Source organism: Polynucleobacter sp. AP-Latsch-80-C2, from assembly GCF_018882185.1.
Taxonomy (GTDB): Bacteria; Pseudomonadota; Gammaproteobacteria; order Burkholderiales; family Burkholderiaceae; genus Polynucleobacter.
Genome location: NZ_JACVOY010000010.1, coordinates 57,672 through 108,201 on the forward strand (window position 1 = coordinate 57,672; position 50,530 = coordinate 108,201).

The window sequence follows — 50,530 nt, forward strand, 5'->3', positions numbered from 1 at the left end:
TTTTCTCATCAGCGCGAATCACGCCTTTATCCAAGAACATGACCGTATCAGAAATATTTTGCGCTAGTGCAAGGTCATGGGTTACACATAACATCGTGATACCAGCCTCATGAAGCCGATTGATCAGATCAGCAACATCTCGTGACATGATGGGATCTAAGGCAGATGTAGGTTCATCCAAGACCAATACCGCCGGATCCATCGCTAGAGCACGGGCAATAGCAACGCGCTGTTGCTGACCACCAGAGAGTTGCGCTGGATATTTATGCTGCTGAATAGCCATATCAAATTTTTCTAAAGTGGCTAATGCTTTCTCATCAGCTTCTGGCTTCTTCATTCCCTCAAGAACTTTCAAGGCCAAAGTGACGTTTTCTAGAACTGTTAAGTGGCTATACAAAGCAAATTGCTGAAATACAAAACCAATTTGTTTGCGCAAAGCACGGACATCAACTCCCGGACCCGCGACTTCTTTTCCACGGAAAATAATTGAACCTGATGTTGGGTTCTCTAGGCGATTAAGGCAATGCAATATGGTGGACTTACCAGAGCCGGAGGCACCCATCAGCACTCTCACTTGGCCATCTTCAACATCAAAATTAATATCTGAGAGCACTACCTGCTCACCATAGACCTTTTTTAGATCACGCACCTGAATTAACGACATCGTGCAATTCCTTCTAATTCATTATGTTGAGAGCTCATGCTTTGCCTAGCCCTGGTATTTGGTAATGTCGATTGATGAGCTGAATGCCGACCAATAGGATTCGATAAATAGCGAAATATAAAATACCAACGGCAAAATACACCTCAACACCACGTAAGGTGGTTGAAGTGAGAGCGATTGCTTGCTTGGTAATCTCCGGAATACCGACGGTATAAGCAAAAGGCGAATACTTTAGAACAGAGGTAAATTCATTAATCATGCCGGGGACAGAAAAACGCAGCATTTGGGGCAAATCAATGTACCAGAGTACTTGTAACTTGCTCAATCCCATAGCCTCACCCGCCAAGATTTCAACGGAATTGACTGAATTAAAAGCACCTCGAAATACCTCTGCAAGATAAGCCGAGGTAACAAGCCCTAAACTCATTGCCATAGCCATCAAGGGCGGCACTTTAAGGCCGACACTAGGTAAGCCAAAGTACACCATAAAAAGTAAGACCAAAACGGGTACCCCACGGAAAACATAGGTATAGGCATCAATGATGGGCGTGAGCCCAGGAATAGAGAGACGTCGTAAGCAGGCCAGAGTTAAGCCGATGACTAGACCGGTCGCACTACAAACCAAGGTAACTACTACCGTATAGGAAATTCCTTGCGCGAGTTGCGCAAGGATGTCGTAGAAATTCACTGTTGCGCCCTATTACCTAGAAATCAATTCATCCATTTATCTAGGATCGCTTTAATCTTGTCGGGACCAAGCTCTTTGAGGTATGCATCAAAATCATCGCGTAATTTAGACCCCTTAACAAAGGCAAAGCCCAATTTATCGTAACCGGTAAATACATAATCACTCTCGATCGGTAGCTTGAGTTTATTAATGTAGTTCGCTAGGACTGGCTCCTCAATAAAGGCAAGATCGATATTGCCATTTTGTAAATCAGTAATGACTTCTGTATAAGATGGATAAAGCTTCACCTTACTCAATGAATAGTAGCCTTTAGGCTCTAGCTCGTTACGAATTAAATCGTCATAAGCCATTCCGCGAGGATAGCCAATTTTATATTTCTTAAGTTCGCTTAAGTCTTTGATCTTAATATCACGATTTTTCATGCTGACTAAGTGCCAAGCGTTATCGTAATAAGGCTGAGAAAAATCCATTACTTCTTTACGCTTATCGGTAATAGAAATCCCTGAAAAGGCCACGTCAGCTTGCCCACTAGAAACTGCACCTAACATTCCTTGCCAATCATAAGGAGTTACTTTTAAGGTACAGCCACGTGCTTTGCAATAACCTTCAAAAATATCCATATCGGCACCGACAATCTTGCCGTTTTGTTCAAAGACCATTGGCGGTGAAGCAGGAGATACAGCCACCTTAATTTCTTTTGAATCATTCTTTGAACAAGCGGACAGACCCAAGGCAAAAAGCGTGGCAACTAAAAGCAGAAAAATGCGTTTCATTTACGTATCCCCGTCAAACAAGTTAGGTCCAAAAGGACGTCAGAGCAAGTATAGGGGATTTGTAAGGAGGCTTATTGGAGGGTATTTTTGAATGCTGGAATGAATGGCACAGCCATCACTTCAATACCCTCATCCCTAAGAGCTTCTGCCTCATCTAAGGTAGTTTGCCCGCGGATGCTCCGTTCTGGGGCCTCTTTGTAGTGAATTTTTCGAGCCTCCTCAGCAAAGCCGCTACCTACATCCTCAGAACGGCCCATTAAATCACGCATCCCCTTTAAAAAGGCAGCTTGAACCTGGGCTTCTAGCTGAGAATGGTCGTTGCTCGTAAGTGCCACAACATCACCACTGAGGTTGGTGTTTTCAGCCTTAGGTACAGTTAAATCTGTTGAAGAAGACTTGGCTATATGGGGGGCTGAAGGCATTCTGCTGATATCGGTGCTATCGCATACCGGGCACGCTAGTATTCCCTTATCCTGCTGAGCAAGGCAGTCCTCTTCTGAGGCAAACCACCCTTCAAAGCGATGATCTAAAGGGCAAGCAAGGTTATAAACTTTCATAAGACCTATATCGGGGCAAAAGTACTAAATTCAATACCCCTATTTTAATAGGTTTTAGCTAAGCCTATTCAATAGTCTGAGGCTTTACCAGACCACGTCTATAGCGATCTAACCAATATGCAGAGATCGTGGTCTTAACATCAGTGATCTCCCCCTCTTCCACCCAAGTAATGAGTTGCTCTAAGGGAGCTGCAAATACGTCCAAAAATTCCTCATCATCCAACTTGCTTTTGCCTGGCACTAAGTCCTCAGCAAGATAAATATCGATTAACTCGGTTGAATAAGAAATGACTGGATGAATGCGGCGAATATAGCTCCATTTTTTAGCGGTATAGCCTGTCTCTTCTTCAAGCTCACGTTTAGCGCACAAAAGGTGATCCTCACCAATCTCCAACTTGCCAGCAGGAATCTCAATGCAGGCCTTTGATATTGGATAACGATACTGACGCTCTAAAAGAACTCTGCCATCATCCAATATGGCGACTATTGCTACTGCGCCAGGATGCGTTAAATATTCACGGACAGCCTCCTGACCATCCGGCAGTAAAATTTTATCGCGCTTCATATGCAAAAAGATGCCGCCATAGATATCCTCGCCAGAGATACGGTCTTCACGCAAGTGCTGGTCACCAGTAGGCAAATCTTTAAATGATTTTTCAGTCATGGTGCGCTAGCTTTCGTTTAATGAAACATTCATCTTGCAAAAAATAAATGACGATTTAATGACAAACTTTAAATAATAAAGGCCCCAAATTGGAGCCCTTATTCATTGCTGGTGAGCTTCTTAAGATCCCAGTAAGGTTCTGCGCATTGCATCCAAACAGAGACTCATTAGGCCCGCAGGAACTATTCCGATGACCAGAACCAAGATACTATTTAAACCCAAAATGCCTTTAGCAAAACCTGATCCAGTAACGGTGATTTCATGATCGGGCTGATCAAAGTACATTACCTTCACTACGCGCAAGTAGTAAAAAGCACCTACCAAAGATGCAAGGACCGCTATCACCGCTAAGAAAGTGTGTTCTGCATCAACCAAAGCTTCCAAGACACCAAGCTTAGCCGCAAAACCTACCGTTGGTGGAATACCGGCTAAGGAGAACATCATTACCAATCCAATAAATGCAAACCAAGGATGGGTTTTATTTAAACCCTTCAGTCCATCTAAAGTTTCGCAATCGTAACCCTTGCGAGATAAGATCATCAATAAACCGAAAGTACCCAATGTTGTTAGAACATAGGTAATGGCATAAAACATTGAAGCACTAAAAGCATGATCGTCAAATACTGAAAGCATACCCAAGAGGACAAAGCCCATTTGCGCAATAGCTGAATAAGCTAACATGCGCTTGATATTGGTTTGGGCAATAGCAGTAACGTTACCAACCACCAGAGAAAGAACAGCGAGCAAGACCAACATCGGCTGCCAATCACCTAAGAGTGGCAATAAGGTATTGACTAGCAAGCGGAATAACAAAGCAAAGGCCGCTAATTTTGGTGCAGCTGCAATCATCAAGGTCACTGCAGTTGGAGCGCCTTGATAGACATCGGGCACCCACATATGGAAAGGTACAACCCCTAATTTGAATGCTAGGCCAGCAACAATAAATACCAGACCAAATGCCATTACGAGATGGTTGATGCGCGGATCGGCGACTATTTTGAAGATCTCAATGAGATCCAATGAGCCTGTCACGCCATAGAGCATCGACATGCCATATAGCAAGAAACCAGAAGCCAAAGCCCCCAAGATAAAGTATTTAATTGCCGCTTCTACACTCTTTTCACTACTATGGCGCATAGCAACCAATGCATACATTGGCAAAGCCATAAGCTCTAAGCCGAGATACAAGGTCAATAAGTTGGCCCCCGAGATCAAGACCATCTGACCTAGCAAAGCCAGCAAAGCTAGAACAATGAAGTCTGGGCGGAACATGCCGCGATCTTGGAGATATTTCTTAGAATAAATCAGGCTTACCAATACCGCACCACAAGAACAAGCCTTTAATAAATTTGAAAATGGGTCTGATTGAAACAAGCCATTCATAGCAACCAGAGAAACGTCACCCATGCGGCCTACAAATAAAAATATCAAGTAAGCCAATAAGATGATCGAGAAGAAATATACAAAGCCTACGCCACGTGGTGTATGAAATACGTCTTGCTCTACCCTAGGTGTTGAGCTTGGGTTCTCACGTACATAAACACTTAGCACTAACAGTAGGCAGGTGACTATGAGTAAAACGAGTTCTGGCAGGATGGCGTATAGGTCGAATGCTTGCATTTGCTTTTACTCAGAGTTTGCTAACAGCAACATGCTGTAACAGATTAATGACTGCAGGATGAATAATGTCAGTAAACGGTTTTGGATAAACGCCCATTCCAATGACACAAATCGTTAAGACGGCCATCATGAAATACTCACGGCCATTGAGATCTTTTAATACTTCAACGTGGGTATTTGTAATGGCGCCAAAGAACACGCGCTTCACCATCCACAAAGAATAGGCAGCACCCAGAATTAATGCTGTTGCAGCCAAGATGCCGATTACAAAGTCATAATCAACTGCTGCCAGAATGACCATGAATTCACCAACGAAACCAGAAGTCGCTGGCAATCCACAATTTGCCATCGCCATCAATACTGCAAAAGCAGTAAATGCTGGCATCCGATGCACTACGCCGCCGTAATCTGCAATTTGACGGGTATGCATGCGGTCATACAAGACACCAATCGACAAGAACATGGCACCCGCTACAAAGCCGTGGGAAATCATCTGAACGATACCGCCTTCGATACCCAAAGGACTAAAGAGGAAGAAACCAAGCGTGACAAAACCCATGTGTGCTACAGAGGAATATGCGACCAGCTTTTTCATATCCTTCTGTACCAATGCAACGGCACCGACATAAATCACCGCCACCAATGACAGGAAAATAATGAACGGGCCAAGATATTGACTTGCATCTGGAGCAATAGGCAACGAGAAGCGCAAGAAACCATAGGCACCGAGCTTCAACATGATGGCTGCCAACACTACAGAACCGCCAGTTGGGGCCTCTACGTGGACGTCCGGCAACCAGGTATGCAAGGGCCACATTGGAACCTTCACCGCAAATGCCATAAAGAATGCTGCGAATAACAATATTTGCTCAACTATATCTAAGCGGGCATTTTGCCAGGCCAAGATATCAAAGGTATTGGTCACGTTATAGAGATAAAGCATGGCAACCAAAGTTAACAATGAGCCAAGCAATGTGTATAAGAAGAATTTAAACGCCGCATAAATACGATTGTGTCCGCCCCAAACGCCGATGATGATGTACATCGGGATCAAAGTTGCCTCAAAGAAGACGTAGAACAATAAGGCATCAAGGGCGCAGAAAACACCAATCATCAATCCTGAGAGGATCATGAATGAAGCAAAATATTGCGACACCTTGGTATCAATCACTTCCCAGGCGGCGATCACAACAAAAATATTAATAAATGCTGTAAGGACAATAAACCAGACCGAGATTCCATCTATGCCAAGATAGTAGTTAATGTCGTAACGAGGAATCCAGCTTACCTTCTCTACAAACTGCATTCCAGAATTGGCAATATCAAAGTTTAGGATGAGAGGAAGCGTGGCAATAAAGCTGATGACAGCACCGATGAGTGCTAACCAGCGAACACCAGCGGATGGCTTCTCAGACCCATAAAACAAAATAATGAGTCCAAAAATAATCGGGGTCCAAATGGCATAAGAAAGAATCATAGTGGCTACTTAAGTAACAAAGGCCTATCGAACAAAAGGCAGGTAAGCGTACAAAACCCAAGCTAACAATACCGCCAGGCCTGCAATCATTGCAAACGCGTAGTGATATAGATAGCCGGATTGCAAATGGCGAATCACACCAGCAAAGCGCCCTACTGCATGCGCACTGCCATTAACAAAAAAACCATCAATTACCTTCTGGTCACCGCGATGCCATAAGATACCGCCGATCCACAGCAAGCCCTTTGCAAATACAGCCTGGTTTAAATCATCAAGATAGTATTTGTTATCAAATAATTTTTTGATTGGCGCAAATGTTTCTGCAACCTTAGTGGGCAACTTAGGAACCCAAAGATAACCAATAGCAGCAGTTAAAACACCTAGCACTACAAGCAAAAATACAGGCGAGGTAAATGCATGAATAGCCATTGCAATCGGACCATGGAATTCATCTTCTAGTTCTTTCATCACCGGATGACGTGCTATGTCTATAAAGATAGAGTCGCCAAAGTAAGTTCCAAATAACAGTGGCGTAATCGTGTAGAACCCAATAATCACCGATGGGATTGCCAACAAAATTAATGGCACCGTGACTACTGCTGGCGATTCATGCGGCTTTTCACCTGGTGCTAAACCGTGATGAGCATGATCGTCGCCCTGCTCTGCATGAGCATGATGATCATGGCTATCCGCATGACCCCAACGGGCTTTCCCATGGAACACCCAGAAATACAAACGGAATGAATATAAAGCAGTAACAAACACGCTTGCCATAACAGCAAAGTAGGCAAAACCGGAGCCGGCGATATGGCTAGCAGCTACAGCCTCAATGATGGAGTCTTTAGAGTAAAAGCCGGAGAAGAAAGGCGTCCCAATCAATGCAAGATTACCCAATAACATCATTAAGCAAGTTATCGGCATGTATTTCCAAAGGCCGCCCATTTTGCGCATATCTTGCTCATGGTGCATTCCCAAAATAACGCTACCCGCCGCAAGGAACAACAAAGCCTTGAAGAATGCATGGGTCATTAAATGGAAGATGGCAACGGGATAGGCAGAAACGCCCAGCGCTACAGTCATATAACCCAACTGAGATAGTGTCGAGTAGGCAACTACGCGCTTGATATCGGTCTGCACAATGCCGAGGAAGCCCATAAAGAGCGCCGTAATAGAACCAATAATCAAGATGAAGCTCAGAGCAACATCAGACAATTCAAATAACGGTGACATGCGTGAAACCATAAAGATGCCGGCAGTCACCATGGTTGCAGCGTGAATCAAAGCAGAAATCGGGGTTGGGCCTTCCATGGAGTCAGGCAACCAAACATGTAATGGGAATTGCGCTGATTTACCCATAGCACCAATAAAGAGGCAAATACAAATTACCGTCATCAAATTCCAACTAGTACCAGGCAATGTTTGCGCTGCTAAGGCAGTATTTTGAGAAAAGATAACGTCGTATTGCATTGAACCGGTACTTGCTAATATCAGTCCAATTCCTAAAATGAATCCAAAGTCACCGACACGATTAACCAGGAAGGCTTTCATGTTGGCAAACACTGCTGATTGACGCTCAAAATAAAAGCCAATCAGAAGATAGGACACAACACCCACTGCTTCCCAGCCAAAGAAAAGCTGCAAGAGGTTATTGCTCATGACCAACATCAACATGGCAAAGGTAAATAAAGATATATAGGAGAAAAAGCGGTTGTAACCCTCTTCTCCTTGCATATAGCCAATGGTGTAAATGTGAACCATTAAAGAGACAAAGGTCACAACACACATCATCGTTGCGGTTAAGGGATCTATGAGAAAGCCAATATCTAAATTGAGCTCACCTAGCTGCATCCAACGATACACAGTGCCGTTAAAGTAAAAACCATCCATCACTTGCACTAAGACGTTGCAAGAGAGTACAAACGCAATCGTTACGCCCAAGATGGTCACAAATTGACTTGCGCCATGACCAATACGGTTACCACCTAATTTGGTACCAAAGAAGCCCGCAATGATGGAGCCCACTAATGGGGCCAGCGGAATTGCACAGAGAATAGGAATGTTGAGGGTCAATTGCATGACTAGCCTTTTAGGTGGTCAAGATCATCGGCATTGATGGTGTCAACCTTACGGAAGAGCACAACCAAGATTGCCAAACCGATAGCTGCTTCAGCAGCTGCCACAGTCAGAATAAAGAATACAAATACTTGGCCTGCCATGTCACCCAAATAATGCGAGAAGGCAACAAAATTCATATTGACCGAGAGCAACATGAGCTCAATTGCCATCAATAAAACGATGACATTTTTACGATTCAAGAAAATCCCGATAACACTAGTAGCGAATAAGATCGCACTCAGAACTAAATAGTGAGCAAGAGTGATATTCATTTCTTCTCCCCTCTAACATCTTGCTTTGCAGCCATATCTGAATCCATCTTCACAATGCGCATGCGATCAGCGGCAACTACATTGACTTGCTCATGAATATTTTGGGCTTTTGAATCTTTACGATTGCGCAGCGTTAATGCAACGGCAGCAATAATAGCGACCAGCAAAATAACACCGGCCACTTCAAAGGCATACACATAATCAACAAAAATCAGCATGCCCAGAGCCTGAGTATTGTTTGCCATCATTTCTTCAGGCATGGGTTGCACTGGAGCAGTGGTACCAATAAAGCTGCGAATAATCACTATGGAGAGCTCAAGCACAATCACAGCACCCATCAAAAAGGCTACTGGGAGGAACTTTCTAAAGTCTCGACGTAAATGCTCCAAATCGAGATCAAGCATCATGACCACAAAAAGGAATAAGACCATGACAGCGCCGACGTAAACCAGTATTAAAGCCAAGCTAAGGAATTCTGCTTTCAAGAGCATCCACAGTCCTGAGGCACAGAAAAAAGCAAGAACTAAAAACAAGGCAGCATGAACTGGGTTACGAGCAGTTATTACGCGCAAGGCAGAAATAACTAAGAGTCCTGCAAAGCCGTAAAAGAAAACGGCGAATAAGGTAGATGGATCGAATGTCATATGTATTTGTGCTTTATTCGATTAGCGGTAAGGTGCATCAATAGCACGGTTAGCAGCAATATCTTTTTCATACTTATCACCTACCGCTAAAAGCATCTCTTTAGTGAAATACAAATCACCGCGCTTGTCGCCAAAGTATTCAAAAATATTAGTTTCAACAATCGCATCAACTGGGCAGGCTTCTTCACAGAAACCACAGAAAATACATTTTGTTAAATCAATGTCATAACGGCTCGTGCGACGAGTACCATCATCACGCTCAGCTGTTTCGATGGTGATTGCATAGGCTGGGCATACTGCCTCACAAAGTTTGCATCCAATACAGCGTTCTTCGCCATTCTCGTAGCGACGCAAAGCATGTAGGCCGCGAAAACGAGGTGACAAAGGGGTCTTTTCTTCGGGATACTGAATGGTGATCTTTGGCTTAAAGAGATAACGACCGGTAATGGACATGCCAGTCAAGATGTCTTTAAGCATCAAGCTATCGAGGAATTGGGAAATTTTCTTAAACATGATTGGTCAACTTATTTCCAAATATTCCATGGGGAAACAACCCAGGCGCCGATAACAACCACCCAGAAGACTGAGATGGGAATAAAAATTTTCCAGCCTAAACGCATGATTTGGTCATAGCGATAACGCGGCAATGTGGCACGCAGCCAAATTACGCAGGATAAGAGGAAAAATGTTTTTCCAAATAACCAGAAGAAGCCTGGAATATCGCGCAAGATTGGCAGATCAACAATGGGTAGCCAGCCACCCAAGAACATGATTGAGGCAACAGCTGCAATCAAGATCATGTTGGCATATTCTGCCAAGAAGAACATTGCAAAGGACATGCCTGAATACTCAACCATGTGCCCAGCCACAATCTCAGACTCCCCTTCGACAACGTCAAATGGGTGACGATTGGTTTCTGCGACTCCAGAGATGAAGTAGATCAAGAACATTGGCAATAAAGGCAACCAGTTCCAGGATAAGAAATTGAGGCCCAAACTAGCAAAGTACCCTTGCTCTTGAGAGGCAACGATCGTACTGAGATTGAGCGAACCAGAAGTCAGTAACACCGTAACCAAAGCAAAGCCCATAGCAATCTCATAAGAGATCATCTGCGCAGAAGCTCGCATTGCGCCCAAGAAAGGATATTTAGAGTTAGATGACCAGCCAGCAAGAATCACGCCATAAACACCAATGGATGAAATAGCCATGATGTACAAAAGACCAGCATTGACATCGGCAAGCACCATCTTTGCCTGAAATGGAATTACCGCCCATGCTGCAAAAGCAGGCATGATCACCATAATCGGTGCAATAAAGTAAAGAACCTTACTAGCCTGTGCCGGAGCAATAATTTCTTTTAATAAAAGCTTTAAAGCGTCTGCAATTGGTTGCAGGAGACCTAATGGACCCACACGATTTGGTCCGAGTCGGATATGCATCCAGCCAATTAACTTACGCTCCCAGAGTGTTAGGTAGGCAACGCATCCAAACATCGGCAACACAATAATGACGATGCGCACCAAGGCCCATACAAGCGGCCAAAGAGAACCAAAAATAGCCTCACCATGGGTGGTAACGAGGTTCAAGAAATTATCCATCTCGTCCCTTACGCCTTACTAACGGTTACAGGACCAAACATGGATCCTAATTTCGTACTAGCCGTAGTTCCAGCAGAAATACGCACGGCACCAGGCGCTAAATTGATTTCAAGGGTCGCAGGTAACACGACAGATTGATTATCTTGAGTAACGCAAATAGCATCGCCCTCATTCAATCCCAGTTCAGAGAAAATCTTCTGGCCCATCCCAATTTGATTGCCACGTTTAGCATCGCGCGTTAGTTGCAATGCTGAGGAGCGACGAACAATTTGATCGCCGGCATATATATTGACATCAGTAATACGCTCTAGACCAGAGTGCGGGGCTAGATTTCCATTGACGAGCGTATTGGCACTAGATTGGTTATTCAATTTGGCGCAATAGTTATCACCCAGGGCTTCACCCAATACCTCTTCAGGCATATTGAATAAAAAGCCGTCTAAGTTCAATAGGCCACCCAATACTCGCAACACCTTCCATGCTGGTCGTGAATCACCCAAAGGTTTTACAGACGGCTGAATAGTTTGCACTCGACCTTCTGCATTTACAAAGGTAGAGACTGTTTCTGTAAAAGTGGAGATTGGCAAGATGACATCAGCGACTTCAAGCAGATCAGCACTCTTAAAGGCAGTTAAAGCAATCACAGTATTGGCCTTAGCTAAAGCAGCACGCGCAAGTGCAGGATTGGGTAAATCAGAATCAGGCTCAATGTTCATCAGCACTACTGCACGGCGATCACCTGAGAGAACTGATTGGACCCCTGCTCCATTGGCATTCACGAGTGATGCGCCAACGGCATTTCCACCTACTGGCAAGAAGCCAAAAGTAGCGCCTGTTTGTTCGGCAATAAATTGAGCCAAAACATGCAAATCTGATGCATGTGGATGAGAAATCGCAGCAGAGCCCAGCAATACTGCCGAAGAAGATCCAGAGAGCAGACTATCCGCAATTTGTTGAGCTTGAGTAGAGATAGGTAAATTGAATGTGCCGACTGGTACAGATACCGATTTCGCCTTCGCAATGGCTATGGTCACTTCGCTTAATGCATTCAACCATCCGCTTGGTGCAGCAGCGATACCTTTACTGGCAATTAACCAGTCATCACCGCCCGCATCAATACGCGTTACCTGCAAACCACGCTTGCTAGCAGTACGAATACGTGCAGCAATCACAGGCTGATCTTTGCGTAAGAAGCTGCCAATGATCAAGGCGCGGTCTAACTCGCTTAACTTGGTAATTGGCATACCTAGCCAAGGCGCGCTTGAGGCTCCGGCTATATCAGTTTGACGCAAACGGGTTTCGACTTGATTTGATCCCAGGCCACGAATCAGCTTTTGTAAAAGGTGCAATTCTTCAGTACTAGATATAGGATGTGCCAAAGCACCAATGGACTCAGCACCACTCTCTGCAGCAATCGTCTTCAAGGAATGGGCAATATAATCCAACGCAGACTGCCAGTCCGTCTCCAACCACTGACCACCCTGTTTAACCATTGGCGTCGTAATGCGGTCTGCACTATTTAAACCCTCATAAGAAAAGCGATCGCGATCGCTAATCCAGCATTCGTTGATTGCCTCATTTTCAAGGGCAACAACACGCATCACTTTATTGGCTTTTGTCTGAACAGTAGTGTTTGCACCCAAGCTATCGTGCGGACTCACTGAGCGCTTACGACCCAATTCCCAGGTCCGAGCGGCGTAACGAAATGGTTTGCTTGTTAATGCGCCAACAGGACATATATCAATCATGTTTCCAGAGAGCTCTGAATCCACTGTTTGACCCACAAAGGTGGTGATCTCAGAATGCTCGCCACGATTAATCATGCCAAGCTCCATTACACCGGCAACTTCTTGACCGAAACGAACGCAACGTGTGCAATGAATGCAACGTGACATTTCCTGCATGGAAATTAATGGGCCTACGTTCTTATGAAATACGACGCGCTTCTCTTCTTCATAGCGAGAATTTGACTTTCCATAACCAACAGCTAAATCCTGTAACTGACACTCACCACCCTGGTCACAAATTGGGCAATCTAATGGGTGGTTAATCAATAAAAATTCCATTACGGAACGCTGCGCTTCAACTGCTTTAGCTGAATGCGTAAATACTTTCATTCCCTGCGTCACTGGGGTTGCGCAAGCTGGCAAAGGTTTTGGTGCCTTTTCAACTTCTACTAAACACATACGACAATTAGCAGCAATGGATAATTTCTTGTGATAGCAAAAGTGAGGAATATAAGTACCGATTTTGTTCGCGGCGTACATCACCATCGAACCTTGCGGAACTTCTACTGCCTTACCATCTAATTCGATTTCAACCATGCTCACTTTAAGATGTCCCGTGCTCAATAACTTATAAAGGTTTTGCAGAATCTAAGCAGCGCTTATGTTCTACGTGATACGCAAATTCATCCATGTAATGCTTCAACATACCGCGCACTGGCATTGCAGCCGCATCACCTAATGCGCAAATGGTACGACCTTGAATATTGGCCGCTACATCATTAAGCAGATCCATGTCCTCAGGATGACCCTGGCCATGTTCAATGCGATGCACAATGCGCCATAACCAACCAGTGCCTTCGCGACAAGGAGTGCACTGACCACATGATTCTTCATGATAGAAATAAGACAAACGCTCTAATGCACGAACCATGCAGCGTGTTTCATTCATGACGATGACAGCGCCTGAACCCAACATCGATCCAGCTTTAGCGATACTGTCGTAATCCATCGTCAAATCCATCATTTGTGCGCCAGGAATTACTGGGGCTGATGATCCACCGGGAATGACCGCTTTTAAAGCTATGCCATCGCGCATACCCCCGGCGAGTTTCAAGAGCTCAGCAAAAGGGGTGCCCAATGGAATCTCATAATTGCCGGGATGCACTACATCACCCGAGACAGAGAAAATCTTTGTGCCGCCATTATTTGGCTTGCCTAGGTCTAAATAAGCTTGACCACCAATCGCCAAAATAAAGGGTACTGCAGCAAATGTTTCTGTGTTGTTGATTGTGGTTGGCTTGCCATACAAACCAAAACTGGCCGGGAATGGTGGTTTGAAGCGCGGCTGGCCTTTTTTACCTTCCAAAGATTCCAACAAGGCAGTTTCTTCCCCGCAAATGTAAGCGCCCCAACCTGGAGAAGCATGAAGTTGGAATGAAAAATCACTTCCTAAAATCTTATCGCCGAGTAAACCAGCGGCACGAGCTTCTTCCAATGCCTCTTCGAAGCGTGAATACACTTCCCAGATTTCACCATGGATATAGTTATATCCAGTAGTGATACCCATGGTGTATGCACCAATGATCATGCCTTCAATCAAAGCATGCGGGTTGTAACGCATGATGTCGCGGTCTTTAAAAGTACCCGGCTCACCTTCGTCGCTATTACAAACTAAATATTTTTGCCCGGGAAATTGACGTGGCATGAAGCTCCACTTCAAGCCCGTTGGGAATCCAGCGCCACCACGACCACGTAATGATGATGCTTTTAATTCAGCAATGATGGAATCTGGCGCAACCTTATCGTTAATTAAACGACGTAACTGCTGATAACCGCCACGGCTCTCATAATCTTTTAAACGCCAGTTATCGCCATTTAATCCAGCGAGAATTAATGGCTTGATATGACGATCGTGCAAGCTAGTCATGCTGCTTTCCCTTCTGCACGGAGCTCATTTAATAGAGCATCAATTTTTTCTTTACTCATAAAGCTACACATCCGCTTGTCATTCACGAGCATTACCGGTGAATCGCCGCATGCCCCCATGCACTCACCCTCTTTTAAGGTGAAGTTACCGCAGGGAGTTGTTTCGTTGTAGCCGATACCCAAAGTTTCCTTTAAGTAAGTCGCTGCAGTTTCACCATGGGTTAACTGACAAGGTAAATTTGTACAAATAACAAGCTTGTATTTCCCAATTGGTTTGGTGTTGTACATGTTGTAGAAAGTAGCGACTTCCTCAACTGCAATCGTTGGCATTTCCAAGATTTGCGCAACAGTAGCAATAACTTCAGGAGATACCCAACCTAGTTCAGTCTGGGCAGCAATCAATGAAGCCATCACAGCAGATTGCTTTTGCTCTGGTGGATATTTAGCGACGTTACGGGCAATATCCGCCAGCGTTTTATCGGAAAGTTGAAGGGTTGTTGTCATTAAATAATCCTTGGCACGCTCAATTAGCGGTCAATCTCCCCAAACACAATATCTTGGGTACCAATAATGGTGACCGCATCAGCCAACATGTGGCCACGTGACATCTCGTCCATTGCTGAAAGATGTACAAAACCAGGGGCACGAATCTTCATCCGATATGGCTTATTAGCACCATCAGAAATTAAGTAAATACCAAACTCTCCTTTTGGATGCTCAACAGCTGAATAAGCCTCGCCATTCGGAACGTGAATACCTTCAGTGAACAGTTTGAAATGGTGAATCAACTCTTCCATATTCGTTTTCATATCCACGCGCTTCGGTGGAGAAACTTTATGGTTATCACTCATGACAGGACCTGAGTTTGCTTTTAACCAAGCTACGCACTGCTTGATGATGCGATTCGATTGACGCATTTCTTCCATGCGGACCAAATATCGATCATATGAGTCACCATTTACACCTACTGGGATATCAAAGTCGAGACGGTCGTAGACTTCATATGGTTGCTTCTTACGCAGATCCCACTCGATGCCGGAGCCACGCAACATCGGACCAGTGAAGCCGAGTTGCAATGCGCGTTCAGGAGTAACAATGCCAATATTGACCAGACGCTGTTTCCAAATACGGTTGTCCGTTAAAAGATTGCAGTACTCATCTACGTTGGCATCAAAGCCATTCGTAAATTGTTCAATGAAATCCAGCAAACTGCCACTACGGTTTTCATTTAGACGTTTGATAGCAGATGCGCTACGAATCTTGGAATTACTGTACTGAGCCATCTGCTCAGGTAAATCTCGATAAACACCACCTGGACGGTAGTAGGCAGCATGCATGCGCGCACCAGATACTGCCTCGTACATATCAAAGATATCTTCACGATCACGGAATGCATACAAGAATACTGCCATCGCACCTACGTCTAGACCGTGACAGCCAATCCACAGGAGATGATTTAATAAACGTGTCAACTCGTCATACATCACGCGGATATATTGAGCACGCAAGGGAACGTCAACTTGCAATAACTTTTCAATGGCTAGGACATAAGCATGCTCATTGGACATCATTGACACATAATCCAAGCGATCCATGTAAGGAACGTTCTGAATCCAGGTGCGGGTCTCAGCTAACTTCTCTGTAGCGCGATGCAATAAACCAATATGCGGATCAGCGCGCTGGATCACCTCACCATCAAGCTCAAGCACTAAGCGTAATACGCCGTGCGCCGCAGGATGCTGAGGGCCAAAATTGAGGGTGTAGTTCTTAATTTGTGCCATGACTTAAACCGGACCTCCGTATTGCTCTTCTCGAACGATACGTGGAGTAATCTCACGCGCTTCAATAGTAACGGGCTGATAGACAACGCGCTTTAATTCTGGGTCATAACGCATTTCTACATTACCGCTAATAGGGAAATCTTTTCTAAATGGATGACCAATAAATCCATAGTCCGTCAGAATGCGACGTAAGTCTTCATGGCCGTCAAATAGGATGCCATAGAGATCAAACGCTTCACGCTCAAACCAGTTGGCTGAACTCCACACTGATGTAATGGAGGCCACCAATGGATAGCTATCATCCGGCGCAAATACGCGCACTCGCAGACGCCAGTTGTGCGCCAAAGATAATAAGTGGCTCACCACGCCAAAGCGTTGTCCACTCCAGGCACCATCCCGAAAGTCTTGGTAATCAACGCCACATAAATCAATCAACTGCTCAAATGCGAGCGAGGGATCATCGCGCAGCAGCATGGCGGATTCAAAGTAGGTATCGGCATTTACAACAACAGTAACTTCACCTAGCGCAATTTCAATCGATTGCGCGCGCTTACCTAGAACTTTTTCTAGATTGGCGGCTAACTGAACTAAACGATCTGACATAAATTAAGCCTTCCGCGCAATCGTGCTAGTGCGAGCGATCTTCGATTGCAACTGAATGATGCCGTAGATCAACGCTTCCGCAGTTGGAGGACAACCAGGCACATAGATGTCTACTGGAACGATACGATCACAACCGCGAACTACTGAATAAGAGTTATGGTAATAACCGCCACCGTTGGCACATGAGCCCATTGAGATTACCCAGCGGGGTTCAGGCATTTGGTCATATACCTTACGTAAGGCTGGTGCCATCTTATTACACAAGGTACCAGCAACAATCATGAGGTCAGACTGACGAGGAGATGGGCGGAAAACTACGCCAAAACGATCTAAGTCATAACGGGATGCGCCAGCATGCATCATCTCGACTGCGCAGCATGCCAATCCAAAAGTCATTGGCCATAAAGAACCATTACGTGTCCAGTTAATCAACTGGTCCGCTGTAGTGGTAACAAATCCTTCTTTGAGAACGCCTTCTAATGCCATATCGATCACTCCCAGTCGAGAGCGCCCTTTTTCCAGATATACACAAATCCCACAATAAATTCCAAAAGGAAAATCACCATGGAAGCGTAGCCAAGCCAACCAATGTCACGCAATGCCACACCCCAAGGGAATAGAAATGCAGTCTCTAGATCAAATAGAATAAAAAGAATGGCAATAAGGTAGTAACGCACGTCGAACTTCATACGTGCATCTTCAAAAGCTTCAAAACCACACTCATATGGTGACAGTTTTTCAGCATCAGGCTTTGAAGGAGCCAGAATTTTTCCGAGGAACATGGGGACTAAACCCACCCCAATACCTACGAGGATAAAAAGCAGAACAGGAAAGTAATTAGCGAGATTCAAAATGGTCCTGAGTCGTTCGTCCGATAAATCTTACAAGCAGCAAATTGTCAATTATTCCACTACATACAGCTTTGATTTAGAGCAAAAACCCCTACAAATTCTTCATTTGGTGCCGACGGCGAGACTCGAACTCGCACAGCCTAAGCCACTACCCCCTCAAGATAGCGTGTCTACCAATTTCACCACGTCGGCATCTTGTAAAACCTGTCAATTCTACTGCATTGCACCACTGAACTACCCTAAATTAGAGGTAGATAAATCCGTAAAAACCTACTTTTTTACTTAGGAACCGCAGGTTTTGTTGGATCTTGGACCGGAGCTACAGGAGCAGCCGGCGCAACTACTGGCGCTGTTGTTCCAGACAAAACTCCTGGGCTTGTTTCCTTCTTATTACCAAGCCAGGTAATTCCTAAGGTACTAATAAAGAAAACTGCGGCAAAAATTGCAGTGGTATGCGATAAAAAGTTTGCTGACCCACTTGCGCCAAATAGGCTGCCCGAAGCACCTGATCCGAAAGCAGCGCCCATATCAGCACCTTTACCCTGTTGTAACAAAACCAACAAAATCACGGCTAATGCCGAAATCACCTGTAATACGATCAATAAAGTCTTAAACCATTCCACAGCTCATCTCCAATAAAAAATCTATGCCTGACAAATGGCCAGGAAATCCTGAGGGTTCAGTGATGCGCCCCCAACTAATCCACCATCAATATCAGGCATTGCAAACAATTCAACAGCATTGTCAGGCTTGACACTGCCACCGTACAAAATTCCTACATGAGAGGCCACATCCTCATCAAACTCAGCCAATTGATGGCGTATAGCGCGATGCATATCTTGTGCAACTTGAGCGCTTGCTACTTTGCCGGTACCAATTGCCCAGACCGGCTCATAGGCAATCAGACAGTCTGCCAGGCGATCTTGCAAAACCGATACTTGCTTGGCTACTTGTGAGCAAACTATTTCTTGTGCCCTACCTGAGTTCCTCTCGTCTGCAGTTTCGCCTACGCAAATCACCGGGGTCATCCCGTTATCTAATGCTTGTAAAGCTTTTGTAGCCACCACCTCATCCACTTCATGATGCATTTGGCGGCGCTCCGAATGACCCACAATCACATAACTGCAACCCATCTCCTTGAGCATCGAGGCTGCCACTTCTCCGGTATAAGCTCCTGAGGTATAGGCAGAGGCATCTTGAGCACCTAAACTTAAAAATGCCAAAGAGTGTTCTTTAATTAAGCTCGCGCATTGAGATAAATAGGGAAATGGCGGACAGACAGCAAATTTACGACCAGCAGGCATACCACTATCCATACCGCGAGCAACGGTTTTGATCCAATCTTGGTTACTTGCAAGACTGCCATTCATTTTCCAGTTGCCGATGACGATCAGTGGACGCATACGCTAAAGAATAATTAAACCGTCAGGACAATCTTGCCAACATGCTCTGATGACTCCATCAGGCGATGGGCATCCGATGCTTGGTCAAGTGCAAATGTTTTATAAATTACAGGCTTTAATTGACCGGCATTGAGCAATGGCCAAATATGGGTAAACAATTGCTGTGTAATTTGCTTTTTGAAAGATACGGGCCGTGGACGCAATGTAGAACCGGTAATGGTTAATCGACGACGTAAGATTTGATTCGTACTCACTTCAGCCTTTGAGCCGCCCTGAATCGCAATAATTACGATGCGACCATCGTCGGCGAGGCAATCAATTTCACGCTGGACATAGTCACCAGTGACCATATCTAAAATCACGTTAACGCCTTTACTATCAGTGGCTTTTTTAACTTCCTCAACAAAATCTTGTGTCTTGTAGTTAATAGCTAAATCAGCACCCAATTTGATGCAGGCCGCACACTTTTCATCATTGCCGGCCGTAACAAAAACGGTAAAGCCTAAAGCCTTAGCAATCAAAATCGCAGTTACACCGATACCGCTAGAACCGCCCTGTACTAATAGCGTCTCACCAGCTGATAGCTGGCCGCGCATAAACACATTACTCCAAACGGTATAGAAAGTTTCTGGCAGTGCTGCTGCCTCTTGATCAGTAAAACCTTTGGGATAAGGTAAGCATTGCGCAATAGGAGCGCTACACAAATCTGCATAGCCACCACCTTGAACCAAGGCGCATACCTTATCGCCTATCTTTAATCCAAAAAGATTATCTTCATGGGATAGGTCACCGCCAATAATTTCACCAGCAACTTCGAGGCCGGGAATATCAGATGCACCAGCTGGAACTGGGTAATGGCCTTTACGTTGCAATACATCAGGGCGATTAATACCAGCCGCTAAAACTTTAATTAAAACCTCACCCGTACCAGCAGCAGGAACTGCTGGATCCGGGCGAGTGGCAACCACCAGCATTTCTGGAGCGCCAAACTCTTTAATTTCCATTACGCGCATATGAAACTCCCGCTCGTGCCTAGTCTGTACTAATTAAGCCGATTCGCCAGAAGCTGGAGCTGCATCAGCTACAGCTTCTGCAGTGCCAGCTAAAGGAGCAATCGTGCCACCCTCATCAGCCATCGCAGCCTTGAGGGATAGACGCAAACGACCACGCTCATCAGCAGCAAGCAACTTCACGCGAACTACTTGGCCTTCAGCCAAATAGTCTTTGACTTCTTTTACACGCTCATTTGAAATCTCTGAGATGTGTAATAGGCCATCTTTACCAGGCAGAATGTTTACTAAAGCGCCGAACTCGAGCAACTTCACAACTGGACCTTCGTAGATCTTGCCTACTTCAGCTTCAGCCGTAATGCCTTCGATGCGTGCTTTAGCTTCAGCCATGCCTTCAGCAGAAGTAGAAGCGATCGTTACAGTGCCGTCATCTTTAATGTCGATGCTGCAACCCGTTTCTTTAGTCAAGGCTTGAATAGTTGCGCCGCCCTTACCGATGACTTCACGAATCTTGTCTGGGTGAATCTTGAAAGAAACCATACGTGGAGCATGAGCTGACAATTCTGTACGAACTGAACCCATTGCTTCTTGCATTTTGCTCAAGATATGTAAGCGACCTTCTTTAGCTTGCGCCAAAGCAACTTGCATAATTTCTTTAGTAATGCCTTGAACCTTAATATCCATCTGGAGTGCAGTAATACCGTTCGCGGTACCCGCTACTTTGAAGTCCATATCACCTAAATGATCTTCGTCTCCCAAGATGTCGGTTAACACGGCAAAACGGTTGCCATCCAGAATCAATCCCATAGCGACACCAGCAACGTGAGCTTTCACTGGAACACCAGCATCCATCATTGCCAAACAGCCGCCACAAACAGAGGCCATGGATGAGGAGCCATTAGATTCAGTGATTTCTGAAACTACACGAATGCTGTAAGCAAAATCTTCTGGGCTTGGCAATACTGGAATCAATGCGCGCTTAGCCAAACGGCCGTGACCAATTTCACGACGCTTAGGGCTACCTACACGACCTGTTTCGCCAGTAGCGAACGGAGGCATGTTGTAGTGGAACATGAAGCGATCACGATACTCACCTTCGAGTGCATCAATAATTTGCTCGTCACGTGCAGTACCTAAAGTAGCTACTACGAGAGCCTGTGTTTCACCACGGGTAAACAATGCTGAACCGTGTGTACGTGGCAGTACGCCATTACGAATCTCAATTGGGCGAACAGTACGCGTATCACGACCATCAATTCGTGGCTCGCCATTCAAAATCTGACTACGAACAATCTTGGCTTCGATTTCAAACAAGATGTCGTTCACTGCTACTGCATCTACGTCACCCTCTTCTTGCAACTTAGCCACTACTGTTTTAGTAATTTCTTTGAGTTTGTCTGAACGAGCGCCTTTTTGGCGAATCTGATATGCCTCACGCAATGGCGCTTCAGCCAAAGCAGTTACCTTAGCGATGAATGGCTCATCTTTAGGAGCAGCAGTCCAATCCCAATCAGGCTTGCCAGCTTCAGCAACCAATTCGTTAATTGCGTTGATCGCAGTTTGCATTTGGTCATGGCCATAGACAACCGCGCCCAACATGATTTCTTCAGACAATTGATTGGCTTCGGACTCAACCATCAATACCGCAGCTTGTGTACCAGCAACAATTAAATCGAGTTCGCTAGTAGCTTGCTCAGTACGGGTTGGATTCAAGAGGTACTGACCGTTAGCGTAACCAACACGTGCAGCGCCAACTGGGCCAGCAAATGGAATACCAGAGATAGCTAAGGCTGCTGATGCGGCGATCAATGCAGGAATATCAGAAGGAACATCAGGGTTGATAGACAACACATGCACTACCACCTGAACTTCGTTCAAGAAACCTTCTGGGAATAAAGGACGTAATGGGCGATCGATCAAACGGGAGATCAAAGTCTCGCCTTCTGAAGGACGGCCTTCGCGGCGGAAGAAGCCACCAGGGATCTTACCTGCAGCGTAAGTTTTTTCTAAGTAATCAACTGTTAACGGAAAAAAGGATTGGCCTGGCTTTGCAGACTTAGAGGCAACCACTGTTCCCATTACTACAGTGTCATCAACGTTCACGATAACGGCACCACCAGATTGACGAGCAATCTCGCCTGTTTCCATCGTTACCTGATGATTACCCCATTGAAACGTTTTTACTGCTTTTTTAAACATAGTCATTCTGATCTTCTCCAAATTGTTCACGCAAGCCTCACATGAGGGTCGCGCTTGTCGTGGGATAAAGCAGTGTCACGACAACACTGGAGCGATTGAAGATTACAAGGGATGCCATTCCAGGGAGGCTCTGCATAAACCCCAGAAGCTCATTGGAATGACACGATCCCCTACACAAATAATCTTGAAGCGCCCAAAAAACATGCCACCTTCTTAAGACTGGTTCTCGTTAGAAACAACCTTAAGTGAGATGGCATTGCAATACCGATAAGAATTACTTACGGAGACCTAATTTCTCGATCAATGCGCGATAGCGATCCAAATCTTTGCCTTTGAGGTAATCCAAGAGGCGACGGCGACGTGAAACCATCTTCAACAAACCGCGACGGCTGTGATGGTCTTTAGCGTTAGCCTTGAAATGGGGGGTTAATTCATTGATGCGGGCTGTAAGCAATGAAACTTGAACTTCAGGGCTACCCGTATCGTTTGCGCTGCGCGCGTTTTCTTTGACGATTTCCGCCGTTTTGATATCAGCAACTGCCATTTTTAATACTCCTTACTTGCGAACACCTGAGCTTTCACCCAATTCGTGTCGTGCGTTATTAACAAAATAAAACAAAAAAGCTTTATAAATCAAAGCCCTCGAATTGTATCAGATTGGGGCTAATACCCGCTTTAAGCGGGCGTGAACTCTAAAAAGGCGCTCCCCAAGGTAATATTTTTAAAAACCCTTATAAATCAATGATTTATAGTCAAATTAAGGGGTCATCTGGGCATTCATCTTGGCCTGACTAGGGTCATGAAGCTTATTTAACGCTGCCAAATAGGCCTTTGCTGAGGCAGCAATGATGTCTGGGTCTGTACCAACGCCATTCACGATACGCCCACCCTTGGAGAGTCTCACGGTGACCTCGCCCTGAGACTGAGTCCCAGAAGTAATCGCATTTACTGAATACAGCAATTGCTCTGCCCCGCTTTTAGCCACCTCTTCAATGGCATTTAAGCTGGCATCCACTGGGCCATTTCCTTCAGCCTCTGAGCTCACTTCCTTATCCCCAATGCGCAAAGTAATGCGTGACTTAGGGCGCTCTCCGGTCTCAGAGTGCTGACTCATGGAGATAAATTTGTAATGCTCGCCCTGTTCAGCTGAAGCCGTATCAGACATGATGGCAATGATGTCCTCGTCAAAGATTTCTGCTTTTTGATCAGCCAAAGCCTTAAATCGTGTGAATGCTTCATTCACATCCGCTTCGGCCTCGACCACAATTCCCAAATCATGCAAGCGTTGTTTAAAAGCATTGCGTCCTGATAACTTACCCAAAACGATTTTGTTTGCAGTCCACCCTACATCTTCTGCGCGCATGATCTCGTAAGTTTCACGATTTTTCAAAATACCATCTTGATGGATGCCGGAAGTATGTGCAAATGCATTGGCGCCCACCACCGCTTTATTTGGCTGCACCACAAAACCAGTGATGTGGGAAACCATTTTGGATGCTGGAACGATTTGAGCAGCATCAATATTACATATCAAATCGAAATAATCCTTACGGGTACGCAAGGCCATCACAATTTCTTCCAAGGCTGTATTGCCTGCGCGTTCGCCCAAACCATTAATGGTGCACTCGATCTGACGAGCTCCACCAATCTTCACGCCAGCTAAGGAATTAGCAACAGCCATGCCTAAATCGTTGTGACAGTGAACAGACCATACCGCCTTATCAGAATTGGGTACACGGGTACGCAAAGTCTTAATAAATTCACCGTATAACTCTGGGGTTGCATACCCAACAGTGTCAGGAATATTGATGGTTGAAGCGCCTTCATTAATAGTAGCCTCAACCACGCGACATAAGAAATCCATCTCCGAGCGATAGCCATCTTCAGCTGAGAACTCAATATCATCGGCCAAGTTACGCGCAAAGCGAATGGAACGTTTTGCTTGTTCCAACACTTCTTCAGGAGACATCCTCAATTTCACAGCCATATGCAACGGACTGGTTGCCAAAAACGCATGGATACGTTTTGCATTTGCTGCCTTTAAAGCATCGGCAGCACGGGTAATGTCCTTATCGTTGGCTCTAGCTAAGGAACACACAATAGAATCTTTCACTGCGGCGGCTACCGCTGAAATAGCCTGGAAGTCACCTTCCGAGCTAGCAGCAAATCCAGCTTCAATGACATCAACCCTTAAACGCTCCAGCTGGCGAGCAATGCGAACTTTTTCATCTTTGGTCATAGAAGCGCCTGGAGACTGCTCTCCATCACGCAAGGTGGTGTCAAAAATAATTACTTTATCGCTCATCACTGCTCTCCAATTCTGGTTGCATCATTTACTAAATACTCAATTCAAACTTCAAAAACAAAAACCCCAGCAATATGCTGGGGCTGGTATGTGGTGGTTAATGATTTATTGAGATCTCATCAACTCAGGCCTTACCCGCCCCAAGCTTAAGGCTTAGTGCTAGTAGAAGCAGGCTAGATAAAGGTGAGAAATTCATCAACATGGATTAAATATAACCTAAAAATTGAAATTTAGCTAAAACGTTTCCCGCTCATTCGCTCCCAGGCCCAAACGATGTATCCGGATATGGAATAGACCACAAATAAGCCAAAGAGCGTCAATGGTGGATTGGAAGATATGAGCACAAAGGTCAAAATCAATAAAACCATGACACCAAATGGCACTCGGTAGCGCACATCCAATGCCTTACCACTATAAAAACGGGCATTAGACACCATGGTCAAGCCAGCATAAACGGCGATAAAAAAGGTAATCCAGGGAATGGCCGTATCGCGCACTGGAATCTTATTGTCATCAGCCAGCCAGATAAAACCAGCCATCAAGGAACCTGCAGCTGGGCTAGGTAAACCCTGAAAGAACTTCTTATCCACTACTCCGGTATTCACATTGAATCGAGCCAAGCGTAAGGCGGCACCTGCGCAATAGGTAAATGCAGCTAACCAACCCCACTTGCCCAAATCTTTCAGTGCCCATTCATAGGCAACCAATGCAGGAGCAACGCCAAAGGAAACCATATCGGCCAGGGAGTCGTATTGTTCGCCAAAGGCACTTTGGGTATTGGTCATACGAGCAACACGTCCATCCATACCATCCAATACTAGTGATGCAAAGATAGCAATAGCAGCAATCTCAAACTGGTGATTCATGGCATTCACTATGGCAAAGAAACCGCAGAATAAAGCGGCCGTTGTAAATGCGTTTGGAAGTAAATAAATGCCCTTGCTACGCAGACGAGGTTTTTGCGGATGCAACTCTTCTACTTCGTAATCTAGGCCATCACCGAGCTCTTCTACCCAATCCTCTGGAGGATTGTCTAAACGTGAGCGAGATAAGCGACTACGATCTATACGGCCACGGCGGCGAAATGTCGGCAAATATCGCTCCAGTAAAAGTGATGAAGTTAATCTAAGCCTGGCAAACGGGCCAAGGCAGTATTGGTTGCAAATACTTTATCACCAACACTGACTAACGGTTCTGCAGTCAAAGGCAGATACACATCCACCCTCGAACCAAAGCGAATAAATCCATAGCGCTCACCCGCTTTGAGGCGATCACCAACATGGATATAACAAAGAATGCGGCGTGCAATTAAACCAGCAACCTGTACCAAGGTCACAATTTGACCGTTAGCATCAATGACTACTGCATTGCGCTCATTCTCTGTAGATGCTTTATCCAAATCGGCATTCACAAATTTACCGGGGAAATATTGAATCTCTTTCACCAGTCCATTAACAGCGCTACGATTGGAATGCACATTGAATACATTCATGAAAACACTAATTTTTAATGCTTCACGTTGTGCATAAGGATCATTTGTTACTTCAACAACAACAATACGTCCATCAGCCGGAGATAACACGAGGTCACGACCTAGCGCAGGAATACGCTGAGGATCGCGAAAAAACTGCAGAACAAAGATAAAGAGAATCCACAACGGCCAAGACCAGGCTGAACCACCAAGGTATTGAACGAGCAAAGTAAAGAACCCCACTAGCGCTAAATACGGCCAACCTTCTTTCGCAATAATGGGGTGTGGATACATCATCTTTATTCTGAGCCTTTATTTAATAAAACAACGTTTACTGACTGCTTAGTTTTTAGTTTGGTCAACTAACTTGTTCTTAGCAATCCAAGGCATCATGGCACGCAACTTAGCGCCAACCACTTCAATATCGTGCTCTGCATTTAAGCGGCGACGTGAAATCAATGTTGGAGCACCTGCTTTGTTTTCTAAGATGAAGCTCTTTGCATACTCACCAGTCTGAATATCTTTCAAGCACTGACGCATTGCATTCTTGGTATCTTCGGTAACAACGCGTGGGCCAGTGACATACTCACCGTACTCTGCATTATTAGAGATGGAGTAATTCATATTGGCGATACCACCTTCGTAGATCAAGTCAACAATCAACTTGAGCTCATGCAAGCACTCGAAGTAAGCCATCTCAGGAGCGTAGCCCGCTTCAACCAAAGTCTCAAAACCAGCTTTAATCAACTCAACTGCGCCGCCACACAAAACAGCTTGCTCGCCGAACAAGTCTGTTTCAGTTTCTTCGCGGAAGTTGGTTTCGATAATGCCGGCACGACCACCACCGTTGGCAGTAGCGTATGACAAAGCCACATCACGTGCTGAACCTGATTTATCTTGGTATACAGCGATCAGGTGAGGAACGCCGCCGCCTTGTGAGTAAGTACCACGAACCGTATGTCCTGGTGCCTTAGGGGCAATCATGATGACATCCAAGTCAGCACGTGGTTGAACTTGACCGTAGTGAACGTTAAATCCGTGAGCAAAGGCTAAAGCCGCGCCTTGCTTAATATTGGCATGCACTTCTTTGTTGTATACATCAGCAATTTGCTCATCTGGCAACAGCATCATCACAACGTCAGCATCTTTAACAGCTTCTGCCACTTCTTTTACTTTCAAGCCTGCGTTTGCTGCCTTATTCCAGGAAGCGCCGTCCTTACGTAAACCAACGGTTACGTTAACGCCGGAGTCATTGAGGTTCAATGCGTGTGCGTGGCCTTGGGAACCATAACCAATGATGGTGACTTTCTTGCCCTTAATGAGGGACAAATCAGCGTCTTTATCGTAAAAAACTTTCATGCTCTTTCCTTGTGTTGAAAATGTATTTGTTGCTTGATAAATCAGTTAAAAAAATTAAACCTTCAAAATTCGCTCGCCACGACCAATACCAGATCCGCCAGAACGGACAGTTTCTAGAATGGATGCGCGATCGATTGAATCAATAAAGGCATCTAACTTGGCACCATCACCAGTTAACTCGATGGTGTAACTCTTATCAGTCACATCAATGATGCGACCGCGGAAGATATCGGTAGTGCGCTTGAGCTCTTCGCGTTCCTTGCCTACAGCACGAACTTTAATCATCATGAGCTCACGCTCAATATGAGGCCCTTCACTTAAATCAAACACCTTAACTACCTCAACCAATCGGTTTAAGTGCTTGGTAATTTGCTCAATGACATCATCAGAACCAAAAGTGACGATAGTCATGCGAGATAAGGATGAATCTTCAGTAGGTGCAACACTCAAAGTATCAATGTTGTATCCACGTGCAGAAAAAAGGCCTACCACTCGTGACAACGCGCCCGGTTCGTTTTCGATCAGTACAGAAATAATATGTCGCATTAGAGGTCCTCGCTACCCAAGAGCATTTCAGTAATGCCCTTACCTGCTTGAACCATAGGCCATACATTTTCTTCTGGGTCAGTTTGAAAATCCATGAACACGGTGCGATCTTTTAAACGAATCGCCTCTTTGAGAGCACCCTCAACATCAGACTTCTTCTCAATACGCATACCAACGTGACCATAGGCTTCAGCCAACTTCACGAAGTCTGGCAATGAATCCATATAGGAGCTGGAATAACGCTTGTTATAAGTGAGCTCCTGCCATTGACGAACCATTCCCAAGTAACGATTGTTCAAAGAAACAATCTTGACAGGGGTGTTGTATTGCTTACAAGTGGATAGTTCTTGAATACACATTTGGATTGATCCTTCGCCAGTAATAGCGAATACATCAGTCTCCGGAAATGCTTTCTTAATACCCATGGCATAAGGCAGGCCTACACCCATCGTGCCTAGACCGCCTGAGTTGATCCAACGACGTGGCTTATCAAATTTGTAAAACTGGGCAGCCCACATTTGATGCTGGCCTACATCAGAAGTAATGATGGCATCACCACCAGTAAGCTCCCACAATTTTTGAACAACATACTGAGGCTTAACAATTTGTGAAGCTTCGTCGTATTTCAAACAATCTTTCTTGCGCCATTCATTAATCTGATCCCACCATGCGGCCACCTTGTCGCCGTTTTTACGGGGGCCAGCTGCTTTAAGTTGCGCAGTCATCTCTTGCAACACTTCTTTGAGGTTGCCAACAATTGGAACATCAACCTTAACGCGCTTAGAAATAACAGACGGATCAATATCGATATGAATGATTTTACGAGGATGACTTGCAAAGTGCGAAGTATTACCAATCACGCGATCGTCAAAACGCGCACCAATCGCAATCAACACATCACTGTGCTGCATTGCCATATTCGCTTCGTAGGTTCCATGCATCCCAAGCATGCCCAAGAATTGCGGGCTGGTACCAGGAAAGCCGCCTAAACCCATCAAGGTATTCGTCACCGGATAACCCAGTAAGTCGGCAAATTCTTTCAACTCAGGTGCAGCATCAGACAAGATCACGCCACCACCGGTGTAGATGTATGGACGCTCTGCTTCTTGCAATAAAGAAACTGCTTTACGAATTTGTCCGCTATGACCCTTTACAACCGGGTTGTAGGAGCGCATCTCCAAGGTTTCTGGATAAACGAAAGGGCCTTTAGCGGCAGATACGTCCTTAGGAATATCAATGAGGACTGGTCCTGGACGTCCTGTTTGTGCAATATGGAAAGCCTTCTTTAAAACTAAAGGCAAATCTTTAACATCCTTTACTAGGAAGTTATGTTTAACAACAGGTCTGGTAATACCAACGGTATCAGCCTCTTGAAAAGCATCTTCACCAATGGCGTATGTTGGTACGTTACCGCTAATAATCACCATCGGAATCGAGTCGGTATATGCCGTAGCAATACCAGTAACCGCATTGGTAACGCCTGGACCTGATGTGACTAATGCAACACCAACCTTACCGGTTGCGCGGGCATAGCCATCGGCCGCATGAACAGCTGCCTGTTCATGGCGAACCAGAATATGTTCAAACTTATCTTGTTTAAAAATTTCATCGTAGATAAAAAGGACTGAGCCGCCTGGGTAACCCCAAACGAATTCAACACCTTCTTTGTGCAATGCATGCACAAGCATTTCCGCACCAATCATTTCTGGAGGCGCTGCTACGGTATTGGGATTGATTGTGTCTTTGTTAGCTTTAGTAGCTAAAAATTCGGCGCTGCTTGTATTCATTTTCTTTCGTCCTTTGCAATTTTCGGCAAAAAATTGTTTGGTCTGTTCTGTCTCTTGCTTATGGCCCGAGTTCGAACGGCGCTGCTACCGGAAAAACCACTTCGTAAATGAGAATCTAGGTAGTAAGCCCTATATTCTATAGCAATCCCCTAAAATGGCTCGATTCCTTCTGATTGAGGTCTAATCCATTGCATGGCATCAGCCCAAGAACTATCTGACTTTCTAAGCGGTATCGAGCAGCGCGCCTTCAAGCAGGCCGTTTACGCCGTGCGTGATGACGATGTGGCTTTGGATATTGTTCAGGATGCCATGATCAAATTGGCTGAAAAGTATGGGGATCGGCCAGCTAATGAGCTCCCATTGGTGTTTACAAGAATCCTACAGAATCGGATCCATGACTGGTTTAGACGCCAAAAGGTCAGAAATACCTGGGTAACCCTATTTTCCAATATGGGCAAGAAATCGGATGAAAACGATGATTTTGACCCCTTGGAATCACTTTCTGCACCTGATGACAGTGAAATTCACCAAGATGGTGAACATAAACTGGAACAAAGTCAGCTTTTACAGTCCCTAGAGTCAGAAATAGCTAAATTGCCTGTACGTCAACGAGAAGCCTTCCTGATGCGTTATTGGGATGAGCTCAGTATTACTGAGACTGCCAAAGCCATGAGTTGTAGCGAAGGTAGTGTCAAAACGCATTGTTCTAGGGCAACCCAAACCCTGGCTAAAGCATTGAAATTAAAAGGAATTACGCTGTGAAACACCTAGATGATCAACTAACCCAGATAGAAGCTGACCAATTTGGTCGGGCTAGTGCAGCCCTGCTCCGTCAAGGCTCCACCAATTTGCCCTCTGGCATTAAAGATCGCCTCTATGCAGCGCGCATGAAAGCCCTCACCCTGAAAAAGCCTGAAAAAGTGCGTATACAGAAGCGCGCCTTAGCAAGTTCTACTGGCGTTTGGGGTTCTAGCTCCTCCAATGGCATTTGGGACACCATTGGTTGGGCAGCTCCTTTAGCTGTATTGATCTTTGGCCTCATTGGTATCGCCCAATGGCAAGATGACTCACGCATTAACGACATTGCTGAGGTGGATGCAGCACTCTTAACCGACGATGTTCCACCAGATGCCTATGCTGATAGTGGATTTATGGCTTTCTTAAAGAACGGCCCGCTCTCTGATTCCGCTAGCGATAGCCCAGATTCAATCCAAAGCAAATAAACCAGACACTATCGAATAATGTCTTTCAAGCTAAAACCATTGATTGCTAGCGCTAGCTTAGCTTTAGCAATAGGTCCTTTAGCGCTTGATCTTGCCTACTCCCAAACACCAGCTCCTGGAAACGGGGGCCATACCAAAGCTACCGGCATTCCTGAGAAAAAACCGGATGGTACATGGGAAAGTCTGAAGGCAGCACAACAAAAAATGCTGAAGCCTCTTGAGGACGATTGGGACTATATGTCTCCCGATAGCCGTAAAAAATGGATTCAGGTTTCCAATATTTATCCCAAGATGAGTGAGCAAGATCAAGAACGCCTTCAATCTAGAATGGCGAGCTGGTCTAACCTTTCTCAAAAAGATCGTCGACTTGCACGCGACAACTACCTCAGCAGTCTGAAGTTTCCTGCCGAGAAAAAAGCAGAGGCGTGGAGTGCTTATCAAAAGTTAAGTGATGAACAAAAGAAGAAGCTAGCGGAGTCTGAGGCGAAGAAGAAACCCACCGCCGCCAGTGCACCCACACTGCAGCAACATCCTATTAAGCAAAAACCAACGCTTTCTCCTAGCGCACCAGACGAGACTAACAACACTCCGGCAAGCTCTGAACCAAGCTCTACCAATAATTAAACCTTACCCAACTGATTGCCAAGCCGCTCTATGACGCCCGCGGAATTAAACGTATTACCCTCACCCCAATTTTGGCGCCGCGTATCTTGCAGCTTGTATGAACAGCTCGTATTGCTTGGTGTAGTTGCCTTCACATTCCTATTGCCAAACTTGGGTTTAGGAATTCTATTTAATATTTCCCTCCCCAGCTGGCTTACTTTTTTGTATCTATACCTTGTACTGGGAATTTACTTTGTCTGGTATTGGACGAAGTCTGGTCAAACACTCGCGATGCAAACCTGGCGTGTGCGCATGATTGGGCGCAATGGTCACAATATCAACAAACGTGAAGCGTTCTGGCGCTATGCTTTTGGTTCGCTGTGGCTATTGCCTTGTGTTGGCCTACAATTTTTCTTCCATCTTGAGAAATGGCAGATTATTGAAATGCTGTTTACAGTAGCCCTGTTTTTTTGGCCACTGAGCATTTATCTTGACCGCAGTAGCCCCTTAGAGCGCCAAGGCCTGCCCGATCGCCTCGCTGGCACACGCCTAGTTGAGCTACCAAAAAACCTAGTGACGCTCTCTTAGATAGCCCTGAGGCACTCGATCGCTGTTGCACTTTGGATTTTTTTCTGAAACCGGTAGCCCGTTAGCAAGCAAGACACCACTCCGAATATAAGCCCCATCAATATCGATTGGGTAAAAGCATGAAATTCAATTTCTAAGACGAAGCGTCCCAGTGCCCAAGCTGCTAGCCCAGCAGCAGTACCTGCTAACACACCAGAAATAGCGCCAATTAACAATAACTCCACAGCAGCAATTTGAGCAAGCACCTTACGTGAGGCACCGAGTGCTTTTAATAGGGCAGCATTTCTATATCGTTCGTCTTGTGTGGCAGAGATTGCCGCTATCAATACCAATACAGCCGCAATGATGGTGAAGAAGAACAATAAACCTAATGCAGCAGTTAACTTATTGAGTACTTCCTGTATTTGCTGCAAAGAAGTAGTGACATCAACTACTGTAAGGTTCGGATAGGTTTGGGTTAAACGAAAATCTAAGTCACCCTTGTTCGAGTCCTGATAATACGAAGTAATCCAGGATTGCGGCATTTGCTTTAATAAGTTCGGCGGCATAATCACAAAAAAGTTTACCCGCATGGATCCCCAATCGAGTTTACGTAATGAAGTAATGGGAGCGCTAATTTTTTCCCCAGCGACTTCAAAGCTAAGCTGATCGCCAATCTTCAACTTTAATGTTTTGGCAATACCAGTCTCTAGCGAGATTTGTGGGGCTTCACCGGCAATCCATTTTCCAGAAATAATGCGATTACCGTTAGGCAAGACATCGGTATAAGAAAGATTAAACTCACGATCGACTAAGCGCTTGGCGTTTTCATCCTGGTAATCATTGGGGGCAATGGCTTGGCCGTTAATATCCACTAAGCGGCCGCGAACCATGGGGTAGAACTCTGGCTTGGGAACTCCAGCGTCAATTAATAACCGATCAATCCCCTGCTTTTGATCCTCCTGCACATTGATCATGAAGCGATTGGGTGCATCTATAGGAATATTTCCCTGCCATGCACTTAATAAGTCCTGGCGCAATAAGAGAATCATTAATAAGGCCATAATGGCAATACCTAATGCGGTAATTTGAATGATGGCGTAGGCCACACTTCTGCTTTGCACTAACAGTACAAAACGAATAGCAAATCGTTGGCTGCGAACTTTCCCGAGTAGCCATAAAGCCATCCAAGAGATCAAGCCAAAAAGAATCACGGCACCACCAAAGCTACCTGCCGTCCAAAGGGCCAATTTCCAATCACGCGCAGCAAAAGCGATAAGAGCTAGGCAGACACCAAGGCCAAAAAGAGCCACCCAAATTGCTGATCCTGGGAGACCTGCATAGTCCTTTCGAATCAAGCGAACAGGAGAGACTCTGACAAGCCCGAGTAGCGGCGGCAAAGCAAACCCAATCAACAGAAACCAGGATAAAGCCGTGCTCCACAATACCGGCCAAATAGAGGCGGACTGAAGATTGGTGATCACCAGATTACCCAAGAGCAATAACAGCACATATTGCACGAGGTAACCGATTGCCGAACCCACAATTGCAGCGATGATGCCTAGGCTTGCAAGAGTTTGCAGTTGCCTTCTTAAAATATCCTTAGAGCTGGAGCCAAAACACTTCAGCACCGCGCACGAATCGGCTTGCTTTAATACATAGCGACGTGCCGATAACGCAATAGCTACGGCAGAAACCATTGCCGTGAGTAGTGCAATGAGCGACAGAAAACGCTCGGCCCGCTCCAAAGTCTTGCGCATTATAGGTTGAGCATTTTCAAGCGTCTCGACACGCAAGCCGCGCAATTTTTCGGACTCTATAAATCCAGACGCCCACTTTTCATAAGCTTGAATATCCGCATCCTCACTAGCCAACAAAAGTCTGTAAGTCACCCTGCTTCCAAGCCCAAGTAAGCCAGTAGATGCCAAGTCATCAAGTGACATCATGACCCTAGGGGCGAAGTTCATGAAGCCCGCACCACGATCTAATTCTTGAGTAAGCACTCCGGCAATCCGCAATTGACGAGAACCCAATGCAATGGAATCTCCTATCTGCGCATGCAAACTCGCTAACATTGCAGCGTCGACCCAGGCCTCACCCGGAGGAAGCTTGACTGGAACGATTGCTGTCGAGGGGGATTGGACTTTTAAGCTACCCCGTAAGGGGTATTGCGAACTTACCGCCTTTAAAGAAGCTAATTTACTCTGAGCTCCAACCGTAGCCATACTCGGAAATACCACAGTATTGGCAATGCGTAGATTACGCCTTTGCGCCTCTTGGGTAAATTGCTCAAGCAATGGCTGATCTGAAGCAATAAGCAAATCCGCAGCAAGAAGCTGCCGAGCATCAAACGCAAAAGTTCTTTGCATGCGGTCAGCCAAGAAGCTAACGCTTGATAAAGCAGTTACTGAAAGTGTTAAGGCTACGATCAACCAAAGTAACTCGGTTGATCGTAAGTCCTGTCTCAGACCTCTGAAGAGACTAGATAGAGATCGAATCAAACCGCTTGGGTCTGACCGCCATCTACGCGCATGACTGTGCCAGTAATAAAGGATGCATTCTGACTAGCTAAAAAAGCAGCAGCATCGCCATACTCTTTTGGATCGCCATAACGACCCGCCGGAATTTGACGCAAACTGGCTTTGACCACTTCATCATAGCTTGTGGATTCACGCTTAGCGCGCGCTTCATCTAATTGACGTAAACGATCCGTAGCGACTCGTCCAGGCATGATGATATTCACGGTAATGCCTTCTGCTGCAACTTCAGCAGATAAGGTTTTAGACCAAGCCAATAAAGCAGCTCTCAAGGTATTAGAAATAGCTAGGTTCTTAATCGGAGCAATAGCCCCGGATGTCGTACTAGTGATAATGCGTCCCCACTTGCGTTGACGCATCCCCGGCAAAACTCGATCGGTGATGGCGATCAATGAAAGCACCATATCGTTAAAACTCTTTAACCACAAAGCAGGATCTTGCCCTGCTGCAGGGGTTGGAGGAGGACCGCCAGTATTGTTTATTAAGATATCAATCGGACCGAGTTCTTTTTCTACCCGAGAAACTAAGCTGTCAATCACAGTGTGATCAGACAAATCCCAGTTCAAGGCCAGCGCAACGCCGCCAGCAGCCTGAATTAATTGCACAGACTTTTGCAGACCTTCTGCACTACGGCCGGTCAGGGCTACTTTGACACCCTCTTTGGCCAGTGATACTGCCATCGCTTGACCTAAGCCACGGCTCGAAGCCATGACTAGGGCAACTTTACCTTTAATTCCTAAATCCATACGTCCCCCAAGATTCTTGTTTTTAATCTAATTGTAATTTTTGTTTTGCAACTACTTCTTTATAGACGGTGTACTCCGCTTTAATTTCTTTTGAGAAAGCGTCAGGTCCATTCACATTAATAATAGAGCCAGTTTCTTCGATGCGCTTTTTGACAGCCGGGTCAGTAGCAACTTTTTGGATGGCTGCATAGTACTTGTCAACGATATCTTTTGGCATACCTGCAGGCCCCAAGATGCCGTAGTAAGCCATCCGATTCACCGGCGCCAATCCCACTTCAGCAAATGTAGGCACGTTTGGTAGTTGCGCTAAACGTTTAGGCGCAGCCACAACAATCGGCACCAGCTTTCCATCTTTGATGAAAGGCAATGAAGATGGCAAGTTATCAAAAATCATGGAGACTTGTCCGCCCACGGTATCGGCCAGCGCCGGGCCAGCACCACGATAAGGAATATGCACAATAAAGACCCCTGCTAGGCTTTTGAATAACTCAGTTTGCAAGTGACCAATACCGCCAGTGCCTGAGCTGGAATAAGAATACTTACCAGGATTCTCTTTCAAAACGGTCATGAAGGTTTTGAAATCTTTTGCAGGAAAAGAGGGATTGACTGCGATCACATTTGGAGTCGCGGCAATATTGGTGATAGCCGTGAAATCAGTAATGGGGTCATAACCAATCTTGGGATTAATCGCCGGATTGGCTGCAGTAGTTGAAACGGTAGCCATACCAATGGTGTATCCATCTTTAGGCGCCCTCATGACCTCTAAGGCGCCAATCGAGCCACCACCACCAGCCTTGTTCTCCACAATCACAGGCTGACCCAATTGACGGCCTAATGCATCGCCAACGGCACGAGCAATGATGTCGGTGCTACCGCCTGGTGCAAATGGCACTACCAAGCGGATAGGCTTATTTGGAAAAGACTGAGCTACAGCAGCAGCGCTGGAGATTAGTCCAAGACCAAAAACTATGGATTGGACTGCAGTAATAACTAAGACTCGATGTGAAAACAATTTCATATGATTACTGTCCTATTGGTTTGGGTAAATTACCGGCATATTTATATAAGTGAGCTTCGTATTCTTGATAGATCTCGGCAAGGGCTTGTTGCTGCCCTAAAGCAAGTGCCTCAGGGGTATTGTCTTTAAGTGCAATTCGCTTGCTGTAGCGATTTGCACCAATGATGGGATTACCAATACCAGCATTAGTAGCAGTAAGAATAAATTCTAATGACACCACCGCCTCTGGGCGGATGCGATAGTCGCCATAAAATTCATTAACTGTGGTTTGGAGTGTGTAATAAGGAAAGAAGCTATTTCCTTGCCCTACAGTGAGAGAGAAAATATTTGCCTGATTAATCCATTGACGCTCAGAATTAGCAATCATCTCGGCAGGAATCGCTGAGTAAATATTGTAGAAATCTTTTTCGTAGCGCTGATCACCCAAGCGATAAACGAAAGACCTTCCATCAAAGGGAGGCGCCACTGAAACAGCGCCAATCTTGAGCCAAAATTCTGTCTTCGGCTTTAAGGGCGCACCGGTACGCTCTGGTGCAACCAACCATGCGGTTGGCGTAACAGGCGCACGTGATGGCAATGAGCAGGAAGCTAGGGTGAAAAGTGCCGCACAGGTAAGAATTAATTTAATCATTTTTGGACTCCTGATGGGCTTTGTGTGCCATTCATCGGCAGTACGATTTTCGGTGGCGGCTCTCCCCAAATCAGGCTAGCAGGCGATTGGCTCGCAATGCGACTTAATTCATTTAAGTTCTCGCTTGCCTGCTTAATGTTCTCTAGGGTGGCGGTGGTATCCCCTTGAGCACTGGTGACGGTTTGACGCAAGGACACAACAGCACCCATTAATTCGCGCATCAAAATATTTAACTCATTCTTATCGGTCACCTGAGCCATACGAGTTAACAAGGTATTGAGCTCTTTTACAGAGCGAATGATGCCCTCATTCCCTTTGCCATCTCCCGCCATCATCGTATTTAAACTGCCGAGCACCTCATCTAACCTTTTTTGGGTACGTTCGATATTCATTTCATTGGCTGAGGCGATAAACTTTTCAATGCCAGAAATGATTTCGTCGGTTTGATTAGGCATAGAAGGAAGAACCGGGTACTCAGGCACCCAGTCATATGGCAATGGAGGGTAATCTGCAGCACTTGAAACAAAATCAAATTCAATATAGTTAACGCCAGTAATACCCATCGACTTCACGCGCGCACGTAAATGTTCCCTCACAAAATGAGCAAGCTGCTCTTCTGTAAGCTCTTCACCAAAGATCTTCATGCGAACTACAACATACTGTCTTCTTTGATCAAAAGGTAAATTCTTCTCATAGGTATCACCAGAAAGTCCTATCGTCGTTACTTGTCCAATCTTGACTCCACGGAATCGCACCGCAGCCCCAGAATCTAAACCGGTAACCGACTGTTTTATATATGTCTCTAGATAGAATGATTTTTTGAAGAACTTGCCAGATCCAAAAATCAAAACAACGGCTATTAGTACTCCAATTGCAGCAAGCACGAATACGCCAAGACGGAAATAATTGGGATTAGAGTTATTGCTCATGCTACATCCTTGCTCATAATGCGATTGAAGAATTGATGGACTCGTGGATCGGTACTGGTATCTCTTAATACTTTAGGATCACCTTCGGCAATGATGCCCTTGGCGCCTTTATCTAACATGATGACTTTATCGGCGATAGCGTAAATACTGGCCAGTTCATGAGAAACGATGACAAAGGTAATGCCGAGATTTTTTGACAAGTCCATGATCGTACTGTCCAGATCTGCTGAAGTAATGGGATCAAGACCTGCAGAAGGCTCATCTAAAAACAAGATTTTGGGATCCAGTGCCATCGCCCGAGCAATCGCGGCACGTTTTTGCATACCGCCGCTAATTTCGCTAGGCATATAAGACTCATAAGGTAATAAGCCTACCAAATCTAACTTACAGCGAGCTAGGAGGTTCATTTCACTTTGGCTAAGCTGCGTATATTCCTGCATAAATAGTGTGACGTTATCGAGCAAGTTCATAGAGCCGAATAAGGCGCCCTGCTGATACATCACACCAAAGCTCGTCATAATTTTTTGACGCTGAGCACCATGGGCTGTTGTGATGTTTTGACCTTCAATCAAGACATCGCCAGAAAGCGGTTCATAAAGGCCAAAGAGATTTTTAAGTAGGCTGGATTTACCGCAGCCCGAACCGCCGAGGATCACAAAAATTTCACCATTGTTCACAGTAAAATTGAGATCCTTCATTAGCACGTTCGATCCATAACCTACCGTCAGGTTTTGAACGTCGATTGCGTAGGTGTTTGTAGTATCTGCGCTCATCAGAAGCCTGTTTTGTAGGAGATGACTGCAAAGATGCCGTCCACGAGCACAATCATTACGATACTGCTTACTACAGCACGAGTAGCAGAAATGCCCACAGCAGCGGCGCCCGTTCCGGTTTGCATACCGCGCAGGCAACCCACTGCAGAGACCACGACACCAAATAGGGTTGCCTTAATTAGGCCGGATCCGATGTCTTCTACATCAACAGCGGAAAGCATTCCGTTGTAAAAATTAATAAATGGAATGCCGTATGCCAGCATGGTGAACATTGAAGCCAAAATACTCACAATATCGGCATATAAGGTAAGGATAGGCATTACTAAAATACCGGCGAGTACACGAGGCACCACTAGAAAACGAATCGGGCTTAAGCCACCAGTCACCAATGCATCGACCTCACTGTTCACCGTCATGGTACCGATCTCGGCAGCAAACGCTGCTGAGGATCGACCTGCCAATAAAATGGCAGTGATTAAGGGGCCCATTTCACGAACTATACCAAGTGCGGCCAGAGGACCGACAAAAGAGGTTGCTCCAAACTGCTTCATTCCAATAGCGGCCTGGAATGACAAGATCACACCGATCAAAAAAGAAACTAGGCCAACAATCGGCAAAGCTGCAATGCCCGCCTGAACCGCGGCGTTAACAAAGTCTCCCCAGCGAACTTGGCGAGGATGCATCACCGACCACGCTAAGTCTGCAGAAAGATGGCCAGTAAAAGTAATCAACCCTTTAGCGTCATCCAGAAAATTCTGCGTCGCCATTCCCGTGCTCACAATAAAACTGGTTTGAGGTTTTACAACAGGAACCGGAAATAAGTTGGCAATCGGATCAAACTCTTTTAACAAGGGCTGATAGCGTGCATCCAAACCAACAAGAGAGAAAGTTCCACCTGCTTTTTGCTGAGCTTGTTCTATGTCGATTAAGAAGGCCATACCAGCACCATCTAGAGAGCCTACTTGGGAAGCATCAAACGTCAGGGTTTTGGATTTGCCATCCCCGTGCGCAAGCCATGTATTTTGTGCTTCGCGAATCTGACCCCAAACTCCACCTAAAGAATAGACATCCACCTTGCCACTGAGAAGCACTTTTGCATTAGCGTCGTCAATTAGCGACCAAACCGCAACTGGCTTATTACTATCTGAAGAGGCGGGTTGAGGAATGTCCATATTGAAACTATAAGGGATCAAGCAAAAAAAGCTTAATAAAATGTCCAAAATTGAAAAAGGGCCTAGTTAAAAAACTAGGCCCTATATAGGTTGGTGCGGCTGGCAGGAATTGAACCCACGACCCCTTGGTTCGTAGCCAAGTACTCTATCCAGCTGAGCTACAGCCGCAACAGCCATAATTATGCCATGGAAGAGAAGAACTACATCACCCCCGCTGGTCACGAACGCATCAAAAGCGAGCTCCTGCAGCTCCTAAACCTTGATCGGCCTGAGGTTGTCAAGGTTGTGCACTGGGCAGCCTCGAATGGCGATCGCTCGGAAAACGGGGACTATATCTACGGAAAAAAGCGACTTCGGGAGATAGATAGGCGAATTCGGTTTCTCAATAAACGCCTTGAATTTGCGGTAGTTGTCGATAATTTGGCCAGAAAATCTGGCGATGCCGATGCCGAACAGGTCTTTTTTGGTGCCACAGTTACTTATAGTCTGCTCGAAGGAGTATTGGCCGGAAAAGAGGCCACTATCACGATTGTGGGTGTTGATGAGGTTGATTTAGACAAGGGTCATGTCAGCTGGATTTCCCCAATTGCAAAGGCCCTTATTAAAGCCAGACTGGGTGATTGCGTCAAAATTCAAACGCCGAATGGCCCTGCTGAAATTGAAATTCTCGATGTTCAGTACTTATAAGAGAATTGGGGACTTATAGCGCCCGAGTTCGGGTCACTCTCATCACATCGTGATTGGTACGCAAACTACGCATCACTTTAGATAAATGCAGGCGGTCATAGACTTGAATCGTAAAACGAATAGTGACGGAATCTTCCTTGTAGCGATCTTCCATCGATACATTCATGATGTTGGAGTCAGCAGCAGTTACGCTGCTCGCTACACGGGCAAGTACACCTTTGCCTTGACGGGTATCAATCGCTAAGTCAACTTCAAACTCGCGATTAAGTTCTTTGCCCCACTCCACTTCAACCCATTTATCGCTATCTTTTGAGAGCATACGGAGGGCCACTGGGCACTCATTGGTATGCACTTGCAGGCCTTCACCCTTACCTAGGTAGCCAATAATATTGTCGCCTGGAATTGGATGACAACAGGTTTGAAAGCTAATTGAGTTACCCTCACGGCCATCAACCAAGATAGCCTGCCTTTGATGATGATGCAGTTCTTGGGCTGGAGTAACCCAATCAGCCGCACCCAGGCGCATCTGCTCTGAACCGCCTTCATCATCAATCAAGATCTTGATCCGAATCGCCAGCTCTTGTGGCGAGCGTCGCCCTAAAGCAATATTGACGCAGGCTTCTTCGCGATTCTTATCACCCGTCCAATGCATCAGCTTTTCCCAAATCTCTGGAGTAATTAAGGCGGCATCTACACCTTGCTGTCGTAATGCATTGGCGAGTAAGCGTTCACCGAGCTGCAGAGATTCTGAATAATGTTTTGTTTTTAAGGAATGGCGAATCGAGGCACGCGCTTTACCGGTACGAACAAATGCTAACCACCCAGGATTGGGTTGTGAATTCGCAGAAGTAACAACTTCAATAATGTCGCCATTCTTGAGCTCACTGCGCAAGGGCAATTGCAGGCCGTTAATCTTGACGGCAACACAGTTATTTCCAAGATCACTATGAATCGAGTAAGCAAAATCCAAAGCCGTTGCTCCCCTAGGAAGCGCACGGATTTGCCCTTTAGGTGTAAAGACATACACTGCGTCTGGGAAGAGATCAATCTTCACATGCTCTAAAAACTCTTGCGAATCGCCGCTGCTATCTTGAATATCAATTAATGACTGTAGCCACTGATGTGCGCGATTCTGCACCTCACTCATATCTGGAGAGCCATCTTTATAAGCCCAATGCGCTGCTACACCCGCCTCAGCCACTGCATGCATCTCCGTGGTACGAATTTGAAACTCGACAGGCACGCCGGATGGGCCTAATAACGTGGTGTGTAAAGACTGATAGCCGTTGAGCTTAGGAATTGCAATGTAGTCCTTAAACTTCCCTGGCATCGGTTTAAATAAGGAATGCAGAATTCCTAAGGCCCGATAGCACTCATCGACAGAATGTACAGTGACTCTAAATGCATATACATCTAACACCTGAGAAAAGCTCACATGCTTGCTGCGCATTTTGTTGTAGATACTAAAGAGTGTTTTCTCACGGCCACGAAGGTCAACCTCGAGATTCGCTTTTGCAAAAGCCATACGTGAAGCCTGCAAAATCTTTTCAACCATTTCCTTACGATTACCGCGCGCCCTCTTCACTGCGCCTTCAATCACGCGGAAACGCATCGGCATGGAATAGCGGAAACTCAGATCTTGTAAATCGCGGTAGATGATATTTAAACCCAAGCGATGTGCAATAGGTGCATAAATCTCAATCGTTTCTGCTGCCACCCTACGACGCTTTTCCATTGGAACAGCATCTAAGGTACGCATATTGTGTGTACGGTCGGCTAGCTTTACTAAGATGACTCGCACATCCCGGGCCATTGCCATAAACATCTTGCGAAAGCTCTCTGCCTGCGCTTCGGCATGGCTTTGAAACTCTAATTTATCGAGCTTGGTTAAGCCCTCGACCAGCTCCGCGACTTTGCTACCAAACTTCTCGACTAGGTCTGATTTAGAAACCCCAGTGTCCTCAATCACGTCATGCAATAGTGCCGCCATGATGGAGGGCGCATCTAAACGCCAAGTAGCGCATAGTTCTGCCACTGCAACAGGATGGGTAATGTAAGGCTCACCACTATGCCGATACTGACCTAAATGCGCCGCATCAGAAAACTGAAATGCTTTTTTAATGAGGGTTACTTCATCTGGCTTGAGATAGGTAAGCTTTGAAAGCAAACCTTCAATCGAAACGACTTGGTGCTTTAGCGGTAAATTGGGCGCAGAAGTTGGGCCGAATAAATGACGGCTAGACTGCGCTAACAAAGTGGCAAGAATAGACTTCTTAGTATTTTGCTCAGGAGCATCAAGCAAATCGCTTTGTTGTACTCCTAGTGAGGCCTCATTGGGCGAGACCCCTCCTACTAATTCCGATGATTTTTGAGTACCAAGAGGGAGCTCCACACCGGAACTCCTAAATTACAAAGGTACTTTGGTCAACATGTCACGGTCAGTTACACCAGCAGCCACTTCGCGCAAAGCAACGACAGTAGCTTTATCTCTGGACTCAACACGTGGGGAGTGACCTTGAACTAATTGGCGTGCACGATAAGTCGCAGCCAACACTAATTCAAAACGATTTGGGATAGTTTTAAGGCAATCTTCTACAGTAATACGGGCCATGCTGGACTCACTTAATTTAGCTTCAATACCTATAGGATAACTGATTAGACTCCGAGACGCTTCAAAAGCGCTGGGTTTCTGGCCATACTGGGTCCTGAGCGCAGCCGGCTGGCAGCTAAAATTTGCTTTAAGTCGATCAAGGCTTGATCAAAGGCATCATTTAGGACGATAAAGTCAGCCTCGTGTGCGTGCTGCAGCTCAATATGTGCCGCTGCCAAACGCCTTTGAATGGTTACCTCATCATCTTGCCCGCGTTTGCGTAAACGCTCTTCAAGCGCCTCTATGGAAGGCGGGAAAATGAAAATCCACTGTACTGAAGGTATGAGTTTACGAATCTGTTGTGCGCCCTGCCAATCAATTTCCAACATGACATCGCTGCCAGATTGCATCTGCGATTCAATCCACGGTCTAGAGGTGCCATAAAAATGGCCGTGCACTTCTGCCCACTCTAAGAAATGACCTGCATCTCGTTCGCGAATGAATTCTTCTTTTGTAACAAATCGATAATCTTTTCCATCGATTTCTCCAGGTCTGGGTGACCTAGTCGTAGTGGAAAGCGATAATTTCAAACTAGCTTCATCTTGCAATAAAGCACTGACCAAGGATGATTTGCCAGCACCAGATGGCGCAACAATCATCAGCATGCTACCTTGATAGGCTGGAATAGAGATTGGGCTAGTCATAATGGGATTGTAAGGATTACTCGAGATTTTGAACTTGTTCGCGCATCTGCTCAATCAAGAGTTTGAGCTCTAAGGCTGCTTGGGTACATTCCTCAGATACGGACTTAGAACTCAGTGTATTGGCTTCACGATTGAGTTCTTGCATCAAGAAATCGAGACGCTTGCCGACAGGCCCCTTACCCGCTAGCGCGGTATCAACAGCCTGTAGATGCGTCTTTAATCTAGCGAACTCCTCTGAAACATCAATCCTGACGGCATAGAGGACTACTTCTTGACGAATACGCTCCATTAACTCTGGTCCACCCTTAGATTGCTCTTGTGCAGCCAAAGCTTCGGATAAGCGCTCAGTTAATTTCTCTTGATATTGGGTGACATATAAAGGCACCTTAGGTTCGATGACAGCAACAATCGCGCGCATCTTACTAGTGATGGTGGTGAGCACGCCAACAAGCGCCTTACCTTCAGCATGACGACTGTCCATGAGAGCAGCCAATGCAGCGCGTCCAGCCTCTACCGTGGCAGCAATCCAACCCTCTTCTTCACCACGTGGCTCAGAAACTACTCCTGGCCAGCGCAGTACCTCGGCAATACTGAGTTCGGCGGCTTTAGGAAACGCTTCTTGAGCCTTTTCTTGGAGGGTATAGAGAGCATCTAGGCGATCCTTGCTTAAGGCGCCTAGAACATGGGGATTGGACTTGCTATTAGCAGCGGCTCCAGCATTAACCCGCCAGGCAGCCCTAAACTCCACCTTTCCCCGAGAGAGGCTTTGTGTGGCCAGCTCACGCAGAGCAGGCTCCGCTCCTCGGCACTCGTCCGGAAGACGAAATCCCAAATCCAGAAAGCGGCTGTTGACAGCCCGACATTCCACCTGCAGATCTGCAACCACACCGCCTCCTAGGGAGACTTGGCGGGAAGCGCTGCCATAACCAGTCATGCTCGATATCATGGGAATATTGTAGATTGATAGCCAATTCAGAGGACCAAATTTTATGAGCACCCCAAACGCCACCCAAATGCTCCGCCCGAGCGGACGTAAGCCACAAGATTTACGACCAATCACCATCTCCAGGGCCTTTACTAAGCATGCCGAAGGGTCGGTTCTAATCGCCTTTGGTGATACCAAGGTCCTGTGCACTGCCAGCATCCTTGAAAAAGTGCCACCCCATAAAAAAGGCTCCGGCGAAGGCTGGGTGACTGCCGAGTACGGCATGCTCCCCCGCTCCACCCATACGCGCAGTGATCGCGAAGCCGCTCGTGGAAAACAATCTGGTCGCACCCAAGAAATTCAGCGCCTCATCGGTCGTGCAATGCGTAGCGTCTTTGATTTAAAAGTTTTAGGTGAGCGCACTATTCATTTAGATTGCGATGTCTTACAAGCCGATGGCGGAACCAGAACAGCGTCCATTACTGGCGCTTATGTTGCCGCTAGAGATGCAGTGAATCAACTTCTGAAAAGTGGTGTCCTCACAAAAGACCCCATCTTGGATAGCGTTGCTGCAATTTCAGTCGGCATTTATCAAGGGACTCCAGTGCTCGACTTGGATTATCCAGAAGACTCCTCCTGCGATACCGATATGAATGTCGTCATGACTGGTAAAGGTGGCATGATTGAAGTACAAGGCACTGCTGAGGGAGCTACTTTCTCCCGCGCAGAGTTAAGTGCCCTCCTAGATTTAGCAGATCAAGGTATTCGCGAGTTAACCCAATTACAAATAGACGCGTTTAATTAATTTTTGGTCATGCAAAAACTGGTTCTTGCTTCCAATAACGCGGGTAAGCTGCGCGAGTTTCAAGCCTTATTGGCGCCATTGAATTTTGAAGTCATCCCTCAGGGTCAATTAGGCATTCCTTCCTGTGAGGAGCCCTTTCATACTTTTGTAGAGAATGCCTTAGCCAAGGCGCGGCATGCCAGTGAAGCCAGCGGTCTTCCTGCGCTTGCGGATGATTCAGGCATCTGCGTACAAGCCTTGGATAGCAAGCCAGGTGTTTACTCTGCACGCTATGCCGGCGAACCTACAAATGACGCTGCCAATAATCAAAAACTGATTGCGTCCTTGCGAGAAATTTCGAATAGAGCTGCACACTATGTTTGTGCGCTAGTTTTAGTCAATAGCGCCAAAGACCCTGAGCCGCTCATTGTGCAAACCCGCTGGAATGGTGAAATTGTCGATCAAGCTCAAGGTGCAAATGGCTTTGGTTATGACCCCCACTTTTTCTTGCCAGAGCTTCAATTAACAGCGGCACAGCTAGATCCAGCACAAAAGAATACCGTTAGCCATCGCGGCAAGGCATTACGCGAACTCATCGCGCAATTACAAAAGCGCTCTACAGAATGACCATCAATAGCAGTGTGAATAAAGTGAGTCTGACGGCGCTTCCACCGCTTGCGCTCTACATCCATTTTCCTTGGTGCGAAAAGAAATGTCCTTACTGCGATTTCAATTCTCATCAAGTGAAGGATGGCGCAACAGGTTTTGATGAAGAGCGATATATCAACGCATTAATCGCCGACCTTGAAACTGAATTACCCCGCATTTGGGGAAGACAAGTTCATAGTATTTTTATCGGTGGTGGTACTCCCAGCCTACTCTCTGCCAAAGGTATGGATACCTTGTTGTCAGCTATTCGTGCTCGTATCCAGTTAGAGCCTGGTGCTGAAATTACAATGGAAGCCAATCCCGGTTCTGTAGAGACTGAGAAATTTGCAGGCTTTGCTAAAGCCGGCATTAATCGGGTCTCACTGGGCATCCAAAGTTTTCAAGACATCCAGCTTAAAGCCTTGGGGCGCATTCATAATGGTGAAGAAGCCAAGAAAGCAATAGCCATTGCTTTGCAACACTTTCAATCAGTCAACTTAGATCTGATGTATGGCCTACCCATGCAAAGCCTTGAAGATGCCAAGAAAGATATTGAAACAGCGCTGTCATTTAAAACCCCGCATCTTTCCTTGTATAACCTCACCCTGGAACCAAACACTTACTTTGCTAGCTTTCCACCTAAGCTACCGAGCGAAGATGATGTAGATGCAATATTCGAGAAAAACCTAGATCTTCTTACGAAGGCAGGTTACAAACGCTATGAAGTCTCTGCTTATGCGAAACCAGGAATGGAGTGCAAACATAATCTGAACTATTGGCGCTTTGGTGATTACATTGGTATTGGCGCAGGAGCACATGGGAAGATTTCTTTTCCAGACAAGATTACGCGTCAAGTACGTGAACGCCATCCCGAGACTTATATGCAGAGTATGGAAACCAAAGGGAATGCATTAGTTGAGTCCAAGGAAATCCCAACTGCTGATCTTCCTTTTGAATTTATGCTCAATACCCTGCGCTTAACGGATGGCGTCAACACCAATACCTTTACAGAACGTACAGGCCTCCCGCTAAACGTCATTAGCAAAAGCCTTGATGAGGCCACAAAAAAAGGTTTACTTGATTCCAATCCTACTTTATTGAAGGGAACGGCTCAGGGTTTACGCTATCTCAATAATCTTCAAGAGATCTTTCTGGGGTAAAGTTTCCGAAACTTACTTTCGCATTTACTAACAAGGTTCATTAAGATGCAAAAAAAGAATGCCTTTCAAAATCTGATTCACACATTGATTGCTGGTGCAACTCTGGTGGGAATGCTTGCCGCCCCATTGGTAGCGAATGCCCAAAAGAGCTGGCCTGACAAACCCATTAAGCTGATTGTTGGCTTTCCTCCAGGCGGTGGCTCTGATGCTGTAGCCAGAATCATTGCCATCAATCTTTCCCAAATGTGGGGCCAACAGGTGATTATTGATAACCGAGGTGGTGCTGCTGGAACAATAGCAGCCGACCTTGTTGCTAAATCCCCAAGCGATGGCTATACCCTTGGATTGGCACACGTCAATGCCATGTCGATCATCCCAGCCTTAGGCCAAAAAATGCCTTACAACTCAATCACGGACTTCACGCCGATTGTTTTGTTAGGCATTACACCCAATATCTTGATTGCCAATGTAGATGCGCCCGCCAAAAATGTTAAAGATCTCGTAGTCTACTTAAAACAGAATTCTGGCAAAGTGACTTTTGGATCTGCGGGGAATGGCAGTACTCAGCATCTCGCATTTGAACTCATGATGCATACCGCTGGAACTCAAGCGCTTCATATTCCTTACAAAGGTAGCGGTCCCGTATTGGTTGATTTGATGGCGGGTCATATTACTTACGCATTTGAAACCATGGCTGCTGCAACACCCCACATTCAAAGTGGCAAAGTCATTCCGATGGCACAAACACGCACCAAGCGTTCCGCTGCTTACCCTAGTCTTCCAACCATGGATCAATTGGGCTTTCCAGGTTTCGAAGCTACTGCTTGGTACGGCTTAATGGGCCCAGCAAAACTGGATCCAAAGATTGTTGAAAAAATTAATGCTGACGTCAATACCGTTTTACGCAAACCAGAAGTGCAGGCCAAGATGGCTGAAGTGGGGGCTGAAGACGGTGGCGGCACCCCAGCTGCGTTTGCTAACTTTATTAATAAAGACCGCAATCAATGGGCTAAATTAGTTAAAGATGCGCGCCTGCAGGTAGATCTAAATTAATCAACTGAAATCATCAGCGTCGTTTTGCTAAAACAAAAAAGGGTTCTTCGGAACCCTTTTTACTGCTCAAGCAGCAGATTAATTTAATAAATATTAGACGTTATGAATAACATAGGATCAAAGGGCGGATGGGAGCGTAAAGGAAAATTTTGCACCCCCACTAGGTACATTTTCGTACCAGATTTTCCCGCCGTGCCTTTGAATGATGTGTTTACACAACCAAAGACCAAGACCCATGCCTTGATGCGTGCTAGTTGAAAATAATTCGAATAAGTGCTCTCTAGCTTCATGAGGAATGCCCGGACCATTATCAGAAACAGAGACTTCAACGCCCTCTTCTGTATATTTTCCGGTAATGACAATCCATTTATCAATAGCTGAAAATTTGCTTAGCGCTAATATGGCGTTATTAATGAGATTTAGCAGAACTTGCTGCAGTTCGCTGCGATGAATTTGCATAACCAGATTTTGATCAATGCTTAATTTCAGCCGAATATGCTGCATCCGCAACTCAGGAAGCGCAATAGCCTCAATTGAGCTCATCAACTCTGTAAATTTAACAACTTCAGAAGCCAACTTCTTATCTGTAAAGATTGATCTCAGTGACCGAATGACATTGGCAGCCCTTTGATTGTCGGCAAGCAGGGTTTCAAGAACTTCTTTTTGCATTAGAGGATTTAATTCACCATCAGCCAATTTCTTTTGTAGAAACTGAATATTTAACTGGCTTGCACCAAGCGGCTGATTAAGCTCATGGGCAATAGAGGCAGAAAGCGCCCCTGTTGCCACCGTTTTATTGGCTTTTAATAAGGAATTGATTAGCGCCTCTCGCTCTTGGAGTAAATCCTTAATTTCTTTATTTTCTATTTCCGAGCGAAGGTTAGCTTTAGAAATGTGCTCTGACCAATACCCTCCAATAGCAATATAGGCCAAGGTATTCATTACTAATTGAGCAATCGTAAAAAAGATTAAGACTTGTGGTAGTTGACCAACTTCTCGAATCGTAAATGATTGAGCAGCCAAAATAATAACGCGGCTAATCGCAAAACAAAGCTCAGCAGAGCTCACATACTGAAGGTACTGCAATTGAATAGAAGGCTCAGACTTACGTTTCTTGTGAATTGCCAAGATCTGCCACATATAAAGCAAGCTCGCCAAGCTGGCCATGAAAATAGTGCGACTTTCAAATGTACCGATGTGCCTAAGGGTTTCAAATGCGATGAAGAATAGGAGAAATCCAAATCCAGCGATTGTGAAATCACGTCTCAATAAGAGGCGATTCAAGGATAAGCAAAAGAATCCTTGAAATATTGCGGCGGCAACGAAAAGACTATTGGCTATCGTAAAGTTAAATTGTGGCTTTGATAAATCACCAACAGTCAAAATACCGGCCCCAAAGGTGGTGAGCGCAAGAATGCTAATGGATAAGGAGATCATCCAATACTTGCTGGCTCTAACTGTAATTTGTGAGCGGTAATAGTTATAGATACCCAGGAGCAATCCCGCCTGAATTAAGGCGAGAATGAAAAAATATAGGGCAATCAAAGGCTTCATAAGCCCAATCGTACAATGACTACTTGAGTCTTAGTAAAACTACGAAGCCACTAAGAATCCCTCAAGAACAATACTTCCCCTCTAGACTTCTCACATCACTGATTCTGTCATCCACCATCTGATTGAGAGTCTTATTCGCTAAGTCTCGGTTTTCAGAGGTTTTAAGGCTTTGGTTAATCAGGCTAG

At 45.6% G+C, this 50,530-nt stretch carries 51 protein-coding genes and 2 tRNA genes (1 of these 53 running past the window's edge); 9 read left to right on the forward strand and 44 right to left on the reverse strand.

The window, feature by feature from the left end:
- From ICN47_RS10810 to ICN47_RS10960, 31 genes are all read right to left on the reverse strand, one after another.
- Window positions 1-664, reverse strand: the 5' portion of a protein-coding gene (locus ICN47_RS10810; protein ID WP_216219941.1) for an amino acid ABC transporter ATP-binding protein. 74 nt of this gene lie to the left of the window's left edge; only the first 664 of its 738 coding nucleotides appear in the window; its start codon is at window positions 662-664; its stop codon lies beyond the left edge, outside the window.
- 34 nt (window positions 665-698) lie between these two features.
- Window positions 699-1,352: an amino acid ABC transporter permease gene (locus ICN47_RS10815; RefSeq protein ID WP_216219942.1), complete on the reverse strand. Its 654-nt coding sequence runs from the start codon at window positions 1,350-1,352 to the stop codon at window positions 699-701.
- A gap of 23 nt (window positions 1,353-1,375) precedes the next feature.
- Entirely contained in the window at window positions 1,376-2,125 is a 750-nt protein-coding gene (locus ICN47_RS10820) for a transporter substrate-binding domain-containing protein (RefSeq protein WP_216219943.1), read from the reverse strand.
- 71 nt (window positions 2,126-2,196) lie between these two features.
- Window positions 2,197-2,682, reverse strand: a complete 486-nt coding sequence (locus ICN47_RS10825) for a DUF1178 family protein (RefSeq protein ID WP_216219944.1) — start codon at window positions 2,680-2,682, stop codon at window positions 2,197-2,199.
- Between the two features lie 64 nt (window positions 2,683-2,746).
- Window positions 2,747-3,346: an NUDIX domain-containing protein gene (locus ICN47_RS10830; RefSeq protein ID WP_216219945.1), complete on the reverse strand. Its 600-nt coding sequence runs from the start codon at window positions 3,344-3,346 to the stop codon at window positions 2,747-2,749.
- A gap of 120 nt (window positions 3,347-3,466) precedes the next feature.
- Window positions 3,467-4,966 carry an NADH-quinone oxidoreductase subunit NuoN gene (gene nuoN / locus ICN47_RS10835; protein WP_216219946.1) on the reverse strand — a complete coding sequence of 500 codons (1,500 nt, stop codon included), beginning with the start codon at window positions 4,964-4,966 and terminating at the stop codon, window positions 3,467-3,469.
- A 10-nt stretch (window positions 4,967-4,976) separates the two neighbouring features.
- Window positions 4,977-6,443, reverse strand: coding sequence for an NADH-quinone oxidoreductase subunit M (locus ICN47_RS10840; RefSeq protein ID WP_216219947.1), 1,467 nt, complete (start codon window positions 6,441-6,443; stop codon window positions 4,977-4,979).
- A gap of 24 nt (window positions 6,444-6,467) precedes the next feature.
- Window positions 6,468-8,519 (reverse strand): NADH-quinone oxidoreductase subunit L, encoded by a 2,052-nt coding sequence (nuoL, locus tag ICN47_RS10845; protein WP_216219948.1) that lies wholly within the window; start codon window positions 8,517-8,519, stop codon window positions 6,468-6,470.
- A gap of 2 nt (window positions 8,520-8,521) precedes the next feature.
- Window positions 8,522-8,830, reverse strand: coding sequence for an NADH-quinone oxidoreductase subunit NuoK (gene nuoK / locus ICN47_RS10850; RefSeq protein ID WP_216219949.1), 309 nt, complete (start codon window positions 8,828-8,830; stop codon window positions 8,522-8,524).
- Window positions 8,827-9,474, reverse strand: coding sequence for an NADH-quinone oxidoreductase subunit J (locus ICN47_RS10855; protein ID WP_216219950.1), 648 nt, complete (start codon window positions 9,472-9,474; stop codon window positions 8,827-8,829). The genes nuoK and ICN47_RS10855 overlap by 4 nt, the downstream gene beginning before the upstream one ends.
- Before the next feature lie 21 nt (window positions 9,475-9,495).
- A complete protein-coding gene (gene nuoI / locus ICN47_RS10860; RefSeq protein ID WP_215296983.1) occupies window positions 9,496-9,987 on the reverse strand; it encodes an NADH-quinone oxidoreductase subunit NuoI in 492 nt (163 codons plus the stop codon).
- 11 nt (window positions 9,988-9,998) lie between these two features.
- Window positions 9,999-11,072, reverse strand: a complete 1,074-nt coding sequence (gene nuoH / locus ICN47_RS10865; protein WP_216219951.1) for an NADH-quinone oxidoreductase subunit NuoH — start codon at window positions 11,070-11,072, stop codon at window positions 9,999-10,001.
- Between the two features lie 8 nt (window positions 11,073-11,080).
- Window positions 11,081-13,396, reverse strand: coding sequence for an NADH-quinone oxidoreductase subunit NuoG (nuoG, locus tag ICN47_RS10870; RefSeq protein WP_216219952.1), 2,316 nt, complete (start codon window positions 13,394-13,396; stop codon window positions 11,081-11,083).
- A gap of 31 nt (window positions 13,397-13,427) precedes the next feature.
- On the reverse strand, window positions 13,428-14,726 hold the full coding sequence (gene nuoF, locus ICN47_RS10875) for an NADH-quinone oxidoreductase subunit NuoF (protein WP_216219953.1): 1,299 nt from the start codon (window positions 14,724-14,726) through the stop codon (window positions 13,428-13,430).
- Entirely contained in the window at window positions 14,723-15,229 is a 507-nt protein-coding gene (gene nuoE / locus ICN47_RS10880) for an NADH-quinone oxidoreductase subunit NuoE (RefSeq protein WP_216219954.1), read from the reverse strand. The genes nuoF and nuoE overlap by 4 nt, the downstream gene beginning before the upstream one ends.
- Window positions 15,230-15,252: 23 nt before the next feature.
- Window positions 15,253-16,506 (reverse strand): NADH-quinone oxidoreductase subunit D, encoded by a 1,254-nt coding sequence (locus ICN47_RS10885; RefSeq protein WP_216219955.1) that lies wholly within the window; start codon window positions 16,504-16,506, stop codon window positions 15,253-15,255.
- A 3-nt stretch (window positions 16,507-16,509) separates the two neighbouring features.
- Window positions 16,510-17,109, reverse strand: coding sequence for an NADH-quinone oxidoreductase subunit C (locus tag ICN47_RS10890; protein WP_216219956.1), 600 nt, complete (start codon window positions 17,107-17,109; stop codon window positions 16,510-16,512).
- Window positions 17,110-17,112: 3 nt separating this feature from the next.
- Window positions 17,113-17,595, reverse strand: coding sequence for an NADH-quinone oxidoreductase subunit B family protein (locus ICN47_RS10895; protein WP_011902891.1), 483 nt, complete (start codon window positions 17,593-17,595; stop codon window positions 17,113-17,115).
- 5 nt (window positions 17,596-17,600) lie between these two features.
- Window positions 17,601-17,960, reverse strand: a complete 360-nt coding sequence (locus ICN47_RS10900; RefSeq protein WP_012357790.1) for an NADH-quinone oxidoreductase subunit A — start codon at window positions 17,958-17,960, stop codon at window positions 17,601-17,603.
- A 107-nt stretch (window positions 17,961-18,067) separates the two neighbouring features.
- Window positions 18,068-18,152, reverse strand: a tRNA-Leu gene (locus tag ICN47_RS10905).
- An 86-nt stretch (window positions 18,153-18,238) separates the two neighbouring features.
- Window positions 18,239-18,583 (reverse strand): preprotein translocase subunit SecG, encoded by a 345-nt coding sequence (gene secG / locus ICN47_RS10910; protein WP_216219957.1) that lies wholly within the window; start codon window positions 18,581-18,583, stop codon window positions 18,239-18,241.
- 21 nt (window positions 18,584-18,604) lie between these two features.
- Window positions 18,605-19,363 carry a triose-phosphate isomerase gene (gene tpiA, locus ICN47_RS10915; RefSeq protein WP_216219958.1) on the reverse strand — a complete coding sequence of 253 codons (759 nt, stop codon included), beginning with the start codon at window positions 19,361-19,363 and terminating at the stop codon, window positions 18,605-18,607.
- Between the two features lie 14 nt (window positions 19,364-19,377).
- Window positions 19,378-20,376: an NAD(P)H-quinone oxidoreductase gene (locus ICN47_RS10920; protein ID WP_216219959.1), complete on the reverse strand. Its 999-nt coding sequence runs from the start codon at window positions 20,374-20,376 to the stop codon at window positions 19,378-19,380.
- Window positions 20,377-20,409: 33 nt separating this feature from the next.
- Entirely contained in the window at window positions 20,410-22,578 is a 2,169-nt protein-coding gene (gene pnp, locus ICN47_RS10925; protein WP_216219960.1) for a polyribonucleotide nucleotidyltransferase, read from the reverse strand.
- A gap of 268 nt (window positions 22,579-22,846) precedes the next feature.
- A complete protein-coding gene (rpsO, locus tag ICN47_RS10930) occupies window positions 22,847-23,116 on the reverse strand; it encodes a 30S ribosomal protein S15 (RefSeq protein WP_068323724.1) in 270 nt (89 codons plus the stop codon).
- Window positions 23,117-23,329: 213 nt separating this feature from the next.
- Complete coding sequence (locus ICN47_RS10935; RefSeq protein WP_216219961.1) at window positions 23,330-24,877, reverse strand: 2-isopropylmalate synthase; 1,548 nt, start codon at window positions 24,875-24,877, stop codon at window positions 23,330-23,332.
- A 230-nt stretch (window positions 24,878-25,107) separates the two neighbouring features.
- Window positions 25,108-25,971 carry a CDP-diacylglycerol--serine O-phosphatidyltransferase gene (gene pssA, locus ICN47_RS10940; protein ID WP_216219962.1) on the reverse strand — a complete coding sequence of 288 codons (864 nt, stop codon included), beginning with the start codon at window positions 25,969-25,971 and terminating at the stop codon, window positions 25,108-25,110.
- 26 nt (window positions 25,972-25,997) lie between these two features.
- Window positions 25,998-26,645: a phosphatidylserine decarboxylase gene (locus ICN47_RS10945; protein ID WP_216219963.1), complete on the reverse strand. Its 648-nt coding sequence runs from the start codon at window positions 26,643-26,645 to the stop codon at window positions 25,998-26,000.
- Window positions 26,646-26,690: 45 nt separating this feature from the next.
- Entirely contained in the window at window positions 26,691-27,707 is a 1,017-nt protein-coding gene (gene ilvC, locus ICN47_RS10950; RefSeq protein ID WP_216219964.1) for a ketol-acid reductoisomerase, read from the reverse strand.
- A 54-nt stretch (window positions 27,708-27,761) separates the two neighbouring features.
- The gene (gene ilvN / locus ICN47_RS10955; RefSeq protein WP_062308360.1) at window positions 27,762-28,253 is read right to left on the reverse strand and encodes an acetolactate synthase small subunit; all 492 of its coding nucleotides are present in this window, start codon (window positions 28,251-28,253) and stop codon (window positions 27,762-27,764) included.
- The gene (locus ICN47_RS10960) at window positions 28,253-30,040 is read right to left on the reverse strand and encodes an acetolactate synthase 3 catalytic subunit (protein ID WP_216219965.1); all 1,788 of its coding nucleotides are present in this window, start codon (window positions 30,038-30,040) and stop codon (window positions 28,253-28,255) included. Before ICN47_RS10960 ends, ilvN begins: the two co-directional genes overlap by 1 nt.
- A gap of 192 nt (window positions 30,041-30,232) precedes the next feature.
- Here ICN47_RS10960 and ICN47_RS10965 point away from each other — a divergent pair, with 192 nt between their 5' ends.
- From ICN47_RS10965 to ICN47_RS10980, 4 genes are read left to right on the forward strand one after another with little or no spacing between them, the layout of a single operon-like run.
- Window positions 30,233-30,802: an RNA polymerase sigma factor gene (locus tag ICN47_RS10965; RefSeq protein WP_216219966.1), complete on the forward strand. Its 570-nt coding sequence runs from the start codon at window positions 30,233-30,235 to the stop codon at window positions 30,800-30,802.
- Complete coding sequence (locus ICN47_RS10970; RefSeq protein ID WP_216219967.1) at window positions 30,799-31,263, forward strand: DUF3619 family protein; 465 nt, start codon at window positions 30,799-30,801, stop codon at window positions 31,261-31,263. Before ICN47_RS10965 ends, ICN47_RS10970 begins: the two co-directional genes overlap by 4 nt.
- Before the next feature lie 18 nt (window positions 31,264-31,281).
- Window positions 31,282-31,887, forward strand: coding sequence for a DUF3106 domain-containing protein (locus tag ICN47_RS10975; RefSeq protein ID WP_216219968.1), 606 nt, complete (start codon window positions 31,282-31,284; stop codon window positions 31,885-31,887).
- Window positions 31,888-31,917: 30 nt separating this feature from the next.
- Window positions 31,918-32,454 (forward strand): RDD family protein, encoded by a 537-nt coding sequence (locus ICN47_RS10980; RefSeq protein ID WP_216219969.1) that lies wholly within the window; start codon window positions 31,918-31,920, stop codon window positions 32,452-32,454.
- Here the strand turns inward: ICN47_RS10980 and ICN47_RS10985 are convergent.
- The 8 genes from ICN47_RS10985 to ICN47_RS11020 form a co-directional block, all read right to left on the reverse strand.
- The gene (locus ICN47_RS10985; RefSeq protein ID WP_216219970.1) at window positions 32,451-34,934 is read right to left on the reverse strand and encodes an ABC transporter permease; all 2,484 of its coding nucleotides are present in this window, start codon (window positions 34,932-34,934) and stop codon (window positions 32,451-32,453) included. The genes ICN47_RS10980 and ICN47_RS10985 overlap by 4 nt on opposite strands.
- On the reverse strand, window positions 34,931-35,716 hold the full coding sequence (locus ICN47_RS10990) for an SDR family oxidoreductase (protein WP_216219971.1): 786 nt from the start codon (window positions 35,714-35,716) through the stop codon (window positions 34,931-34,933). The genes ICN47_RS10985 and ICN47_RS10990 overlap by 4 nt, the downstream gene beginning before the upstream one ends.
- A gap of 22 nt (window positions 35,717-35,738) precedes the next feature.
- Window positions 35,739-36,734 carry a tripartite tricarboxylate transporter substrate binding protein BugE gene (locus ICN47_RS10995; RefSeq protein ID WP_216219972.1) on the reverse strand — a complete coding sequence of 332 codons (996 nt, stop codon included), beginning with the start codon at window positions 36,732-36,734 and terminating at the stop codon, window positions 35,739-35,741.
- 4 nt (window positions 36,735-36,738) lie between these two features.
- The gene (locus ICN47_RS11000) at window positions 36,739-37,365 is read right to left on the reverse strand and encodes a membrane integrity-associated transporter subunit PqiC (RefSeq protein ID WP_216219973.1); all 627 of its coding nucleotides are present in this window, start codon (window positions 37,363-37,365) and stop codon (window positions 36,739-36,741) included.
- Window positions 37,362-38,294 (reverse strand): MlaD family protein, encoded by a 933-nt coding sequence (locus tag ICN47_RS11005; RefSeq protein WP_216219974.1) that lies wholly within the window; start codon window positions 38,292-38,294, stop codon window positions 37,362-37,364. Before ICN47_RS11005 ends, ICN47_RS11000 begins: the two co-directional genes overlap by 4 nt.
- Complete coding sequence (locus tag ICN47_RS11010) at window positions 38,291-39,067, reverse strand: ABC transporter ATP-binding protein (protein ID WP_216219975.1); 777 nt, start codon at window positions 39,065-39,067, stop codon at window positions 38,291-38,293. Before ICN47_RS11010 ends, ICN47_RS11005 begins: the two co-directional genes overlap by 4 nt.
- Window positions 39,067-40,239, reverse strand: a complete 1,173-nt coding sequence (locus tag ICN47_RS11015) for an ABC transporter permease (protein ID WP_216219976.1) — start codon at window positions 40,237-40,239, stop codon at window positions 39,067-39,069. The genes ICN47_RS11010 and ICN47_RS11015 overlap by 1 nt, the downstream gene beginning before the upstream one ends.
- A 91-nt stretch (window positions 40,240-40,330) precedes the next feature.
- Window positions 40,331-40,407 (reverse strand) — tRNA-Arg (locus ICN47_RS11020).
- An 18-nt stretch (window positions 40,408-40,425) separates the two neighbouring features.
- On the opposite strand from ICN47_RS11020, the gene greB reads away from it, so the two are divergent.
- Complete coding sequence (gene greB, locus ICN47_RS11025; protein ID WP_216219977.1) at window positions 40,426-40,926, forward strand: transcription elongation factor GreB; 501 nt, start codon at window positions 40,426-40,428, stop codon at window positions 40,924-40,926.
- A gap of 13 nt (window positions 40,927-40,939) precedes the next feature.
- Here greB and ICN47_RS11030 read toward each other — a convergent pair whose 3' ends face one another.
- Genes ICN47_RS11030 through ICN47_RS11045 form a run of 4 tightly spaced genes read right to left on the reverse strand, consistent with a single transcriptional unit; the run spans window position 40,940 to window position 45,166 of the window.
- Entirely contained in the window at window positions 40,940-43,318 is a 2,379-nt protein-coding gene (locus ICN47_RS11030; protein WP_216219978.1) for a RelA/SpoT family protein, read from the reverse strand.
- Between the two features lie 15 nt (window positions 43,319-43,333).
- The gene (rpoZ, locus tag ICN47_RS11035; protein ID WP_011902918.1) at window positions 43,334-43,537 is read right to left on the reverse strand and encodes a DNA-directed RNA polymerase subunit omega; all 204 of its coding nucleotides are present in this window, start codon (window positions 43,535-43,537) and stop codon (window positions 43,334-43,336) included.
- Window positions 43,538-43,581: 44 nt separating this feature from the next.
- The gene (gmk, locus tag ICN47_RS11040; RefSeq protein ID WP_216219979.1) at window positions 43,582-44,220 is read right to left on the reverse strand and encodes a guanylate kinase; all 639 of its coding nucleotides are present in this window, start codon (window positions 44,218-44,220) and stop codon (window positions 43,582-43,584) included.
- 16 nt (window positions 44,221-44,236) lie between these two features.
- Complete coding sequence (locus ICN47_RS11045; RefSeq protein ID WP_216219980.1) at window positions 44,237-45,166, reverse strand: YicC/YloC family endoribonuclease; 930 nt, start codon at window positions 45,164-45,166, stop codon at window positions 44,237-44,239.
- Between the two features lie 67 nt (window positions 45,167-45,233).
- Between ICN47_RS11045 and rph the strand changes: the two genes are divergently transcribed.
- The 4 genes from rph to ICN47_RS11065 are packed head-to-tail and all read left to right on the forward strand — an operon-like array spanning window position 45,234 to window position 48,790.
- Window positions 45,234-45,950 (forward strand): ribonuclease PH, encoded by a 717-nt coding sequence (gene rph / locus ICN47_RS11050; RefSeq protein ID WP_216219995.1) that lies wholly within the window; start codon window positions 45,234-45,236, stop codon window positions 45,948-45,950.
- Between the two features lie 9 nt (window positions 45,951-45,959).
- Entirely contained in the window at window positions 45,960-46,556 is a 597-nt protein-coding gene (gene rdgB, locus ICN47_RS11055) for an RdgB/HAM1 family non-canonical purine NTP pyrophosphatase (protein ID WP_216219981.1), read from the forward strand.
- Window positions 46,553-47,737: a radical SAM family heme chaperone HemW gene (gene hemW, locus ICN47_RS11060; protein ID WP_216219982.1), complete on the forward strand. Its 1,185-nt coding sequence runs from the start codon at window positions 46,553-46,555 to the stop codon at window positions 47,735-47,737. The genes rdgB and hemW overlap by 4 nt, the downstream gene beginning before the upstream one ends.
- A gap of 45 nt (window positions 47,738-47,782) precedes the next feature.
- Window positions 47,783-48,790 (forward strand): tripartite tricarboxylate transporter substrate binding protein, encoded by a 1,008-nt coding sequence (locus tag ICN47_RS11065; RefSeq protein ID WP_216219983.1) that lies wholly within the window; start codon window positions 47,783-47,785, stop codon window positions 48,788-48,790.
- A 117-nt stretch (window positions 48,791-48,907) separates the two neighbouring features.
- On the opposite strand, the gene ICN47_RS11070 is transcribed toward ICN47_RS11065, so the two are convergent.
- The gene (locus ICN47_RS11070; protein ID WP_216219984.1) at window positions 48,908-50,344 is read right to left on the reverse strand and encodes a sensor histidine kinase; all 1,437 of its coding nucleotides are present in this window, start codon (window positions 50,342-50,344) and stop codon (window positions 48,908-48,910) included.
- Between the last annotated feature and the right edge of the window lie 186 nt (window positions 50,345-50,530).

What these genes read in the sequence shown, in the direction of transcription:
- ICN47_RS10820 (WP_216219943.1), bottom strand. Translation starts at nt 2,125, where the DNA reads ATGAAACGCATTTTTCTGCTTTTAGTTGCCACGCTTTTTGCCTTGGGT.
- ICN47_RS10825 (WP_216219944.1), bottom strand. Translation starts at nt 2,682, where the DNA reads ATGAAAGTTTATAACCTTGCTTGCCCTTTAGATCATCGCTTTGAAGGG.
- ICN47_RS10830 (WP_216219945.1), bottom strand. Translation starts at nt 3,346, where the DNA reads ATGACTGAAAAATCATTTAAAGATTTGCCTACTGGTGACCAGCACTTG.
- nuoN (WP_216219946.1), bottom strand. Translation starts at nt 4,966, where the DNA reads ATGCAAGCATTCGACCTATACGCCATCCTGCCAGAACTCGTTTTACTC.
- ICN47_RS10840 (WP_216219947.1), bottom strand. Translation starts at nt 6,443, where the DNA reads ATGATTCTTTCTTATGCCATTTGGACCCCGATTATTTTTGGACTCATT.
- nuoL (WP_216219948.1), bottom strand. Translation starts at nt 8,519, where the DNA reads ATGCAATTGACCCTCAACATTCCTATTCTCTGTGCAATTCCGCTGGCC.
- nuoK (WP_216219949.1), bottom strand. Translation starts at nt 8,830, where the DNA reads ATGAATATCACTCTTGCTCACTATTTAGTTCTGAGTGCGATCTTATTC.
- ICN47_RS10855 (WP_216219950.1), bottom strand. Translation starts at nt 9,474, where the DNA reads ATGACATTCGATCCATCTACCTTATTCGCCGTTTTCTTTTACGGCTTT.
- nuoI (WP_215296983.1), bottom strand. Translation starts at nt 9,987, where the DNA reads ATGTTTAAGAAAATTTCCCAATTCCTCGATAGCTTGATGCTTAAAGAC.
- nuoH (WP_216219951.1), bottom strand. Translation starts at nt 11,072, where the DNA reads ATGGATAATTTCTTGAACCTCGTTACCACCCATGGTGAGGCTATTTTT.
- nuoG (WP_216219952.1), bottom strand. Translation starts at nt 13,396, where the DNA reads ATGGTTGAAATCGAATTAGATGGTAAGGCAGTAGAAGTTCCGCAAGGT.
- nuoF (WP_216219953.1), bottom strand. Translation starts at nt 14,726, where the DNA reads ATGACTAGCTTGCACGATCGTCATATCAAGCCATTAATTCTCGCTGGA.
- nuoE (WP_216219954.1), bottom strand. Translation starts at nt 15,229, where the DNA reads ATGACAACAACCCTTCAACTTTCCGATAAAACGCTGGCGGATATTGCC.
- ICN47_RS10885 (WP_216219955.1), bottom strand. Translation starts at nt 16,506, where the DNA reads ATGGCACAAATTAAGAACTACACCCTCAATTTTGGCCCTCAGCATCCT.
- ICN47_RS10890 (WP_216219956.1), bottom strand. Translation starts at nt 17,109, where the DNA reads ATGTCAGATCGTTTAGTTCAGTTAGCCGCCAATCTAGAAAAAGTTCTA.
- ICN47_RS10895 (WP_011902891.1), bottom strand. Translation starts at nt 17,595, where the DNA reads ATGGCATTAGAAGGCGTTCTCAAAGAAGGATTTGTTACCACTACAGCG.
- tpiA (WP_216219958.1), bottom strand. Translation starts at nt 19,363, where the DNA reads ATGCGTCCACTGATCGTCATCGGCAACTGGAAAATGAATGGCAGTCTT.
- ICN47_RS10920 (WP_216219959.1), bottom strand. Translation starts at nt 20,376, where the DNA reads ATGCGCGTAATGGAAATTAAAGAGTTTGGCGCTCCAGAAATGCTGGTG.
- pnp (WP_216219960.1), bottom strand. Translation starts at nt 22,578, where the DNA reads ATGACTATGTTTAAAAAAGCAGTAAAAACGTTTCAATGGGGTAATCAT.
- rpsO (WP_068323724.1), bottom strand. Translation starts at nt 23,116, where the DNA reads ATGGCAGTTGCTGATATCAAAACGGCGGAAATCGTCAAAGAAAACGCG.
- ICN47_RS10935 (WP_216219961.1), bottom strand. Translation starts at nt 24,877, where the DNA reads ATGAGCGATAAAGTAATTATTTTTGACACCACCTTGCGTGATGGAGAG.
- ICN47_RS10945 (WP_216219963.1), bottom strand. Translation starts at nt 26,645, where the DNA reads ATGATGTATCCACACCCCATTATTGCGAAAGAAGGTTGGCCGTATTTA.
- ilvC (WP_216219964.1), bottom strand. Translation starts at nt 27,707, where the DNA reads ATGAAAGTTTTTTACGATAAAGACGCTGATTTGTCCCTCATTAAGGGC.
- ilvN (WP_062308360.1), bottom strand. Translation starts at nt 28,253, where the DNA reads ATGCGACATATTATTTCTGTACTGATCGAAAACGAACCGGGCGCGTTG.
- ICN47_RS10960 (WP_216219965.1), bottom strand. Translation starts at nt 30,040, where the DNA reads ATGAATACAAGCAGCGCCGAATTTTTAGCTACTAAAGCTAACAAAGAC.
- ICN47_RS10965 (WP_216219966.1), top strand. Translation starts at nt 30,233, where the DNA reads ATGGCATCAGCCCAAGAACTATCTGACTTTCTAAGCGGTATCGAGCAG.
- ICN47_RS10975 (WP_216219968.1), top strand. Translation starts at nt 31,282, where the DNA reads ATGTCTTTCAAGCTAAAACCATTGATTGCTAGCGCTAGCTTAGCTTTA.
- ICN47_RS10980 (WP_216219969.1), top strand. Translation starts at nt 31,918, where the DNA reads ATGACGCCCGCGGAATTAAACGTATTACCCTCACCCCAATTTTGGCGC.
- ICN47_RS10990 (WP_216219971.1), bottom strand. Translation starts at nt 35,716, where the DNA reads ATGGATTTAGGAATTAAAGGTAAAGTTGCCCTAGTCATGGCTTCGAGC.
- ICN47_RS10995 (WP_216219972.1), bottom strand. Translation starts at nt 36,734, where the DNA reads ATGAAATTGTTTTCACATCGAGTCTTAGTTATTACTGCAGTCCAATCC.
- ICN47_RS11000 (WP_216219973.1), bottom strand. Translation starts at nt 37,365, where the DNA reads ATGATTAAATTAATTCTTACCTGTGCGGCACTTTTCACCCTAGCTTCC.
- ICN47_RS11005 (WP_216219974.1), bottom strand. Translation starts at nt 38,294, where the DNA reads ATGAGCAATAACTCTAATCCCAATTATTTCCGTCTTGGCGTATTCGTG.
- ICN47_RS11010 (WP_216219975.1), bottom strand. Translation starts at nt 39,067, where the DNA reads ATGAGCGCAGATACTACAAACACCTACGCAATCGACGTTCAAAACCTG.
- ICN47_RS11015 (WP_216219976.1), bottom strand. Translation starts at nt 40,239, where the DNA reads ATGGACATTCCTCAACCCGCCTCTTCAGATAGTAATAAGCCAGTTGCG.
- greB (WP_216219977.1), top strand. Translation starts at nt 40,426, where the DNA reads ATGGAAGAGAAGAACTACATCACCCCCGCTGGTCACGAACGCATCAAA.
- rpoZ (WP_011902918.1), bottom strand. Translation starts at nt 43,537, where the DNA reads ATGGCCCGTATTACTGTAGAAGATTGCCTTAAAACTATCCCAAATCGT.
- gmk (WP_216219979.1), bottom strand. Translation starts at nt 44,220, where the DNA reads ATGACTAGCCCAATCTCTATTCCAGCCTATCAAGGTAGCATGCTGATG.
- ICN47_RS11045 (WP_216219980.1), bottom strand. Translation starts at nt 45,166, where the DNA reads ATGATATCGAGCATGACTGGTTATGGCAGCGCTTCCCGCCAAGTCTCC.
- rph (WP_216219995.1), top strand. Translation starts at nt 45,234, where the DNA reads ATGCTCCGCCCGAGCGGACGTAAGCCACAAGATTTACGACCAATCACC.
- rdgB (WP_216219981.1), top strand. Translation starts at nt 45,960, where the DNA reads ATGCAAAAACTGGTTCTTGCTTCCAATAACGCGGGTAAGCTGCGCGAG.
- hemW (WP_216219982.1), top strand. Translation starts at nt 46,553, where the DNA reads ATGACCATCAATAGCAGTGTGAATAAAGTGAGTCTGACGGCGCTTCCA.
- ICN47_RS11065 (WP_216219983.1), top strand. Translation starts at nt 47,783, where the DNA reads ATGCAAAAAAAGAATGCCTTTCAAAATCTGATTCACACATTGATTGCT.
- ICN47_RS11070 (WP_216219984.1), bottom strand. Translation starts at nt 50,344, where the DNA reads ATGAAGCCTTTGATTGCCCTATATTTTTTCATTCTCGCCTTAATTCAG.